The organism is Bradyrhizobium sp. LTSP849 (genome assembly GCF_000938255.1).
Taxonomy (GTDB): Bacteria; Pseudomonadota; Alphaproteobacteria; order Rhizobiales; family Xanthobacteraceae; genus Bradyrhizobium.
The window spans coordinates 56,370-112,182 of record NZ_JYMR01000026.1 but is presented as its reverse complement, the minus strand read 5'-3'; the positions used below and the strand labels follow the sequence as shown (position 1 = coordinate 112,182).

The 55,813-nt window shown below is 62.4% G+C and carries 57 protein-coding genes and 1 tRNA gene (1 of these 58 running past the window's edge); 23 read left to right on the top strand and 35 right to left on the bottom strand.

Annotation, left to right across the window (positions count from 1 at the left end):
- The 4 genes from UB31_RS19060 to UB31_RS19045 all read right to left on the bottom strand — a co-directional run.
- A protein-coding gene (locus UB31_RS19060; RefSeq protein WP_045012016.1) for an efflux RND transporter permease subunit crosses the window boundary here: on the bottom strand, positions 1-3,053 show its 5' portion. The gene continues 97 nt to the left of window position 1, outside the view; only the first 3,053 of its 3,150 coding nucleotides appear in the window; it begins with the start codon at positions 3,051-3,053; the stop codon falls past the left edge of the window.
- Positions 3,053-3,982 carry an RND family efflux transporter gene (locus UB31_RS19055; RefSeq protein WP_045012015.1) on the bottom strand — a complete coding sequence of 310 codons (930 nt, stop codon included), beginning with the start codon at positions 3,980-3,982 and terminating at the stop codon, positions 3,053-3,055. The genes UB31_RS19060 and UB31_RS19055 overlap by 1 nt, the downstream gene beginning before the upstream one ends.
- Positions 3,983-4,125: 143 nt before the next feature.
- Positions 4,126-4,797 carry an OmpA family protein gene (locus UB31_RS19050; RefSeq protein WP_045012014.1) on the bottom strand — a complete coding sequence of 224 codons (672 nt, stop codon included), beginning with the start codon at positions 4,795-4,797 and terminating at the stop codon, positions 4,126-4,128.
- A gap of 141 nt (positions 4,798-4,938) precedes the next feature.
- Positions 4,939-6,477, bottom strand: coding sequence for a caspase family protein (locus tag UB31_RS19045; protein ID WP_045012013.1), 1,539 nt, complete (start codon positions 6,475-6,477; stop codon positions 4,939-4,941).
- Between the two features lie 368 nt (positions 6,478-6,845).
- On the opposite strand from UB31_RS19045, the gene UB31_RS19040 reads away from it, so the two are divergent.
- Complete coding sequence (locus tag UB31_RS19040) at positions 6,846-7,652, top strand: N-acyl homoserine lactonase family protein (RefSeq protein ID WP_045012012.1); 807 nt, start codon at positions 6,846-6,848, stop codon at positions 7,650-7,652.
- 9 nt (positions 7,653-7,661) lie between these two features.
- Here the strand turns inward: UB31_RS19040 and UB31_RS19035 are convergent, their stop codons facing one another.
- On the bottom strand, positions 7,662-8,204 hold the full coding sequence (locus tag UB31_RS19035; RefSeq protein ID WP_045012011.1) for a MarR family winged helix-turn-helix transcriptional regulator: 543 nt from the start codon (positions 8,202-8,204) through the stop codon (positions 7,662-7,664).
- 110 nt (positions 8,205-8,314) lie between these two features.
- On the opposite strand from UB31_RS19035, the gene UB31_RS19030 reads away from it, so the two are divergent.
- The 5 genes from UB31_RS19030 to fahA all read left to right on the top strand — a co-directional run bounded on the left by UB31_RS19030 (position 8,315) and on the right by fahA (position 13,947).
- Complete coding sequence (locus tag UB31_RS19030; protein ID WP_045012010.1) at positions 8,315-9,928, top strand: FAD-dependent oxidoreductase; 1,614 nt, start codon at positions 8,315-8,317, stop codon at positions 9,926-9,928.
- A gap of 11 nt (positions 9,929-9,939) precedes the next feature.
- Positions 9,940-10,164 carry a DUF2783 domain-containing protein gene (locus tag UB31_RS19025; protein ID WP_045012009.1) on the top strand — a complete coding sequence of 75 codons (225 nt, stop codon included), beginning with the start codon at positions 9,940-9,942 and terminating at the stop codon, positions 10,162-10,164.
- 23 nt (positions 10,165-10,187) lie between these two features.
- Entirely contained in the window at positions 10,188-11,144 is a 957-nt protein-coding gene (locus tag UB31_RS19020) for an MBL fold metallo-hydrolase (protein WP_045012008.1), read from the top strand.
- A 2-nt stretch (positions 11,145-11,146) separates the two neighbouring features.
- Entirely contained in the window at positions 11,147-12,493 is a 1,347-nt protein-coding gene (hmgA, locus tag UB31_RS19015; protein WP_045012007.1) for a homogentisate 1,2-dioxygenase, read from the top strand.
- Positions 12,494-12,672: 179 nt separating this feature from the next.
- On the top strand, positions 12,673-13,947 hold the full coding sequence (gene fahA, locus UB31_RS19010; RefSeq protein ID WP_045012006.1) for a fumarylacetoacetase: 1,275 nt from the start codon (positions 12,673-12,675) through the stop codon (positions 13,945-13,947).
- Positions 13,948-14,066: 119 nt separating this feature from the next.
- On the opposite strand, the gene UB31_RS19005 is transcribed toward fahA, so the two are convergent.
- Entirely contained in the window at positions 14,067-14,378 is a 312-nt protein-coding gene (locus UB31_RS19005) for a DUF1272 domain-containing protein (protein ID WP_045012005.1), read from the bottom strand.
- 74 nt (positions 14,379-14,452) lie between these two features.
- The gene (locus UB31_RS19000) at positions 14,453-14,932 is read right to left on the bottom strand and encodes an Lrp/AsnC family transcriptional regulator (protein ID WP_045006642.1); all 480 of its coding nucleotides are present in this window, start codon (positions 14,930-14,932) and stop codon (positions 14,453-14,455) included.
- Between the two features lie 121 nt (positions 14,933-15,053).
- Between UB31_RS19000 and hppD the strand changes: the two genes are divergently transcribed.
- A complete protein-coding gene (gene hppD, locus UB31_RS18995; protein WP_045012004.1) occupies positions 15,054-16,172 on the top strand; it encodes a 4-hydroxyphenylpyruvate dioxygenase in 1,119 nt (372 codons plus the stop codon).
- A gap of 60 nt (positions 16,173-16,232) precedes the next feature.
- Here hppD and UB31_RS18990 read toward each other — a convergent pair whose 3' ends face one another.
- The 5 genes from UB31_RS18990 to UB31_RS18970 form a co-directional block, all read right to left on the bottom strand.
- Positions 16,233-17,552, bottom strand: coding sequence for an MFS transporter (locus tag UB31_RS18990; RefSeq protein WP_082078562.1), 1,320 nt, complete (start codon positions 17,550-17,552; stop codon positions 16,233-16,235).
- A gap of 97 nt (positions 17,553-17,649) precedes the next feature.
- Entirely contained in the window at positions 17,650-18,759 is a 1,110-nt protein-coding gene (locus UB31_RS18985) for a CaiB/BaiF CoA transferase family protein (protein ID WP_045012025.1), read from the bottom strand.
- Positions 18,760-18,954: 195 nt separating this feature from the next.
- Positions 18,955-19,755: an FAD binding domain-containing protein gene (locus tag UB31_RS18980; RefSeq protein ID WP_045012003.1), complete on the bottom strand. Its 801-nt coding sequence runs from the start codon at positions 19,753-19,755 to the stop codon at positions 18,955-18,957.
- A 14-nt stretch (positions 19,756-19,769) separates the two neighbouring features.
- Positions 19,770-22,112, bottom strand: coding sequence for a xanthine dehydrogenase family protein molybdopterin-binding subunit (locus tag UB31_RS18975; protein ID WP_045012002.1), 2,343 nt, complete (start codon positions 22,110-22,112; stop codon positions 19,770-19,772).
- 85 nt (positions 22,113-22,197) lie between these two features.
- Entirely contained in the window at positions 22,198-22,683 is a 486-nt protein-coding gene (locus UB31_RS18970; protein ID WP_045012001.1) for a (2Fe-2S)-binding protein, read from the bottom strand.
- 240 nt (positions 22,684-22,923) lie between these two features.
- Between UB31_RS18970 and UB31_RS18965 the strand changes: the two genes are divergently transcribed.
- Both UB31_RS18965 and UB31_RS18960 read left to right on the top strand, forming a co-directional pair.
- Complete coding sequence (locus UB31_RS18965; RefSeq protein WP_045012000.1) at positions 22,924-24,963, top strand: methyl-accepting chemotaxis protein; 2,040 nt, start codon at positions 22,924-22,926, stop codon at positions 24,961-24,963.
- A 284-nt stretch (positions 24,964-25,247) separates the two neighbouring features.
- On the top strand, positions 25,248-27,281 hold the full coding sequence (locus UB31_RS18960; protein ID WP_045011999.1) for a methyl-accepting chemotaxis protein: 2,034 nt from the start codon (positions 25,248-25,250) through the stop codon (positions 27,279-27,281).
- A 17-nt stretch (positions 27,282-27,298) separates the two neighbouring features.
- Here the strand turns inward: UB31_RS18960 and UB31_RS40505 are convergent, their stop codons facing one another.
- On the bottom strand, positions 27,299-27,691 hold the full coding sequence (locus tag UB31_RS40505) for a DUF3175 domain-containing protein (protein WP_082078561.1): 393 nt from the start codon (positions 27,689-27,691) through the stop codon (positions 27,299-27,301).
- A gap of 181 nt (positions 27,692-27,872) precedes the next feature.
- Here UB31_RS40505 and UB31_RS18945 point away from each other — a divergent pair, with 181 nt between their 5' ends.
- The 3 genes from UB31_RS18945 (at position 27,873) to UB31_RS18935 (ending at position 31,880) form a co-directional block, all read left to right on the top strand.
- A complete protein-coding gene (locus UB31_RS18945; RefSeq protein WP_045012024.1) occupies positions 27,873-29,360 on the top strand; it encodes an MFS transporter in 1,488 nt (495 codons plus the stop codon).
- 3 nt (positions 29,361-29,363) lie between these two features.
- Positions 29,364-30,176, top strand: a complete 813-nt coding sequence (gene otsB, locus UB31_RS18940; protein WP_045001287.1) for a trehalose-phosphatase — start codon at positions 29,364-29,366, stop codon at positions 30,174-30,176.
- Between the two features lie 240 nt (positions 30,177-30,416).
- Complete coding sequence (locus tag UB31_RS18935) at positions 30,417-31,880, top strand: trehalose-6-phosphate synthase (RefSeq protein ID WP_045011998.1); 1,464 nt, start codon at positions 30,417-30,419, stop codon at positions 31,878-31,880.
- A 49-nt stretch (positions 31,881-31,929) separates the two neighbouring features.
- Here the strand turns inward: UB31_RS18935 and UB31_RS18930 are convergent, their stop codons facing one another.
- The gene (locus tag UB31_RS18930; protein ID WP_045011997.1) at positions 31,930-32,271 is read right to left on the bottom strand and encodes a hypothetical protein; all 342 of its coding nucleotides are present in this window, start codon (positions 32,269-32,271) and stop codon (positions 31,930-31,932) included.
- Between the two features lie 195 nt (positions 32,272-32,466).
- Between UB31_RS18930 and UB31_RS18925 the strand changes: the two genes are divergently transcribed.
- The 5 genes from UB31_RS18925 (at position 32,467) to UB31_RS18905 (ending at position 36,022) form a co-directional block, all read left to right on the top strand.
- Positions 32,467-32,556, top strand: a tRNA-Ser gene (locus tag UB31_RS18925).
- Positions 32,557-32,703: 147 nt separating this feature from the next.
- Positions 32,704-33,390, top strand: coding sequence for a hypothetical protein (locus tag UB31_RS18920; protein WP_045011996.1), 687 nt, complete (start codon positions 32,704-32,706; stop codon positions 33,388-33,390).
- A gap of 51 nt (positions 33,391-33,441) precedes the next feature.
- Entirely contained in the window at positions 33,442-34,620 is a 1,179-nt protein-coding gene (locus tag UB31_RS18915) for a helix-turn-helix domain-containing protein (protein ID WP_045011995.1), read from the top strand.
- Positions 34,621-34,632: 12 nt separating this feature from the next.
- Positions 34,633-35,385: a DNA-processing protein DprA gene (locus UB31_RS18910; protein WP_082078560.1), complete on the top strand. Its 753-nt coding sequence runs from the start codon at positions 34,633-34,635 to the stop codon at positions 35,383-35,385.
- Positions 35,386-35,452: 67 nt separating this feature from the next.
- Entirely contained in the window at positions 35,453-36,022 is a 570-nt protein-coding gene (locus tag UB31_RS18905; protein WP_156175429.1) for a hypothetical protein, read from the top strand.
- A gap of 156 nt (positions 36,023-36,178) precedes the next feature.
- On the opposite strand, the gene UB31_RS18900 is transcribed toward UB31_RS18905, so the two are convergent.
- From UB31_RS18900 to UB31_RS18890, 3 genes are read right to left on the bottom strand one after another with little or no spacing between them, the layout of a single operon-like run.
- Positions 36,179-37,021 carry a hypothetical protein gene (locus UB31_RS18900; protein WP_156175428.1) on the bottom strand — a complete coding sequence of 281 codons (843 nt, stop codon included), beginning with the start codon at positions 37,019-37,021 and terminating at the stop codon, positions 36,179-36,181.
- 3 nt (positions 37,022-37,024) lie between these two features.
- Entirely contained in the window at positions 37,025-37,339 is a 315-nt protein-coding gene (locus UB31_RS18895) for a hypothetical protein (protein ID WP_045011991.1), read from the bottom strand.
- 48 nt (positions 37,340-37,387) lie between these two features.
- Positions 37,388-37,690: a hypothetical protein gene (locus tag UB31_RS18890; protein WP_045011990.1), complete on the bottom strand. Its 303-nt coding sequence runs from the start codon at positions 37,688-37,690 to the stop codon at positions 37,388-37,390.
- A gap of 130 nt (positions 37,691-37,820) precedes the next feature.
- On the opposite strand from UB31_RS18890, the gene UB31_RS42840 reads away from it, so the two are divergent.
- The 5 genes from UB31_RS42840 (at position 37,821) to UB31_RS41520 (ending at position 40,250) form a co-directional block, all read left to right on the top strand.
- Positions 37,821-37,955 (top strand): hypothetical protein, encoded by a 135-nt coding sequence (locus UB31_RS42840; protein ID WP_283806089.1) that lies wholly within the window; start codon positions 37,821-37,823, stop codon positions 37,953-37,955.
- Positions 37,956-38,865: 910 nt separating this feature from the next.
- Entirely contained in the window at positions 38,866-39,291 is a 426-nt protein-coding gene (locus tag UB31_RS18885) for a hypothetical protein (RefSeq protein WP_045011989.1), read from the top strand.
- Positions 39,292-39,301: 10 nt separating this feature from the next.
- Positions 39,302-39,529: a hypothetical protein gene (locus UB31_RS18880; RefSeq protein ID WP_045011988.1), complete on the top strand. Its 228-nt coding sequence runs from the start codon at positions 39,302-39,304 to the stop codon at positions 39,527-39,529.
- A gap of 4 nt (positions 39,530-39,533) precedes the next feature.
- Entirely contained in the window at positions 39,534-40,013 is a 480-nt protein-coding gene (locus UB31_RS18875; protein ID WP_045011987.1) for a hypothetical protein, read from the top strand.
- A gap of 39 nt (positions 40,014-40,052) precedes the next feature.
- A complete protein-coding gene (locus tag UB31_RS41520; RefSeq protein WP_156175427.1) occupies positions 40,053-40,250 on the top strand; it encodes a hypothetical protein in 198 nt (65 codons plus the stop codon).
- 92 nt (positions 40,251-40,342) lie between these two features.
- Here UB31_RS41520 and UB31_RS18870 read toward each other — a convergent pair whose 3' ends face one another.
- From UB31_RS18870 to UB31_RS18795, 18 genes are all read right to left on the bottom strand, one after another.
- On the bottom strand, positions 40,343-40,828 hold the full coding sequence (locus tag UB31_RS18870; RefSeq protein ID WP_045011986.1) for a hypothetical protein: 486 nt from the start codon (positions 40,826-40,828) through the stop codon (positions 40,343-40,345).
- Between the two features lie 3 nt (positions 40,829-40,831).
- The gene (locus UB31_RS18865) at positions 40,832-41,899 is read right to left on the bottom strand and encodes a phage baseplate assembly protein (RefSeq protein WP_045011985.1); all 1,068 of its coding nucleotides are present in this window, start codon (positions 41,897-41,899) and stop codon (positions 40,832-40,834) included.
- Positions 41,900-43,948 carry a hypothetical protein gene (locus UB31_RS18860; RefSeq protein WP_045011984.1) on the bottom strand — a complete coding sequence of 683 codons (2,049 nt, stop codon included), beginning with the start codon at positions 43,946-43,948 and terminating at the stop codon, positions 41,900-41,902.
- 139 nt (positions 43,949-44,087) lie between these two features.
- Positions 44,088-44,423 carry a phage tail assembly protein gene (locus UB31_RS18855; RefSeq protein ID WP_045011983.1) on the bottom strand — a complete coding sequence of 112 codons (336 nt, stop codon included), beginning with the start codon at positions 44,421-44,423 and terminating at the stop codon, positions 44,088-44,090.
- Positions 44,424-44,791: 368 nt separating this feature from the next.
- Complete coding sequence (locus UB31_RS18850; protein WP_156175426.1) at positions 44,792-45,376, bottom strand: hypothetical protein; 585 nt, start codon at positions 45,374-45,376, stop codon at positions 44,792-44,794.
- Positions 45,376-45,600 (bottom strand): hypothetical protein, encoded by a 225-nt coding sequence (locus UB31_RS41515; RefSeq protein ID WP_156175425.1) that lies wholly within the window; start codon positions 45,598-45,600, stop codon positions 45,376-45,378. The genes UB31_RS18850 and UB31_RS41515 overlap by 1 nt, the downstream gene beginning before the upstream one ends.
- A gap of 11 nt (positions 45,601-45,611) precedes the next feature.
- Complete coding sequence (locus UB31_RS41510; protein ID WP_156175424.1) at positions 45,612-45,920, bottom strand: hypothetical protein; 309 nt, start codon at positions 45,918-45,920, stop codon at positions 45,612-45,614.
- A gap of 11 nt (positions 45,921-45,931) precedes the next feature.
- On the bottom strand, positions 45,932-46,534 hold the full coding sequence (locus UB31_RS39915; protein ID WP_050044798.1) for a hypothetical protein: 603 nt from the start codon (positions 46,532-46,534) through the stop codon (positions 45,932-45,934).
- Positions 46,531-46,764: a hypothetical protein gene (locus UB31_RS18840; RefSeq protein ID WP_045011981.1), complete on the bottom strand. Its 234-nt coding sequence runs from the start codon at positions 46,762-46,764 to the stop codon at positions 46,531-46,533. Before UB31_RS18840 ends, UB31_RS39915 begins: the two co-directional genes overlap by 4 nt.
- Positions 46,765-46,769: 5 nt before the next feature.
- Positions 46,770-47,141: a hypothetical protein gene (locus tag UB31_RS18835; RefSeq protein WP_245306017.1), complete on the bottom strand. Its 372-nt coding sequence runs from the start codon at positions 47,139-47,141 to the stop codon at positions 46,770-46,772.
- Between the two features lie 438 nt (positions 47,142-47,579).
- Positions 47,580-48,230: a hypothetical protein gene (locus UB31_RS18830; protein ID WP_156175423.1), complete on the bottom strand. Its 651-nt coding sequence runs from the start codon at positions 48,228-48,230 to the stop codon at positions 47,580-47,582.
- Entirely contained in the window at positions 48,227-48,481 is a 255-nt protein-coding gene (locus UB31_RS18825) for a DUF6074 family protein (RefSeq protein WP_283806088.1), read from the bottom strand. Before UB31_RS18825 ends, UB31_RS18830 begins: the two co-directional genes overlap by 4 nt.
- The gene (locus tag UB31_RS18820; protein WP_156175421.1) at positions 48,478-48,753 is read right to left on the bottom strand and encodes a hypothetical protein; all 276 of its coding nucleotides are present in this window, start codon (positions 48,751-48,753) and stop codon (positions 48,478-48,480) included. The genes UB31_RS18825 and UB31_RS18820 overlap by 4 nt, the downstream gene beginning before the upstream one ends.
- A 120-nt stretch (positions 48,754-48,873) precedes the next feature.
- Positions 48,874-49,842, bottom strand: a complete 969-nt coding sequence (locus UB31_RS18815) for a hypothetical protein (protein ID WP_156175420.1) — start codon at positions 49,840-49,842, stop codon at positions 48,874-48,876.
- Positions 49,843-49,906: 64 nt separating this feature from the next.
- Positions 49,907-51,184 (bottom strand): tyrosine-type recombinase/integrase, encoded by a 1,278-nt coding sequence (locus UB31_RS18810; protein ID WP_045011976.1) that lies wholly within the window; start codon positions 51,182-51,184, stop codon positions 49,907-49,909.
- 235 nt (positions 51,185-51,419) lie between these two features.
- On the bottom strand, positions 51,420-52,313 hold the full coding sequence (locus tag UB31_RS18805) for an amino acid ABC transporter substrate-binding protein (protein WP_045011975.1): 894 nt from the start codon (positions 52,311-52,313) through the stop codon (positions 51,420-51,422).
- Positions 52,314-52,501: 188 nt separating this feature from the next.
- Complete coding sequence (locus tag UB31_RS18800) at positions 52,502-53,839, bottom strand: aspartate aminotransferase family protein (protein ID WP_045011974.1); 1,338 nt, start codon at positions 53,837-53,839, stop codon at positions 52,502-52,504.
- A gap of 25 nt (positions 53,840-53,864) precedes the next feature.
- Positions 53,865-54,755 carry a beta-keto acid cleavage family enzyme gene (locus UB31_RS18795; RefSeq protein ID WP_045011973.1) on the bottom strand — a complete coding sequence of 297 codons (891 nt, stop codon included), beginning with the start codon at positions 54,753-54,755 and terminating at the stop codon, positions 53,865-53,867.
- Positions 54,756-55,027: 272 nt separating this feature from the next.
- On the opposite strand from UB31_RS18795, the gene UB31_RS18790 reads away from it, so the two are divergent.
- A complete protein-coding gene (locus tag UB31_RS18790; protein WP_156175419.1) occupies positions 55,028-55,777 on the top strand; it encodes a GntR family transcriptional regulator in 750 nt (249 codons plus the stop codon).
- Positions 55,778-55,813: the final 36 nt, after the last annotated feature.

The window sequence follows — 55,813 nt, the reverse complement described above, 5'->3', positions numbered from 1 at the left end:
ACGATGAGCCGCTTGCCGAAGCGCCAGATCAGGGCGCCGAGATCGTCCATCACCATGAACATCGCGGGCACGAACACCAGCGACAGGATGGTCGAGAAGATCAGGCCGCCGATCACCGCCAGCGCCATCGGGGATCGGAACTCGCCGCCGGCACCGACCGCGAGCGCGCTCGGGATCATGCCGGCGGCCATCGCGATCGTGGTCATCACGATCGGGCGGGCGCGCTTCATGCCGGCGTCGATCATGGCCTCGTCGCGCGGCTTGCCGGCGTGAATGGATTCGATGGCGAATTCGACCAGCATGATCGCGTTCTTGGTGACGATGCCCATCAGCATCAGGATGCCGATCCAGACCGGTGTCGTGAGCTGCTTGCCGGTGATCAGCAAGGCCACGATCGCGCCGCCGATCGAGAGCGGCAGCGAGAACAGGATGGTGATCGGCTGCAGGAAGGTACCAAACAGCAGCACCAGCACGGCGTAGACCATCATCAAGCCCGCCGTGATCGCGGTAGCAAAGCCGTCGGACAGTTCGTTCAGGCTTTCGGCGTCGCCGGAGGGGGAGACCTTCACGTTCTTCGGCAACGTCTTCATCACCGGCAGGTCGTATATCTTCTTGGTAGCGTCGCCGAGCGCAGCAGACCCGACGAGGTCGGCGGCGACGGTCGCCTGCCGCTCACGGTCGTAGCGGCTGATGCTGGTCGGGCCCTGGTCGAGCTTGACATCGGCGATGACCGAGAGCGGTACGCCGCCCTTCTCGCCGTGCTCGCCAAGCGGCACGCGCAGCTGTTCGAGCGTCTTCAGATTGCCGCGCGCGGCGTCCTCGAGCTGCACCCGGATCGGCACCAGACGGTCGCCGACGTCAAATTTGGCAAGTGCAGGCCCGACGTCGCCGATGGTGGCGACGCGGATGGTCTGCGACAGGCTTTCGGTCGAGACGCCGAGCCGTGCGGCGAGATCGGCGCGCGGTTCGATGCGCAACTCGGGCCGCTCCAGCGTGGTTTCCGAGATCACGTTGGAGATGGTCGGAACCCGCTTCATCTGTGTTGCGAGTTCGCTTGCGACATTGTTGACGATATTGGCGTCAGCGCCGGTGACGACCAGCGCGATTGCGCGCAGGCCGTTGTCGTCGAGGAACCAGAAGCGGATGTCGGGAATGTTCTCCAGCTCCTGGCTGATCGAGAATTCGAGCTCGCGCTGGCTGATGTCGCGGTTGGCCTTGGGTACGTAATTGATGATCAAAGCCGCGCGCCGGACTTCCTGAGTGCCCGGCGGAACGCGGCCGCCGTCGACGAAGATGCTTTTCACCTCCGACCGCTTGCGCAGCCGTGCGACGATGTCCTCGGTGACCTTTTCGGTATAGGCGAGCTGTGTGCCCGGCGGCAGCTCGAGCGCGAGCAGGGAGCGTGCGCTGTCCTGCGCCGGCAGGAAGCCTTGCGGCAGCAGCGTGATGCTCCAGATCGAAGCGGCGAAGATGCCGACGCCGATCAGCACGGTGATGAAATAGTGCCGCACCGACCAGGTGACGATGCGGTGATAAGTCCGCAGCACCCGGCCCGGCGGCGGTTCCTCATGATTGCCATGTTTGAGAAAGTAGGCCGCCAGCATCGGCGTCACGAAGCGCGCAGCGAGCAGCGAGAAGAACACCTGCACCGAGACGGTGATGCCGAATTGCTTGAAGAACTGCCCGGCGATGCCCGACATGAAGCTGGCGGGCGCAAAGATTGCGATGATCGTCAGCGAGATCGCGATCACGGCCAAGCCGATCTCGTCGGCGGCTTCGAGTGCCGCGCGGTAGGGCGATTTGCCCATGTTCATGTGCCGGACGATGTTCTCAATCTCGACGATGGCGTCGTCGACAAGAATACCCGTCGACAGCGTGATCGCGAGGAAGCTGACGAGGTTGAGCGAGAAGCCGAGGATGTCCATCGCCCAGAACGCCGGGAAGATCGACAGTGGCAGCGAGATAGCGGCGATAATGGTGGCGCGCAGGTCGCGCAGGAACAGCAGCACGATCACCACGGCGAGGATGGCGCCCTCGAACAAGGTCGAGATCGCGGCCTCGTAATTGCCCTTGGTGTATTCGACCGAGGTGTCGATCAGTTTCAGGTCGACGTCGGGATAGGCGGCCTTGAGCGCGTCGATGCGCTTCGCGACGGCGGCCGCGATCACCACGTCGCTGGCGCCCTTGGAGCGTTTGATGCCGAGCGCGACCACCGGCTCGCCGTTGAAGCGGGCGAAGGTGCGGCGATCGGCGATGGTGTCGGTGACGGTGCCGAGATCGTCGAGCCGAACTTCGCCGCCGGCGAACAGCGGGATCATGGTGCCGGCGAGGTCGCTCAGCGTCTTTGCGCCGGCCAGCGTTCGGATCGCCTGGTCGTTCTTGCCGATTTCGGCGCGGCCGCCGGCGACGTCGACATTGGTGCCGCGCAGGCTCTGGCTGACATTGACGGCGGTCAGCCCCATCGCCTGAAGGCGGTCGGGATCGAGCGAGATCAGGATCTCGCGCTCGACACCGCCGATGCGCTCGACCTGAGCAACGCCGCGTACGCCTTGCAGCGCGCGCTTGACCACATCGTCCACGAAATAGGAGAGCTGTTCCGGTGTCTTTCCGGGCGAGATCGCGGCGTAGGTAACGATAGGCAGGCCGATCACGTCGACGCGCTGGATCAGCGGCTCGTTCACGTTCTGCGGCAGATTCGAGCGCACCCGCGTCACGGCGTCCTTGACGTCGTTGAGCGCGCGGTCGGTGTTGGTTTCGAGCGCGAACTGGATCGTGGTCAGGGACAGGCCGTCGGTGATCTGCGACCCGATGTGCCGCACGCCCTCGACACCGGAGACCGCGTCTTCAATGGTCTTGGTGATCTGCGACTCGAGCTCTGCAGGTGCCGCGCCGAACTGCGACACCGCGACCGAGATCACGGGGATGTCGGCCGAGGGCAGCCGCGTCACCGCGAGCTTGGTGAAGGAGACCCAGCCGAGGATCAGGAGGATGATCGAAAAGACGACCGACGGCAGCGGATTACGGATCGACCATGCCGAGATATTGAGAGCCATCAGCGTACCCGCGTGCGATCGAGTTCATCAGCGAACATGGTCTTGATCTGGTCGCCGTCATGCAGCGAAGAGCCGGCGTCGGCCACGACGATTTCGCCGACGTCGAGCCCTTCCAGGATTTCCGTTTGGCTGTCGGAGGTCAGCCCGACCCGCACCCTGCGCGTCTCGATCGTGGTGCCCTTGACGACCTGAACGGTGAGATGGTCGATCGCGGTCTTGGGGACCGCGACGCCGCAGCTTCGCTTGGCGTCGATGGAGGCGCGGGCGAACGTCCCGATCTTCAGTGAGGGATTGTTGGTGACGCTGATGCGGACGCGGCCGAGCTGCGTGGCACGGTCGATCTCGGGCGCAACCAGCCGGACCCGGCCGATCAGGTCGGCGGCGTCGTCCCTGCTGATCCGCACCGTTGCGCCGGGGCTGAGTTTTGGCATGTGCACGGCCGGAACCTGCGCATCCAGCTCAATCTCGCCGCTAACGGCAATGCGGAACATCGGCCCCGCCTGCGGCGAGGCCGGCGCGCCGACGATGGTGCGGACTTCGGTGACTAGGCCAGGCGCAGGCGCCTTCAGCGAGATCGGCCCTTGCGGCCCGGGCCTTTGCGGCTGGCCCGGAATCTGCGGCGGCGCCGTCAGGCGAGCCAGCTCCTGATTGTCGGTGACGACGGCGCCTTCGGTGACGAAGAGGTCGGTGACCTTCGATCCCTCCTGGTCGGCGATGACCACCGCCTCGCGCCGCGGTACGAAGAAGCCGGTCACCCGCACCAGATCGGAGAAGCAGGCATTGGTCGACTTCGTCACGATGACGTGCGCCTCGCCCGGCGTTTCCTTTTCTTCCGGGTGATGGCGATGCTCGAACCAGTAATAGCCGACGCCGAGCGCGACGATGAACACCACAGTTCCGGCAGGCTTGAGATATTCGGAGATGTTCATCGCCGGATCATCCTGGCCTGGTTTGCGGTTGCTGAGGGTGTTTCCCTGAAACGAAGCGGCGTCCCGCAAGGCTGCGGGACGCGCTTTGGGAGCAAGACTTTACACCACATCACGACTTGTCACTTCAACGGATTACGTCGTGGTCACTTCGATGCGGTGGTCTTGTTTTCCATATTGACGACCTGGACACGGCGATTCACCTCCGCCATCGGCTGGCTCGGGTCCTTCAGCTTGCTCTTGCCATAGCCGACGGTGACGAGGTCGGTCGCGGCGATGCTGTACTTGTCCACGAGGTAGCGCTTGATCGAATCGGCGCGGCGCTCCGACAGTTCCTGGTTGTAGCCCTCGCCGCCGGCGGCATCGGTGTGGCCCGCGACCACGAAGGTCGAGCCCTTCAGGTCGGGGCTGGTCAGTGCGCGGCCGAGCGCCTGAACCGAGGGCAGCGACTTGGTGCTGATATCGGCCGAGTTGTAGTCGAAAGTGATCTCGAGATCGATATTAGGCTTGTCCTTGGCGGCTGAGGCGATCTCTTCACGTTCGGTCGACGAGAGCGAACGCGTGGACCGGCCGCGGACGGTCTGGAGCAGCTTGGTTTCCTCGGCGCTCGGCGCCGGACTGGTCTGCGGGCCGACCGAGAGGCCGCGGGTCAAGGGTTTCTTGGGCTGCGGCGCCAGAGCGCGGACGATCTCGTCCTCGGTGACGTTCTTGCTGTTGCCGTCGTCGCCAGCGAACGCGGGCGAGACCGGCAGCGACAGCGCGGCGCCGATGGTGATGATGGACAGGATTGCGGTAAGTCCTTTTGCAGCCAATCTCATTGCCAGTCCCTCCCTGCGCAGCCCGCGCGGTTCCAAATCATGCAATAGGCCCCCGGCAAGGCCGCTTGCGGCATCCGTTCGATTAGTCTTGGCGGGGCCGCCGGGGGTTCGAGGCGCCTCCCGCCTCAAATCAAAAAAATATCAACGCACTCCGTAACTTGCGAATTCCTGAACGATATTCGGGTCCATCGCCTTGGCATTGGCGATGTCGAGCGCTCCTTCCTGAGCCGAGCCGTTACGCTGCTTGGCGATTCCCCGCCCATAGAGCGAGGAGGTCAGGCGCGGGTTGATCTTCAGTGCCGCGTCGAAATCGGCGATGGCGTTCTTGGCTGCCCCGGATTTCAGGTTGACCAGTCCCCGGCTGTCCAAGGCATCGACGAAATTCGGCCGCAGCCGCAGCGCCTCGTTGCAATCCTTCAGCGCACCCTGGAGGTCGCCGACCACGGTGCGGGTCCAACAGCGGTTGTTCAGGGCCTCGACGTCCTTCGAGTTGATCCGCAGCGTGTCGTCAAAATCCTTGATGGCGAGGCCAAAAGCCCCCTTGCTCGCATAGACTTGACCGCGCCGGTACAGCGCATTCACATCGTCTGGATTGGCGGCGATCTTTGCGGTCAGGCTCTTGATGGTGGGGTCGTCGGCCAGCATGGCCTGGCTCGGGCCGGAATCGGTAGTCGGCGCGGTCGCCGTATCAGCCGGTTTGACCGGCGGTAGTGGTGGAGGCGGGGGCGGAGGCGGGGGCAGAGCGGCCTCGACCTGCGGCTTCGGCGATGGGGGTGGTGGTGACGGCGGCGCGGGCGGCGCCGGCGGATTGTTCGCGGCTACGGGCGCCGGCGGCGCTGGCGGAACCGGTGGTGGGTTGTTTGCGACCGGCGGCGGTGGTGCGGGGGGCGCCGGCGGTGGCGCCGTCGCCGTTGGACGCGATCCTGTGGCGCCCGGAATGAACGAGAAATCCTCGGCGAGCGAGGATGAGATCCACGGCACCTGCTCGCCGCGCGAGGCGCGGGTGACGCCCATTTTGGTGCGGTTCAGCGTCTCCTCCGCCATCAGGTCGGGGACGCGGATTTCCTTGAGCAGCTCCTGGACGAACAGGCTGTGGTCGCCGCCGACGTCCGATACCACCGAGGCCAGCGCTGCCGAATACATCACCAGCGTGCCGTTCGGCGCAATGACCGGCGTCAGACCGGCGGAGAAGCTGCGGAACCGGCGCTCGAATGGGTTGCGTCTGCTAGCGTCGATCAGCGCGATCTTGACGCCGGCGCCGCGGGTATTGAGCTCGCCAAGGATGGTTTCGATGCTGAAGCCGTCGCGGCGGACGTCGGATTCGGTCCAGATCTGGGCATCGACCGGGATCATGAAGCTCTGGCGCGCCGACTGGATGCCGAACCCGCTGTAGAACAGCAGCGCCACCGAGCCCGGCTTGATCTTGCCGTAGAGCTTGTCGAAGGCGCGGCGCATGCCGTCGCCGGTCAGGTTTTCGCCGATCTCCACGGAAAAGCCGTCGCGCTTGAGCTCGTCGGCGATATCGCGCGCGTCGTTGAGCGGTTCCTTCAGCGGGGCGTCCGCGTCCGGGTATTTGGCGTTGCCGATGACCAGCGCAAAGCGGTCGCCGGCCGCCAAGGATGGCGCGGTCGGGACAAGCGAGACAAGCAAAGGCAGAAGAAAAAGGAAGCGAATTTTCATAATGAGCGCGGTCCAGCCAAAAAGGCGCCGTTTCCAGCTTGCGCCGCGGCGACCTTAACTTACGCAATGTGCATTATCAAACCGGGGAGAGTTGGCGTCAACCGCTTGGAGATTCGGCACTATCGCGACAATTGATCGCGACGCGCGGGGACGCTGCGAGGGGAATAAGTCGGCTGTCACGGTCCTACTCGACACATTTGGTCCGGGGTTCCGGCGGCCATGTTAGGACGGCACTCGCGACGAGGATGTGATTGGTCTCACATTATGGGCGTGCGTCCGTCGCCACCTGCGGTGTTTGACCTTTGCGGCTGACGATGGCTTGGTGCACGGGATCGTTCCTTAAGATCCATTCAGAAAAAGCAAAAACCATGGGAAACGCCTACGAAATCTACGCGCTCCGTTATGCGACGATGTCGCCGCGCACCCCCAGCATGAACTTCCTGGCGCCCGACCCGCATGACAGTGCGGCGCAGGATCTCGACTATTTTGTCTGGCTGATCCGCGGCGGTGGCCGCGAGATCCTGGTCGATACCGGTTTCAATGCCGAGGAGGCGAGCTTGCGGGCGCGCAAGCTGACGCTCAATCCGGTCGATGCGCTGGAGCGCTTTGGCGTTTCGGCGTCAAGCATTCGCGACATTATCGTGACGCATCTGCATTACGACCACGCCGGCAATCTCGATCGTTTCCCGAACGCGCGCTTCCATCTCCAGGACCGCGAGATGGCTTACGCGACCGGGCGCTGCATGTGCAACGGACTGCTGCGACATCCCTTCTCGGTCGAGCACGTCACGCAGATGGTGCGCCATGTCTATGGTGAGCGCGTCACCTTCTATTCAGGCGATGGCGAGGTTGCGCCCGGCGTCACCGTGCATCGCGTCGGTGGTCACTCCGACGGCTTGCAGGTGGTCAAGGTCGAGACCGCGCGCGGATCGGTGGTGCTGGCGTCCGACGCCGCGCATTTCTACGCCAATCTCCAGCGTCGGAGCCCGTTCCCGATCGTCTACAATGTCGGCGATATGGCGCAGGGCTGGGAGACGATCGAGCGCCTTGCCGGTCATCCCGATCGTTTCATTCCCGGCCACGATCCGATCGTCACAGAGATCTATCCGCGCGCCAGCGACAAGGTGGATGCCTGGGCGCTGCACCTGCCGCCGTCGAGGTCGTTTGCGAAGTGACGGCGGAGGCTAATACGCCTGCTTGGCGTCGGCCTCTTCGCTGGTCTGGATCAAATCGAGGCTTTGTTCGATCTTGCCGAGCAGTGCCGACAATTGCTTGCGCTCGTGCGCGGAGAGGCAGGCGAGGATCTCGTCTTCCCGCCGCAGCAGCTGCGGGAATAGTTCTTCGTAGAGCGCGCGGCCCTTCTTCGTCAGTTGCAGGCGGAATTCGCGGCGGTCGGCTTCGTTCTCGACCCGCTCGATCAGGCCCTCTTGTAACAGCGTGGTCACCGCGCGGCTGATGGTGGATTTGTGGGTGCGGGTGCATTGCGAGACGTATTGCGCGCTACAGGCATCGTTGCGGAAGCCGAGTGTCGCAATCACGCGCCAGGCCGGAATGTCGAGGCCGTGACGCTCCTGATACTCGACCGCAAGCGCGGAACTCACTTCCGCCGCGAGCCGGTTGAGGCGGAACGGCACGAACTTGAACAAATCGAGCCGCGACTTCGGCCGCGGTGTCGCCTCGCCGGCTTCGCGTGTCTTCAGCGCGATGTCGCTGGATGTCCTCGCCAAGAAGAGCTCTCCGAATTCCAGTTGACGGCCGGCCAGCCCCGGTCCAAAATAGTTGCACGTGAGACTATCTAGCAGATCAGTCCCCTCCTGACCAGAGCCGAGGTTAGCGCATGGCGCAGGCCAAATCCCAGTTCGGCTATCGCCGCCATCCCGATCAGGATCGTCCCGGCCAAAATCCGGCCGGGCATCCCGTGGTGGTGGTTGGCGCGGGCCCGGTCGGGCTGTCGCTGGCGATCGATCTCGCCCAGCGCGGCCAGCGCGTCGTCCTTCTGGATGACGCCGACCGCATTGGCGAGGGCTCGCGCGCGATCTGCTTCTCAAAACGCTCGCTGGAATATTGGGACCGGCTCGGCGTTGGCGACCGTATGGTTGAGAAGGGCGTGGTGTGGAGCGTCGGCCGCATCTTTCATGGCGAGTCGCAGCTCTATCAATTCAATCTGCTTCCCGAGGACGGCCACAAGCGGCCGGCCTTCATCAACCTCCAGCAATATTACGCGGAGGCCTATCTGGTCGATCGCATCAGCGAATTGTCGGAGGTCGACCTGCGTTGGAGCAACAAGGTGACGGCACTGGAGAGTCGCAATGACTCGGTCGCGCTGACCATCGAAACGCCCGAGGGCGCCTATCGCCTGCACGCGCAATACGTCGTTGCCTGCGACGGCGCGCGCTCCTCGCTGCGGCAGATGGTCGGGGCCGACTTTGCCGGCCAGGTGTTCGAGGACCAGTTTTTGATCGCCGACGTCAAGATGACCGCGGAATTCCCGACCGAGCGCTGGTTCTGGTTCGATCCGCCGTTCCATGCCGGGCGTTCGGCGCTGCTGCACCGCCAGCCCGACGACACCTGGCGCATCGACCTTCAGCTCAACCGTTACGCCGATCCCGTTATCGAGAAGAAGCCGGAAAATGTGCGGCCGCGGATCGCGCGCATGCTCGGCCACGACAAATTCGAGTTCGAGTGGATCTCGCTCTACAAATTCCAGTGCCGGCGGATGGACCGCTTCATCCATGGTCGCGTGATTTTTGCCGGCGATTCCGCTCATCGGGTCTCCCCCTTTGGCGCGCGCGGCGCGAACTCGGGTCTGGAGGACGCGGAGAACCTGTCCTGGAAACTCGATCGCGTGCTGCGGGGCAAGTCGCCCGCGAGCCTGCTCGAGAGCTACCATGCCGAGCGCAGCGCGGCTGCCGACGAGAACATCCGCGAATCCACCCGCTCGACTGATTTCATGGCGCCGAACTCGCATCAGGAGGCGCGACTGCGCAAGGCGGTGCTGTCACTCGCCAAGGAAACCGAGTTCGGCAAGCGCATGGTCAATGGCGGTCGGCTTTCGGTGCCTTGCAGCTATGACACGCCGCTGTCGTCACCCGATGCCGATGCGTGGCGATCTGGGCCACGGCCCGGATGCTCCATGCTGGATGCGCCGACAGCGACACGCGGAGGCGAGAGTGCCTATCTCACGGACGCATTCCGCAAGGACGGAACGGATTTTACATTGCTGTCGTTCAGCAATGGCGAGGCGGTTGAAACGCCCGATGGCGTCACAGACATCCGCATCGGCGGCGAGGGCGGCCTGCGTGATCCCGCGGGCCTTGCCGCAAAGCGCTACGATGCCGAGCCAGGCTCAGCCTATCTGCTCAGGCCCGATGGTTATATCGCAGCTCGCTTCCGTCATCCGACGCGTGCGGCGATCGCGACAGCATTATCGCGCGCTCAAGGCTTGAATTGACGGTGACACAAATGCCGCTTTCCACGAGTTCGAATTTCGCGCGGCCCGATGACGCCTTTCGCGCCATTGTCGAGGCGCATCGTGGTCTCACGGACGAACAGAGCGCCGATTTCGACGCGGCGCTGGTTTTGATCCTCGCCAACCATATCGGCGACATCGACGTGCTGCGGGAAGCGATCGTGCTCGCGAAGCGGCGCATGATCGACGGCCAGCAGCAACAACAGCAACAACAATAACCCCGTGACCTAAGGACGAACTGATGGCGAAGAACTTCGCATCCACCGGCGACCTCTCCGAGAAGAAGATCACCTTCTCCGAGATCGGCACCGATCTCTATGCCTTCACCGCCGAGGGCGATCCGAACACGGCGATCATCGTCGGCGACGACGGCTGCCTCGTGTTCGACGCGCAGTCGACGCCGGCGATGGCCAACAAGGTGATCGAGCGCGTCCGCACCGTCACCGACAAGCCGATCAAATATGTCGTGTTGTCGCACTATCATGCCGTGCGCGTGTTAGGTGCCTCCGCCTACAAGGCGCAGGGCATCGTGGCCTCGCAGGAGACCTATCGTCTGATCGAGGAGCGTGGCCAGCAGGATTGGGATTCCGAATATGGCCGCTTTCCGCGCCTGTTCCAGGATGCGCAGAGTATTCCCGGCCTGACCTGGCCGACGCTGACCTTCGAAGGCGAGATGTCGATCTATCTCGGCAAGCGCGAGGTGCGCCTGATGCAGTTGGGCGCCGGCCACACCTCCGGCGACATCGTCGCCTGGGTGCCGGATGCCGAAGTCATGTTCTCCGGCGACCTCATCGAATATCACTCGGCCTGCTATTGCGGCGACGCTCACTTGCGCGAATGGCCGCTGACGCTCAACGAGATCCGCAACTTCAATCCGAAAGCAATCGCGCCCGGCCGCGGCGATGCGTTGAAGGGGACCGCCACGGTGCGCGAAGCCATCGCGATGACGCGTGACTTCGTCACCTCGCTCTATGGTGCAGCCGAAGTCTCGGTCGCCAAGGGACGCACGCTGAAGGAATCGATGGCCGCGACGCGCGAGGTGATGGATCCCAAGTTTTCGAGTTTCGCCATCTACGAGCACTGCCTGCCGTTCAATGTGTCGCGGGCCTTTGACGAGGCGTCGGGGATCGACGATCCCGTGATCTGGACCGACAAGCGCGACCAGGAAATGTGGGCGGCTTTGCAAGGAGGAGGATAGTCATGAACATCAATACCTCGCCTGATCAGATCATCCGCAGCTCGGCCCAGGTCACGCCGGGCTACATGTCCGGCTTCGGCAATAGCTTTGAGACCGAAGCTTTGCCGGGCGCGCTGCCGATCGGGCGCAACTCGCCGCAGCGCTGCGCCTATGGTCTCTATGCCGAACAGCTCTCCGGCTCGCCCTTCACAGCGCCGCGCGGCACGAATGAGCGCTCCTGGCTCTATCGCATCCGTCCGTCGGTGAAGCACTCCGGCCGCTTCGAGAAGGCCGATGCCGGCCTGTGGCGCTCGGCGCCGTGCCACGAGAACGATTTGCCGATCGCGCAACTGCGCTGGGACCCGGCGCCAATCCCGAAGGAGGACATGACCTTCCTCGGGGGCGTGCAGACCATGACGACCGCCGGCGACGTCAACACCCAGGCCGGCATGGCCGCGCATGTTTATCTCATCACCAAATCGATGGTGGATCAGCATTTCTACAATGCTGATGGCGAGATGATGTTCGTGCTCCAGCAAGGCAATTTGCGCTTTGTGACCGAGTTCGGTCGCATCGACGCCGAGCCCGCGGAGATCGTGGTGATCCCGCGCGGCGTCAAATTCCGCGTCGAGATTCCGAACGGACCGGCGCGCGGCTATCTCTGCGAAAACTACGGCGGCGCCTTCACGCTGCCGGAGCGCGGGCCGATCGGCGCCAACTGCCTGGCCAACGCGCGCGACTTCCTCACGCCGGTTGCTTGCTACGAGGACAAGGACACGCCGACCGAGCTCTACGTGAAATGGGGCGGCTCGCTGTTCAAGACGCAGCTCGCCCATTCGCCGATTGATGTCGTCGCCTGGCACGGCAATTATGCGCCGTACAAATATGATCTGCGCACGTTCTCCCCCGTAGGCGCGATCGGCTTCGACCATCCCGATCCCTCGATCTTCACGGTGTTGACCTCGCCGTCGGAGACAGCGGGCACCGCGAACATCGACTTCGTGATCTTCCCCGAGCGCTGGATGGTGGCCGACAACACCTTCCGCCCGCCCTGGTATCACATGAACATCATGAGCGAGTTCATGGGCCTGATCTACGGTGTCTACGACGCCAAGCCGCAAGGCTTTGTGCCCGGCGGGATCTCGCTCCATAATTGCATGCTGCCGCACGGCCCGGACCGCGACGCGTTCCAGCATGCGAGCAACGGCGAGCTGAAGCCGGTGAAGCTCACGGGCACCATGGCCTTCATGTTCGAGACCCGCTATCCGCAACGCGTCACCGCACACGCGGCGACGGCGGCGACGCTTCAGGACAATTACGCGGATTGCTGGACGGGCCTGGAAAAGCGGTTCGATCCGAACCGGCCGTGACGTTCTTCCCCTCTCCCCTTGTGGGAGAGGGTGGCTCGCCGCGCTGCGGCGAGACGGGTGAGGGGTCTATCTCCGCGAGTAAACCTCTCTCATTCGGACTCGCGGATAGAACCCCTCATCCGGCGCTTCGCGCCACCTTCTCCCACAAGGGGAGAAGGAAAAAAGGACCGAGCGAAAAAGTGACAACCCATCCCAACGACCCCAGCCTCCGCTCCTTCATCGACGTCGATTCCGCCTCCGACTTCCCGATCCAGAACCTGCCCTATGGCGTGTTCTCGACCGGGGCGAATCCGACGCCGCGCGTTGGCGTGGCGATCGGCAGTTACGTGCTCGATCTCTGGGAGCTGGAGCAGGACTCCCGGTTCGATGTCGGTCCGCTCGGCGTGTTCTCTACGCCCTCGCTCAATCCGTTCATGGCGCTGGGGCCGAAGGTCTGGGCGGAGACGCGGGCGCGGATCAGCGAGCTGTTGCGTCACGATCATCCGGAGCTGCGCGATAACGAAGAGCTGCGCCAGCAGGCGCTGGTGCCGATGCGTGACGCAAAATTGCATCTGCCATTCGCGGTCTCCGGCTACACCGACTTCTATTCGTCCAGGGAGCACGCCACCAATGTTGGCGTGATGTTCCGTGGCAAGGACAACGCGCTCCAGCCGAACTGGCTCTACATGCCGATTGGCTACAACGGCCGCGCCTCCACCGTCGTCGTTTCCGGCACCAAGGTGAAGCGGCCGCGCGGGCAGTTGAAACCGCCGTCAGTCGAGGTGCCGAGCTTTGCCGCCTGCAAGCGGCTCGATTTCGAGCTGGAGATGGGCGTCGTGGTCGGCCAGCCCTCAGCCATGGGCGGCATGCTCACCGAGCAACAGGCCGAGGAGATGATCTTCGGTTTCGTGCTGCTCAACGATTGGAGTGCGCGCGACATCCAGCAATGGGAATACGTGCCGCTCGGCCCGTTCCTCGCCAAGGCGTTTGCGACCTCGATCAGCCCGTGGGTGGTGACGCGCGAGGCGCTGGAGCCGTTCCGGCTGACCGGGCCGGAGCAGGAGCCGGCGCCGCTCGATTATCTCAAGCAAGACAAACCGCAGAACTACAGCGTCGAGCTCGATGTCTCCTTGCGTCCCGGCGGTGCGAATGCGCCTGCCAGCATCAGCCGCACCAATTTCAAATACATGTACTGGTCCTCGGTGCAGCAACTGATGCACCACGCCTCCAGCGGCTGCGCGATGAATGTCGGCGATCTCCTGGGAAGCGGCACCATCTCCGGCCCCGAGAAGAACCAGCGCGGCAGCTTGCTCGAGATTAGCTGGAACGGCACCGAGCCGGTCGAACTGCCCGGTGGCGTCAAGCGCACGTTCCTGGAAGACGGCGACAGCCTCGTCATGCGCGGCTGGTGCCAGGGCAACGGCTACCGCGTCGGCTTCGGCGAGGTCGAGGGGACGATTCTGGCGGCGGAGTGATCTCCGCCATTGCCACAAACTCCGTCATTGCGAGCGCAGCGAAGCAATCCAGAATCTTTCCGCGGCGGCAGTCTGGATTGCTTCGTCGCAAGGGCTCCTCGCAATGACGTGGAGAGAGTTCACCGCCTCTCCGGCGGCACGTCGCGCACCCGCGCGCAATGCGCGGCGACGTCGTCCAGGCTGTATTTCAAATGCATCCGCTTGTCGGACGGTGCCTGCATGGTCGTGCACAGGCCCGGCCGCCATTCATGAGTTGGCCTTATCGGACGCGGCGCGAATCCGCCACCGCAGTTAGGGCAGACGTTGGAAAGTTTTGTCTCGACGCAATCCGCACAGAACGTGCATTCATAGGAGCAGATCCGCGCGTCCGTCGCGTTCGGCGGCAGGTCGCGGTCGCAATATTCGCAGTTCGGTCGAAGCTGGAGGGCCATGGCTGAATCTCCGTAGATTGGCTGGGATCATCGCAGACGACGCGTGAAGCGGGAATGCCGTAGTTCCCTCAATTTCAGCCAGGCTTCAATTCCTTCAGCGGCAGCCGCGAGCTTTCCTTCAGCCGATCAAGCACGATCGAGGAGCGCACATGCGCTACGCTCTGATGCGGCATCAGCACATCGTTGACGAGGTTGGAGAGGCCCTTGAGGTCGCGCAGCACCGCCTTCAGCACATAGTCGGCGTCTCCGGTGAGCGAGTAGGCCTCCTGGATCTCGTCGATGCGGTTGACCAGCGTGCGGAAGCGCTTGGAATTGTCCGGCGAGTGGGTCGCGAGCCCCACCTGGATGAAGGCGATCACGCCGAAGCCGAGCGCCTCGCTGGAGAGGTCGGCGTGATAGCCTGATATCACCTTCTCCTCCTCCAGCCGCATCCGCCGCCGCGAGCACTGCGAGGCGGACAGCCCCGCAAGATCAGCCAGCTCCTGGTTGGTGAGGCGGCCGTCGTCCTGGAGCGCACCCAGGATCTTGAGGTCAAACGCGTCTACCGAAATCATGCGTCATTCGTCCAATTCATGCACAGATCGTGCATAGGATAGCGAAATCACGTCCCATTTGCACGCTCCTTGCGCGCCCAATGAAGGATAGTTCAAGGCAGCAGCAATTTGGGAGAGCACCATGGGTCCGTTTCCGCACGATGCACCGCCGGCCACCATCACCGCCGACAATCCGATGGGTACCGACGGGTTCGAGTTCGTCGAATATGCCCATCCCGATCCGGAACAGCTGCACGCGCTGTTCAAGCTGATGGGCTATGCACCCGTCGCGCGCCACAAGACCAAGAAGATTACGGTCTATCGCCAGGGTGACATCAACTATCTCGTCAACGAGCAGCTCGGCACCCACGGCTTCGACTTCGTTGCCGCGCATGGCCCCTGCGCGCCGGCGATGGCGTTCCGCGTTGTCGATGCCAAGGCGGCCTATGAGCGCGCGATCGCGCTCGGCGCCGAACCTGCGGATGTGTCATCCGCGCAGAAGACGCTCGACGTGCCCGCGATCAAGGGCATCGGCGGCAGCCTGCTCTATTTCGTCGATCATTATGGCGCCAAGGGCTCGGCCTATGAGGCCGAGTTCGAATGGCTGGGCGCGCGCGATCCGCGCCCCGCTGGTGCCGGCCTGTTCTATCTCGATCACCTCACCCACAACGTCCATCGCGGCCGCATGGACGTCTGGACCGACTTCTACAAAAAGCTGTTCAACTTCCGCCAGATCCGTTTCTTCGACATCGAGGGTCGCGCCTCGGGCCTGTTCTCGCGCGCGCTGACCAGCCCGGACGGCAAGATCCGGATCCCGATCAACGAGGATGCCGGCGATTCCGGCCAGATCGAGGAATATCTGAATATCTATCGCGGCGAAGGTATCCAGCACATCGCCTGCGGTTGCCGCGATATCCACCAGACCATCGAAGGCCTGCGCGAGGCTGGTCTTCCGTTCATGCCGGCGCCGCCCGAGACCTATTTCGATCGGATCGATGCGCGCCTGCCCAAGCACGGCGAGGACGTCGCGCGGCTCAAGGTCAACGGCATCCTGATCGACGGCGAAGGTGTGGTCGACGGCGGTCAGACCAAGGTGCTGCTCCAGATATTCTCCGCCAATGCGATCGGCCCGATCTTCTTCGAGTTCATCCAGCGCAAGGGCGACGACGGCTTTGGCGAGGGGAATTTCAAGGCGCTGTTCGAATCGATCGAGGAGGATCAGATCCGGCGCGGGGTGCTGAAGGTGGGGAACGCGGCTTAATTGCTGTTTCAGACACACGGCCACGTCAGACTGATCTGACGTGGCCGCGTCTTGTCGCCGTTAATTCGATGCCCCGGCCAAGGCCGTGTCCGAAGACGAGGTCTCTTGCTTGCGATTGAGCTCCTCGGGGATGCGGATCGCCAACGTGGCGAGCAGGCTGATGATGCTCATGATGATGATATACCAGATCCACGACAGCTTATCGCCGGTCGCCCCGATGATCCATGTGAACACGAGCTGCGCGGTGCCGCCGAAGATGGTCACGCCCAGCGCATAGGCGATGGACAATCCTGCGGTGCGAACGATGGCCGGGAAGATCATCGGGATCAGGATGATGCCGGCACCGGAGGCCATCGCGTGAAACGCGATCAACGTCGCCGATGTGATCACCAGCACCAGCGGCGACCCCGACGACACGACCAGGAGCAGCGCGGGATAAAGCAGCAGCGTCACGATGATGCGCGGGACGATGGCAACCGTTTTCAAGCCGTATCTGTCCGCCAGCGCGCCTCCGACCAGTGCGAAGATCGTTCCGCTGATGAAGGTGGCGAAGTTGGTCGCCATCGACCAGCTCTGGCTGTAATGCAGCGTGTTGATTGCGTAGGTGGTCGTGTAGAGGAAGAAGTACTGCGTGATGGTCCCGCCCGAGATCAGCAGGATACAGAGCAGAACTTTCGGCCAATGGTTCGCCAGGATATCGGAGAGGACGCCGCCGATGCTGTCATGGGCTTCCTCGGTATCCAGCGTCTCATCAAGGTTACGCCGGATGAAATAGCCAACCGGCGCGATCAGGATCCCAAGCAGGAACGGTACCCTCCAACCCCAGCTATCGGTGGCGCCGGGAGTGATCAGGAGCGCCAGCAGAAGGCCGACGAGGCCCGAAAAAAGGCTGCCCATGTTCTGGCTGGCGAGCTGCCAGCTGCCGAAAAAGCCTTTCCGGTGCGCCGGCGCGCTCTCCAGCAGATAGGTCGTGGCCGGCCCCATTTCGCCGCCGGCCGAAAAGCCCTGCAACAGCCGCGCGAGCACCAGCAGCACGGGCGCAAGCGTACCGATTTGATCATAGGTCGGCAGCAAGCCGATCATGCCGCTGCCCAGCGCCATCATCCAGATCGTCAGGGTCATGGCCGGCCTGCGGCCGAACCGATCGGCATAGGCCCCAATGAGAACGCCGCCGAGTGGCCGCGCCACGAAGCCGACGCCGAAGGTCGCCACCGCGAGCAACAGGCTGGTGTTCGGATTGTCTGTCGGAAAGAACGCCTTGGCGAGCCAGGTGGCGAAGGCCGCGTAGACCGTGAAATCGTAGAATTCCAGCGCGTTCCCGAGAATGGCCGCGCCGACGCGCATGGTTTGAGAAGGACGCGGTCGATCGGTCTGGCTCATCGGTAGCACCTTGTGTCACTCGTGTGACACGACAACTGACGCAAGAGTGCACCGCTTGCAAGAACCTCAGACCGGATTTCCCCGCATGGCCGGGTTGTCAGCGGGCCTTCCACGCGCTCGTCACGGCCCCGATCTCCACTCCCTCCGGTTCGCGAACCGCCGACGGCGTCCGTGAGAAGCGGGGCGCCGGTGCTGGCTGCTTCACGCCGTGGCGCTCGACGAACACATTGCGCGCGAGCATGTGCGGATGCTCGGTCGCTTCCGACATGGTCAGCACCGGTGCGAAGCAGATGTCGGAGCCTTCCATGATCTTGCACCAGTCTTCGCGCGTCTTGCTCTTGAAGACGGCTTGCAGCTTCTGCTTGAGCGCGGGCCAGGCCTTGCGGTCCATCTGCGCGTCGAAATCGGTATCGGTCAGGCCCGCGTGCTCGCGCAGCAGGGCGTAGAACTGCGGCTCGATCGAGCCGATCGAGACGAAATGGCCGCAGGCGCATTCGTAGACGCCGTAGAAATGCGCGCCGCCGTCGAGGAAATTCTGGTTCCGGCCTTCGGTCCAGCGGCCGAGCGTGGTCATGTCGAAGAAGAACGACATCAGTGATGCCGCGCCGTCGCACATCGCGGCGTCGACCACCTGACCCTTGCCGGACTTTGATGCTTCCAGCAGCGCCGCGAGCACGCCGACGACGAGATAGAGCGCGCCGCCGCCGAAATCGCCGACGAGGTTGAGCGGCGGCACCGGCGCTTCCTTGGTGCCGATCGCGGCGAGCGCACCGGTGATGGAGATGTAATTGATGTCGTGGCCTGCGGCGTTGGCGAGCGGACCTTCCTGGCCCCAGCCGGTCATGCGGCCGTAGACGAGCTTCGGGTTGCGCGCGAGCACGACATCGGGGCCGAGCCCGAGCCGCTCCATCACGCCGGGGCGAAAGCCTTCGACCAGCGCGTCGGCGTTCGCAAGCAGGTCGAGCACCTCGGCAATCGCTGCCTTGTCCTTGAGGTCGAGCTCGATCACCTTGCGGCCGCGGCCTGCCACCGACTTCATGCTCTTCTTCGCGCCGACCCGGTCGAGCGTGACGACGTCGGCGCCCATGTCGGCCAGCATCATGCAGGCGAACGGGCCGGGTCCGATGCCGGCGAATTCGACGATGCGGAAGCCTGACAGCGGGCCGGAGGTGCGGACGGAGGTGGTGGGGGCTGGCTTATCGAGCACGTTGTTGTTTCCTCGGGTCGCGGGCGGATGCCGATGGTCCGGCAAGCCCGGGACGTTCCTCTGTGGGGCGAGTTAATTGGCTGATTAACTTTTCTCGCCTTCAAGCCAGCGAGGCAAGCGGTTTTCATGCCGCATGGCCAAAATAAAAGCGGCGCGCATTGCTGCGCGCCGCGGAAGATTTGTGTTGAGGCGCTATCAGCCCGCGGCAGCCACTGCGCGCTGTGCCATCACCTTGATGAGGTTGGCGCGATACTCCGCTGTGCCGTGGATATCGGCCAGCAGATTGCTCGCCGAAATGCTCACGCTGTCGATTGCCGACGGCGACCAGTTCGCCTTCAGCGCGGCCTCGATCGCGGCGACCCGCATCACGCCGCTTTGCGAGGCGCCGGTGGCGGCGACGCGAATCTCGCCCGATTTCGTCTGGGCGACGAAGACAGCGGTGAGCGCGAAGCGCGAGGCCGGGTGCCGCATTTTTGCGTAGCCTGCCTTTGCCGGAACAGGGAACGACACCGCCGTGATGATCTCGCCGTCTTCGAGAGCGGTCGTGAACAGGCCCTTGAAGAAATCCTCCGCCGAAATCGACCGCTTGTTGGTCTTCACGGTGGCGCCGAGCGCCAGCAGCGCGGCCGGATAATCAGCGGCCGGATCGTTGTTGGCGATCGAGCCGCCGATCGTGCCGCGATAGCGCACCGCGGGGTCGCCGAGCACCGAGGTGAGATAGGCAATCGCGGGGATTGCCTTCTTCACGTCGGCATTCTGCATGATGTCGAAATAGGTCGTGCCGGCCTTGATGGTCAGCACGTCGCCTGACAGCTCGACGCCCTGCAGCTCCTTGATCTTGCCGAGGTCGATCACATCCGAGGGGGCGGCGAGGCGCTGCTTCATGACTGGCAGCAGCGTCTGGCCGCCGGCCAGGAATTTCGCCTCGGTCCCCTTGGCAAACAGGCTGGCGGCCTCGTCGACCGAAGAAGCGCGATGATAAATGGTCTGGTACATTCTTTCTGCTCCTCTCAGGCCGCGTGGATCGTGCGCCACACCCGATCCGGGGTTGCGGGCATTTCCAGATTGTTCTTGCCGATCGCATCCGTGATCGCGTTGATCACGGCCGCAGAGGCGCCGATTGCGCCGGCCTCACCGCAACCCTTGATGCCGAGGGGATTGCCCGGGCACAGCGTCGTGGTGTGGGAGAGGTTGAACGACGGTAGATCGTCGGCGCGCGGCATGGAGTAATCCATGAACGAGGCCGTGACCGGCTGGCCGTTGGCATCGTAGATCGCGTGCTCGAGCAGCGCCTGGCCGATGCCCTGGGCGAGGCCGCCATGGACCTGGCCTTCGACGATCATCGGGTTGATCAGCCGGCCGAAATCGTCGGCTGCGACGAAGTTGACGAAGGAGGTCTTGCCGGTGCCGGCATCGACCTCGAGTTCGCAGATATAGGCGCCGGCCGGGAAGGTGAAGTTGGTCGGGTCATAGAAGGCGCTTTCCTTCAGGCCCGGCTCCATCCCGTCAGGCAGATTGTGGGCGGTGTAGGCCGCGAGCGCGACCATCGGCAGCGCGATCGCCTTGTCGGTGCCGGTGACCTTGAACTCGCCGTTCTCGATGACGATGTCGGCCTCGGAAGCTTCCAGCGCATGCGCCGCAATCTTCTTGGCCTTTGCCTCCATCTTCTCCATCGCCTTCAGGATCGCGGTGAGACCGACGGCCGCGGAGCGCGAGCCGTAGGTGCCCATGCCGAACTGCACCTTGTCGGTGTCGCCATGGACGATCGAGACTTGGCTGATGGGAATGCCGAGGCGCTCCGACACGAGCTGGCAGAACGTGGTCTCGTGACCCTGGCCGTGGCTGTGCGAGCCCGTGAGGATCTCGATGGTGCCGACCGGGTTGACGCGGACCTCGGCTGATTCCCACAAGCCGACGCCGGCACCGAGACTGCCGACCGCCTTTGACGGCGCGATGCCGCAGGCTTCGATGTAGCAGGACACGCCGATGCCGCGCAGCTTGCCGTCGGCTTTGGCCTTGGCCTTGCGTCCGGCAAAGCCGGCATAGTCGATCGCCTTCATCGCGGCGTCGAGCGAGGCATTAAAGTCGCCGGTGTCATAGGCCATGATCACGGGCGTCTGGTGCGGGAACTGGGTGATGAAATTGGTCCGGCGCAGTGCTGCCGGATCCACCTTCAACTGCCGCGCCGCCGTCTCCATCAGCCGTTCGATCAGATAGCTTGCCTCAGGCCGGCCCGCGCCGCGATAGGCATCGACCGGCGTGGTGTTGGTATAGACCCCGATCACCTCGGCATGGATCGCCGGGATGTTGTACTGGCCAGACAGCAGCGTCGCGTAGAGATAGGTCGGCACTGACGACGAGAACAGCGACATGTAGGCGCCGAAATTGGCGTAGGTCTTCACCTTCAACCCGATGATCTTGTTGTTGGCGTCGAACGCCATCTCGGCCTGGGTGACATGGTCACGGCCATGCGCGTCGGTGAGGAAGGCCTCGGTACGGTCGCCGGTCCATTTCACCGGACGGCCGACCTTCTTCGATGCCCATAGCGCGACCATCTCCTCCGGATAGATGAAGATTTTCGAGCCAAAACCGCCGCCGACGTCGGGCGCGATCACGCGCAGCTTGTGCTCGGGGGCGATGTTGTAGAACGCCGACAGCACCAGGCGGGCAACGTGCGGGTTCTGCGAGGTCGTATAGAGCGTGAAATGCTCCTCCGCCTCGTCGTAATCGGCGATCGCCGCGCGCGGCTCCATCGCGTTGGGCGCGAGCCGGTTGTTGGTGACGTCGAGCTTCACGACATTGGCGGCCTTGGCGAAGGCGGCATCCGTCGCGCCCTCGTCGCCGATCACCCAGTCATAGACCTGGTTGCCGGGGGCCTCGGGATGAAGCTGCGGTGCGCCGGCCTTGATCGCGGTGTGAACGTCGGCAACCGCCGGCAGCTCTTCATAATCGACGACCACGGCTTCGGCCGCGTCGCGCGCCAAATTCTTCGTCTCGGCGATCACGACCGCGACGGCCTGTCCGACGAAGCGCACCGTCTCCGGCGCCATCGCCGGCCATGCGCCCATCTTCATCGGGCTGCCGTCCTTGGAGGTGATGGCCCAGCCGCAGATGAGGTTGCCGACCTTGTCGTCGACGATTTGCTGCCCGGTAAGAACTGCGACCACACCCGGCATGTTGAGCGCGGCGGAGGAGTCGATCCCCTTCACCTTGGCGTGCGCATGCGGGCTTCTGATGAAATGGGCATGAGTCATGCCCAGCAATTTGATGTCGTCGACGTAGCGGCCCTTGCCAGTAATGAAACGCTTGTCTTCCTTGCGCACGACGCGCGCGCCGATGCCTTCAACACCCATAGTCTGGTCCTCCCGACCGGAGATTGTTGTCCTGCGCTTTCCATCGAAAGCCGCAGTGTTGGTTCTTCTTTCGAGGCGCGCCGCTTTACTCGGCCGCCTGCGAGACCTTCATGCGTCCGGCTGCATCGAGCACGGCTTTGACGATGTTGTGGTAGCCGGTGCAGCGGCAGATGTTGCCTTCAAGCTCGTGGCGGACGGTCGGCTCGTCGAGCTCGCCACCATGGCGGTGCACGATGTCGATCGCCGACATGATCATGCCCGGCGTGCAATAGCCGCACTGGAGGCCGTGATTGTCGCGGAAGGCGGCCTGCATCGGGTGCAGCTCGTCGCCCTTGGCGATGCCTTCGATGGTGGTGATATTGGCGCCGTCGGCCTGTCCCACCAGCATGGTGCAGGATTTCACCGCCTTGCCGTCCATGTGTACGACGCAGGCGCCGCACTGGCTGGTGTCGCAGCCGACATGGGTCCCGGTGAGGTTGAGGTGATCGCGCAGGAGCTGGACCAGCAGCGTGCGGTCCTCGACGTCGACGGCAACGGCCTTGCCGTTCACCGTCAGTTTGACTGTAGACACGGAACATACCTCCCGGGATTGATTTTGATTGTTTCTAATTAGAGACCGCTGCCCCCGGGCTTGGCAACTAGGATTTTGGTCGCCCAGGTCCTGTCCAGTCGGCCTTTGGCCGACAAAGCCCAGGATTGCGCGGGCGTGACGAATTTACCGCCCTTTATTCATTCTGCCCTAGTTTTGCGCTTTCGGGGTCTGGAGGCGGGGCGCTTCCGGACGACGGCTGAATAGTAAATGGGGGTTGGAATGTCCGGGCGTACCGCGTCGCCGTCGAAGCGCAGCATATTTCCGACCCTCAGGTTCCGCGCCAAGATCATCCTCGGCTTCGCCGCCGTGCTGGTGATCTCCGCCGGCAGCATGGCTTTCGCCTATTTCGGCTTCGAGCGGGTCTCATCCGGCGTCGGATCCTACCGCACCAGCGTCTCGGAGGCCGATCTCGCCCGTAACATCGACCGCGAACTGCTCGCCTATCGTTCGGCCGTCAAATATTTCGTCGTCACCGGCAACGAAGATGACGCCAAGGCCGCGCTGGACACTGAGGCCAACCTGAAGAGTGCCATCGACCTGGCCCTCAAGAGCGCCAAGACACCGGCGCGGCAGGACAGCCTCGACAAGCTCGCCAAGGAGTTTGCGAATTTCTCCGCGACCTTCGCCAAGGTCCTCCAGGCCAAGCGTGACAGCACGCTGCTGGTGCAGAACCAGCTCTCGCGCCAAGCCAATCTGCTGAAGTACAAGCTCGATGACATCGGCAACAATGCCTCCGATGCCGAGGCACAGTCGATCGAGTTCGGCACCAAGCAGGTCAACGCGCAGTTCCAGACCGCAAGCGCGGCGGCGACCAATTTCGTGCTGACATCCGACCAGGCGATCGCGACCAGTGCGCTGGCCCGGCTGAAATTCGTCGAGAATTCGCTCAGCGCAGTCTATTCCATGGACGAAAAGATCGTCGCCGGCCTGAAGGACGCCAAGACGATCCTTGTCGCCTATCGCGAAGCGCTGGAAAAGCTGATCGCCAACGCCAAGATGGTCGACGATCTCGTCACAGAGATGAGCGGCTCGGCAGGCGCGATTCTTCGGGGCGCCTCTGCCATGAAGGCGGATCTCGTGGCCGAACAGCAGCGGCTGGATTCGGAGTCCGAAGCGACCATCGGGAAGACCGAGGAATTGGTGTTAATGCTCGCCGTCGGCGGCACGCTGCTCGGCGCCGTCCTCGCCTTCCTGCTCGGCACCGGCATCTCGCGTCCGATGATTGCGATGTGCAAGGCGATGCGCGAGCTTGCCTCGGGTAATTTCGACGTCGTGCTGCCGGGCCTGGGCCGCAAGGACGAGATCGGCGAGATGGCCGGCGCGGTCGAAGAGTTCAAGGTGCAGGCAGTGGCCAAGGCCGAGCGCGATGCCGCGGCCAGTGAAGCCCAAAACAAGGAGCTGGCCACGGCGCGTCGCTCCGAGCTGATTCGTTTTGCCGATGATTTCGAGAGCGCGGTCGGCGCCATCGTGTCCAACGTTTCGGCCTCCGCGGTGCAGCTCGAATCGTCAGCCTCAACGCTGACCCGTACCGCCGAGACCACGCAGACCCTGTCGAGCCAGGTCGCCGGCGTCTCCGAACAGGCCTCGAGCAACATGCAGTCGGTCGCGACCGCCACTGAAGAGCTTTCGGCTTCCGTCGAGGAGATCGGCCGTCAGGTCCGCGACTCCAGCCGCATTGCGGAAGCCGCCGTTGTGCAGGCGAAGGAGACCGACGGCCGGATCGGAAAACTCTCGCATGCCGCGCAGCAGATCGGCGAAGTCGTAAAACTGATCACGGCGATCGCCGAGCAGACCAACCTCCTCGCGCTGAACGCCACTATCGAGGCGGCGCGCGCCGGTGAAGCCGGCCGCGGCTTTGCAGTGGTTGCGAGCGAAGTAAAGTCGCTGGCGAGCCAGACCGCGAAGGCGACGGATGAGATTTCGTCGCACATCATGGGCATGCAGGGCGCCACCGCCGAGTCCGTCGCCGCGATCAAGGAGATCGGGGCGACCATCGGCCAGATCTCGTCGATCTCGACGTCGATCGCGAGTGCCGTGGAAGAGCAGGGCGCCGCCACCCAGGAGATCGCCCGCAGCGTCCAGAACGTCGCCCAGGGCACCCAGACCGCCGCCACCGACATCGGCCAGGTCAACCGCGGCGCCGCCGAGACCGGCTCGGCCTCGGAAGAGGTGCTGAACTCGGCGAAAACACTGTCGTCCGAAAGCACCCGTCTCCGCGCCGAGCTTGACCGGTTCATGGCGAATATCAGGGCGGCGTAAGTCCGGACCGCACTCCTCGCTCCGCTGTCGTCCCGGCGAAGGCCGGGACCCATAACCACAGGACGTGGTTTGGCGAGGACTCGGAGTTACCAGCTCGCGCCGTAACTTCTCTTTGGGGGTATGGGTCCCGGCCTTCGCCGGGACAACAGCGAGGTCACCTAACCGCAAGTTGCGGCGCCGCAGTTTACCGCGGCTTATCCTTTGCCATTTACCGTGCAGACGAGTCTGGGAGCGGGCTGCTTCCGGGCTGCGCCTGGTTTTCCGCGAATGGAATGGGTTGGGGAATGTCCGTCAAGTCCAAGCCGAACACATCGAAGCTGTTCACTTTGCGTTTTCGCGCAAAAATCATCCTCGGCTTCGTGGCGGTGCTGGCCATCCTCGCCGTCAGCATGGCGTTTGCCTATTTCGGCTTCGAGCGAATCGCGGGCGCCGTTGAATCCTACCGGACCAGTGTGGCGGAAGCCGATCTGGCGCGAACCGTCGATCGCGAATTGATCAGCTATCAGGGGCTGACCCGGGCCTATACGCTGACCGGCGCTGCGGACGACGAGACTGCGGCCAAGGCTGCCGAAGAGAATCTGAAGGCGGCGATCGCAAAGTCGATGGCGGCCACGAATGGCGCGGCGCGCCGCGAGCAGATCGGCAAGCTCGAGGCCGAGTTCCAGCGTTTCACCAAAGTCTTCAGCGAGATCATCACGCTGACGCGCGAGAACGGCAAGATCGCCGCCGATGAGCTCAACAGCGTCGGCAACAAGATCCGCTTCAAGTTCGACGACCTCGCCGACACCGCGGCGCTGGCCGGGCTCGCATCGGTCCAGACCACGGCCAAGGATATCACCTCGCAATATCTTGCGGTCTCCACCTCGGTCAGCTCCTTCGTCGCCAAGCCGGAGCCGAAGACCGCCGACGGCGTGATCGCGCGCATCAAGTTCCTGGAGACCCTGCTGGTCTCGATCTATGCCAACGACCAGAAGATCACCGACCGCGTCACCGAGATCGGCGGCCTGTTGAAGCAGTACCGTGCGTCGTTTGTAAAACTGTCCGACAACGTGAAAATCATCGTCAAGATGAACGGTGAGATGACCAAGACCGCAGCGTCCATCCTCAAACTCTCGGGCGAGCTGCGGTCAGATCTGTCGGCCGATCAGCAGCGCATCGAAGCCAGCGCCAATGCGACGATCGGGGACACCGAGCGGCTGATGCTGATGCTGGCGTTGGGCGGCCTTGCCGTCGGCGCCGTGCTGGCTCTGATGCTCGGCAATGGCATCTCGCGGCCGATGATTGCGATGTGCAAGGCGATGCGCGAACTTGCCTCGGGTAATTTCGACGTCGTGCTGCCGGGCCTGGGGCGCAAGGACGAGATCGGCGAGATGGCCGGCGCGGTCGAGGAATTCAAGGTGCAGGCGGTGGCCAAGGCCGAACGCGACGCCGCCGCCAGCGAAGCCCAGAACAAGGAGCAGGCGGCAAGCCGCCGTTCCGAGCTGATTCGGTTTGCCGATGATTTCGAGAGCGCGGTCGGCGCCATCGTGTCGAACGTTTCGGCCTCCGCTGTGCAGCTCGAATCGTCCGCGTCCACGCTGACCCGCACCGCCGAGACCACGCAGAGCCTGTCGAGCCAGGTTGCCGGCGTCTCCGAGCAGGCCTCGAGCAATATGCAGTCGGTCGCGACCGCGACGGAAGAGCTCTCGGCCTCCGTCGAGGAGATCGGCCGCCAGGTCCGCGATTCCAGCCGCATTGCGGAAGCCGCCGTGGTGCAGGCGAAGGAGACTGACGGCCGGATCGGAAAACTCTCGCATGCCGCGCAGCAGATCGGCGAAGTGGTCAAACTGATCACGGCGATTGCCGAGCAGACCAATTTGTTGGCGCTGAACGCCACCATCGAGGCGGCGCGCGCGGGCGAGGCCGGCCGCGGTTTTGCGGTGGTTGCGAGCGAAGTGAAATCACTGGCGAGCCAGACTGCCAAGGCAACTGACGAGATTTCCTCGCATATCACGGGCATGCAGGGTGCAACCGCGGAGTCGGTTGCCGCGATCAAGGAGATCGGCGCGACCATCGGCCAGATATCGTCGATCTCGACGTCGATCGCGAGCGCCGTGGAGCAGCAGGGCGCCGCGACCCAGGAGATTGCACGCAGCGTTCAGACCGTCGCGCAAGGCACCCAGACCGCCGCCACCGACATCGGCCAGGTCAACCGCGGCGCGGCTGAGACCGGCTCGGCCTCGGAAGAGGTGCTGAACTCGGCGAAAACACTGTCGTCCGAAAGCACCCGCCTCCGCGCCGAGCTCGACCGGTTCATGGCGAATATCAGGGCGGCGTAGCGTTCATCGCGCGAATCTCACTCTCTCCCGAACGCTCGCTTCAGCTCCTCCTTTGCTCGCTCAAGCCGCTCCCGCTGCGTCTTCGGCAGCGTCTTGCCGGCGCGGTTGATGTAGAACGTCAGCATCGACAGCGCCGAGCGATACGCGCCGGCCTTGCGGCGCGCGCTATGCTCGGCGGAGCTCTTCAGCGAGGCCGCGATCTTCTTCGGGCTCGTTAGTTTGAACACGCCGCGCTTGAGGTCGAGCGCGTCGCTCTCCTTCGTCACCCGCTGAGACCAGCGCTTCGGCGCCGCGCGTTTCGAGCCCTTGCGCGCGGCGTTACGCTTGGCGCTGGTCTTCCTGGCTGTTGTCTTGCTTGTCTTGCGAGTTGTTACTTTTCGCGAAGGTGTCGTCTTTCTGACTTGAGCCATGCATCAACTCCTTGCGGCTCCAGCGGAAACGGACGGCGCGAAGGGCAGTTCCTATTGGAACCTGCCCTTGCCGCAGGCGTTGTCGCAGGTGGCAGGCGGAATGCCGCACCCCCATGATCGGATCGACCCCAGTCCATCCTGCGAATCCGGGATGATCGTATTGGTCAGACACAACGACGCGATGGAATTGCAGCAAAGCTCAGCGCTGAACTATGGATCCTCGGTCTCGGTGGCAGCCGCGACCGATCGAATCATCGAGACCAGCATTCCTGCGCGGCTCGACGCGTTGCCGTGGAGCGGCTTCCACACCCGCGTCGTGCTCGCGCTCGGCATCACCTGGATCCTCGACGGTCTCGAGGTGACGCTCGCCGGCGCGCTCTCCGGTGCGCTGAAGCAGAGTCCGATGCTGCGCTTCTCCAATCTCGATCTCGGCATCGCCAACTCCGCCTACCTCGCGGGAGCAGTGCTCGGCGCGCTTGGCTTCGGCTGGCTGACCGACCGCATCGGCCGCAAAAAACTGTTCTTCATCACGCTCGCGCTTTACCTCACCGCGACCGCCGCAACCGCGCTGTCCTGGAATGTCGCGAGCTATGCACTGTTTCGATTTCTCACCGGCGCCGGGATCGGCGGCGAATACACCGCGATCAATTCGACCATCCAGGAATTGGTGCCGGCGCGTTATCGCGGATGGACCGATCTCGTCGTCAACGGCAGTTTCTGGATCGGGGCTGCGATGGGCGCGGTCGCCGCCATCGTTCTGCTTGACCCCGCGGTGATCGGCCCCGATCTCGGCTGGCGCCTCGCCTATCTCATCGGTGCGAGCATCGGCCTCGTCGTGCTGTTGATGCGGATGTGGATCCCCGAGAGTCCGCGCTGGCTGATGATCCACGGCCAGCCCGATCAGGCTCACGCCATCGTCGACGACATCGAGCGCTCGGTGATCGGACACGACCAGGATGCAAGCGATGGACGCTTCGCGACAATACGCCTGAAGATGCGCGATCACACCCCGATCCGCGAAGTCGTGCATACGTTGTTCTTCACCTATCGCCAGCGCGCGGTGGTCGGGCTCGTGCTGATGGTCGCACAGGCCTTCTTCTACAACGCGATCTTCTTCACCTTCGCGCTGGTGCTGACCGATTTCTACGGGATCAGCGCCGATCATGTCGGCTGGTACCTCCTGCCGTTCGCCGCAGGAAACTTCCTGGGACCCCTGCTGCTCGGCCGTCTGTTCGACACGCTCGGCCGCCGCACCATGATCGTGTTCACCTATGGCGTGTCGGGTGTATTGCTCGCGGTTTCCGGCTATCTGTTCTCGATCGGCGCGCTCAGCGCGCAAGGGCAGACCATCGCCTGGATGGTGATCTTCTTCTTTGCCTCGCCCGCCGCGAGCGCGGCTTATCTCACCGTCAGCGAGACCTTTCCGCTGGAGATCCGCGCGCTGGCGATCGCGGTGTTCTACGCGGTCGGCACCGGCATCGGCGGCGTTGCCGGGCCGGCGCTGTTCGGCGCGCTGATCGACACGGGATCACGCAGCAGCGTGTTCGCCGGCTATCTGTTGGGGGCCGCGTTGATGATCGTGGCCGCGATCGTGGCGTGGCGTTACGCAATCTCTGCGGAGCGCAAATCGCTCGAACAAATCGCGCGGCCGCTTGCCTTTATGGAGTAGACTATGAAATCGGAACTCGCTGAATTGGATCAGAAGCGCGCCATGCCTGATGATGAAGCGCCCGACTCGGTGCCGGTGCCGCATGCGCTCGTGCCGCATCTGAACGAGACTGCGATCCTGCTCGATATCGACGGCACGCTCCTCGAATTGATGCCGACGCCACGCGAAGTCTGGGTGCCGCCGGGCCTGTCGGACACGCTCAACCGCCTGGCGCAGCTTACGTCGGGCGCGCTGGCCATGGTCAGCGGTCGTTCGCTCAACGACATCGATTTGATCTTTGCGCCGGACGTATTTCGCGCTGTCGCCGGTCATGGCGCGGAGATGCGTTTGTCGGTCGGCAATGAAGCTGACGACGTGCACGCGCCGCCGATGGACAAGGAGCTGAAGCGGCGGCTGGCCGCGATCGCGAAGCTCAGCCCAGGCATTCTGCTCGAAGACAAGGGCTATTCGCTGGCGCTGCATTATCGCCTCGCGCCACACGCGGAGAAGGCGATTTACGAAGCCGTCTCGCTGATCCGCGCCGATCTTCCCACCGCACCGATCGAGGTGTTGCCCGGCAAGTTCGTCTGCGAGATCAAGCATTCCGGCTTCACCAAAGCGACCGGTGTGCGCGAATTGATGAAGCACGAGCCGTTTAGGGGACGCCGCCCGATCTTCATCGGCGACGACGTCACCGACGAAACCGTGTTCGCGATCATGCCCGACATGAACGGCCTCTCTTTCTCGGTCGGCCGCCGCGCCATGGGCGTCAACGGTCACTTCGATGCCCCAAGCGACGTGCGTGCGTTCCTCGCACGTCTGCTCGATCCGCGGTAAAAGCAAGGCAGCGCCACACGTCAGACGTAATGTCGCTCGCGCAGTTCCATCGCGCGTGCAATTGATGCTGCGCAATGAAGCCGCAAAAACTGTCTTTGCAACGAAATTTCCGGGTTCCGTCAGCGCAACCGGTTCCAACGCACGCGCCCGATTTTGGTTTCAATTCGTTGAAACGATGATCAGGAACCATATTGATGAACATCAGTTAAACAGGGTGGAATGAACAGGAGGGGACGACCTGTGAACTTAGTCGTCGTTTCAAATCGCGTCGCGCGCGGCAAACCCAACGAGCCCATGACGGGCGGCTTGGCTGCGGCGCTGCTTCCCGTGGTAGAAAACTCGGGTGCTATTTGGGTGGGGTCGTCCGGCCGTGTGCGGGACGGCCACCAGAAGGAGCCGTTTGCCGAGATCGAAGCGCTCGGCTCGGGGGCGATTGCGACGCTGGATCTGCCGGCCGCGCATTACGGCGGCTATTACGAAGGTTTTGCCAATTCGGCACTGTGGCCGGCGCTGCATTCGCGCAGCGACCTGATCCGCGTCTCTCAAGACGACTATGTCAGTTATCGCGAAGTCAACGCCTTCATGGCGCGCGCCTTGATGCGCTTCCGAAAAGACAAGACCGCGTTCTGGGTGCAGGACTATCATTTCCTTGCTCTCGGTGCGGAGCTGCGCGACCTCGGTGTCGATGATCCGATCGGCTTCTTCCTGCATACGCCCTGGCCCGTGGCTGCGGTGATGCAGGGCGTGCCCAACCATCGCGAGCTGATCACGGCGATGCTGGCCTACGATCTGCTCGGTTTCCAGACCGACGAGGATTGCCAGAATTTCCTCGGCTATGCCTGCGGCGAGCTCGGCCTCACGATCGAGGATGGGGTCGTCGTCTCCCAGCACGGCAGCACGCGCTGCGAAGTGTTTCCGATCGGTATCGATGCGGAGAAGTTCGCCGCCTATGCCGCGAAGTCGGTCTCGCATCCCGACGTATCGCGGCTGCGCCGTAGCCTCAACGGCGAGCGGCTCGCGATCGGTGTCGATCGGCTCGACTACTCCAAGGGCCTCGTCAACCGCATCAGCGCGTTCGACCGGCTCTGGACCACCCAGCCGCAGTTCTTGCGCAGCATCTCGCTGTTGCAGATCGCGAACCCTTCGCGCGGCGGAATCGAGGCCTACGGCAATCTCCAGAACGACGTCGCCCGGCTCGTCAGCGACGTCAACGGCCGTCACGGCGAGGTTGACTGGACGCCGATCCGCTATCTCAACAAGGGCTTTAGCCAGGCCGTGCTCGCAGGCCTCTACCGCACCGCGCAGGTCGGCGTGGTGACGCCGCTGCATGACGGCATGAACCTCGTCGCCAAGGAGTATGTCGCCGCCCAAAATCCGGCCGATCCCGGCGTGCTGGTGCTGTCGAAATTCGCAGGCGCCGCCAACGAGCTCGACACCGCGCTGCTCGTCAATCCGCACGACATCGACGGCATGGGCCGCGCAATCGCGATCGCAGCCGCGATGCCGCTCATTGAGCGCAAGATGCGCTGGGAAGCGATGATGAAGACGCTGCGCGGCCACACCATCCAGCAATGGGCCGCTGATTTCGTCGCCGAGCTCGAGAAGTGCCGCACCGAAAAGGCCGCGGTCGCGCCGCTCGCCGCCCAGCCGCCGCAAGCGCTGCGCTGGCTGAAGTCGGCGATCTCGGGTGTGCGGTTGATTTAGCTTCCCTCACCTCGCCTCGTTGTTACGGGGCGAGGTGAGGGCGAGCGCCTCAATAACAATATGACACGCCGTCCAGGATCGCGCAGCGCCGCTTGTTCGGCGCGTTGGGATCATCCAGCGGCACCATGCCGTTGCCCTGGCCGACGAACACGCCCGGCCCGACATGCACCGAAGACTTGTTGCCGATGATCACGCTCTGATGCGGCGTGGTGCTGGAGCGCGTCCCGTCCGGCCAGAGGATGGCATCGCCCGACAGCACCCCGCGCCGTCCGTCGTCGCAGCTCACATCGACCCCTTGGCGTGTGCAGACTTGGGCGGCGGCAGGCCCAGCGAAGGCGGCGCCAAGGGCCGAAATCATGCTTAGCGCGGCGATAGTCTTGCGGATGGTCATGGCGTCCCCGGGTGTGTTTGCTGGCCTCCAGTGAACCGTCGCGGCAGGCTGGCCTTTGGTTCAGCCTGCAGGGAGATTCCGGACGCGCGCGACGTTCGATATTCTCCATAAAATACAATATCTTGCGGAAAATTCACCCGATTTCCCCGCGATCTCTTGCAAAATCACCGGCGTCCCTTCAAGAGAGGGCGCTCCGGAGAGATGGCCGAGTGGCTTAAGGCGCACGCTTGGAAAGCGTGTGTGCGGGAAACCGTACCGTGGGTTCGAATCCCACTCTCTCCGCCAGAAATGCGCGTAAGCAATTGAAAATAATAGAAATTATAGCGCAGTGCTTGGTTCAGCCCACAACCAAGCCCATGACGCGCGCCTGTTGCAAAGTGTATAAGAATCGACCATTAATCCTTTATTGTGGATTTTTCGCGAGAGTGACGAATGCTCGATTTTGGCAAGATGCTGAGCGATGCCCTTCCTCAGCAGTTCCTTTTGGAATTCGAGGAGCGCGTCCGCGCTGCCGGTCGCTTGGCGAAGGACGTGACCGGGACACTGGCCGTTGGAAAGCGGAGTGGGCCCCGTGTGCGCGGCCAAATTCGCACGGCATTGATCGAGCAGGGCATCGTCGACGCGAGTCGCGCCTCGGGTTTTCCGGCTGAAGAGGCCGGCGCGCTTGAGGGTTCTGAGCTCTACCTCTACCAAGCATTCGCCCGCATTAATCGAGCCGTCGTCGTGCGAGCCACGCTGGCCAGCTCCTCGGGCCTGCCGGCTCAAAACAAGACAAGAAAGCGGCTGGTCGAGCAGATCAACGGCGCGTTCTGCCGCGACTTTTTTCGGCCGGAACTTGTGATCGATGACGGTGTTGCACCGATCGCAGTGTTTCTTGTGGTCACGCCCAATGCCGCCGCCGTTGACGGCATTGGAAGCATCAACGTTGCCGTCGTTGACGATCGGTATGATCGCTATCTTTTCGACGAGCCTCTTGAGACCTTCATGTCGCGATACGTGCCGGCGCCGACTCCGGTCGAGGAGCCGCAACTGCTGTCGAAGAAGCGAGCTGGGCGATACGTCCCGCCGGAAGAGAGCGCGGAAGGTTCTTCAGACGTGAAACCCGTTTCAAAAAAATAGTTACGAACTAAAAGAAGGCCCTCTGCCCCGCAGGGGGCCCGGAGGGATTCGATGCGTACTGGTACCCCAGGCTTTGTTGCTCAACGGCTGGTGCAAGCTCGCGAGGCTCGAGGCATTGGCACTCAGGTCGGCCTTGCAAACTTGATCGGCAAGCCTCAAGCCTCAGTTTCGAGATGGGAAAGTGGAGAAGCCACTCCTGAGCCAGAGGCGGTAGACGCGCTGGCGCAGCAGCTGAATGTTCGCCGAGGTTTCTTCCTTCGTCCCATGCCCGAGCACGGCGACGGCGCGTTCTTTTTTAGAGCTCGCCGAAATGTCGAACGGCCTCTCCAAGCGAGAGAGCGCGCGCGCCTTCGATGGGTTCAGGACGTCTCCCTGGCGCTGCAGCACTATTTCGACTTTCCGACTTTTGACGTTCCGGATCTTCTTGCCGGTGACGAGTATTCGGTTCTCAGAACCGATGACATCGAGCGGATTGCATTAGATTTGCGGCGGCACTGGAAAGTGGGCGACGGGCCGGTGACGAGCATGATCTCGCTGCTGGAGGCCAAAGGTTTCGTCGTGGCGCGCGATGTTGCAGGTTCTGCGCGACTGGATGGACTTTGCAGTTGGTCCGAAGTTGACCATCGTCCGTACGTTCTTCTCGCGAAAGACAAGCAGTCGTTTTTCCGATCTCAGATGGACGCGGCCCATGAGATGGCCCACGCCATTCTTCATAGGAGCCTGACGCAAGATGACTTTGAGCGAGACTTCAAGCTGATCGAAGAGCAGGCCTTTCGGCTCGCTAGCGCATTTCTGATGCCATCAACAACCTTCGCACTCGAGGTTCGACATAAAACCCTCAGCGGCTTTGTGGCGTTGAAGGAGCGTTGGCGCGTTTCGGTGAAAGCGATGATTAAGCGTTGCTCTGATCTGGATCTGATTGACCAGGATACAAGCACGCAGCTCTACAAGTACTATAGCGCACGGGGCTGGAACAAAGGTGAGCCTTTGGACGATCACTTCGGAGTTGATAATCCGCGTCTTTTAGCGAAGGCGATCACATCACTGGTGGAAGAGGGTACCCGCTCGAGAGACGACCTGCTCGGGAATGAGTTCGCGGTTACAGGGGCGGACCTGGAGGAACTTTGCGCTTTAGAGCCAGATTGGTTCACGTCGAAAGGTGCTGACATCATCCAGTTGCGCCCTCGACTCGATCGATCAGACGTGATCAAGTTTCCATCAGCTCGCTGAGGGATTTTCCCGATGCCATCGCCGGCAAGTGCCAGAACAGAGGACTCGAGACGCCGCAGCAATTACGCGGCTCCGTCTGACGTCAACAGCCACTCGCTACCAGATCTTCTCACTCGGATTGGCCGTGGTGCTCTTGATGAGCGTCAGCTCGACTTTTTGAAAGATGCCTCCCCGCGCCGGGAGGCCAAGGTTTTCTATGCGGGCGATCTCGACATTCTGGACGCGCCGACGGTCTCAATCGTTGGCACCCGCGAGGTTTCTGAGCCTGGTCGGCGTCGAGCCTCGCAACTCGCGCGGGACCTTGTCAAAGCCGGCGTGACGGTCGTCAGCGGACTCGCAAAGGGCGTGGACACGGCCGCGCTATCCAGCGCTATGGCAAACGGAGGCCGGGTCGCGGCCGTGATAGGCACGCCGCTAGACAAGGCTTATCCGGCCGAGAATGCTGATCTGCAGCAGCAGATCTATGGCCGTCACCTTCTCATGACACCGTTCCAGATCGGCGAACGTGTCTTCCGATCGAATTTTCCTACACGCAACCGCGTCATGGCCGCGGTGAGCGATGCCACAGCAATCATTGAGGCATCGGACACGTCCGGCACGCTGCACCAGGCTGCGGAGTGCGTGCGGCTAGGACGCTGGCTGTTCATCGCGAAGTCGGTGGTCGACGATCGATCACTCACATGGCCAGCCCGTTTTTTGGGACAGCCGAAAGTCGCAGTGTTGTCGACCAGCTCCGATATCGTTGACGCAATTGAGCGCTCTTAAGCTCATCAGCATCTGTTCGTACCTCACCGATATCGGGGTCCAATGGCGAGACTCCGACTACCGATCGATGAACATGGTCCGCGCGCTAAAGCAAAAGCCTCTCAAGGGGTATTTTGACGTAGAGGTGGCGGGCGTGCTTCGGAGGTTCACCCAAGACAATGTCGGTGAGTTCGTCGATCGCATCCCGATCGCATTGGCAAGGACAATCCTACGTCATCACGATGCCCCGGCAACCCTCGTCCCGATACCGAATTCGCATGTCGTGGATCCAGCCACACCGGGCTTCAACACGCTGACGCTGGCTAGCCAGATCGCCAACAATAGCGGCGGCCGATACACGGTTCAGCCCGCGCTGGTTTTCAGCCAACCGCAGCAGAAGTCGCACGAAGGTGGCCCGCGCGATCCGAAGATCATCGAAGCAGCCTACAAAGTCATGGCGCAACCGCAGGGCCCAATCATACTGATCGATGACGTCTGCACTCTCGGAGGACATCTGGTCGCGGCGCACTGGAAATTGCATGGCGCGACGAGCCCGATCGCGCTTGCCTGCACATTTGGACGATCAACCAAGCAGCAGGTGCAAGATCCGTTGGGGCCGAGAGAAGAAATGCTCAGCGTCGTGCGAAGCAATTGGTAACGGGCAGTACGGCGCGCGATAACTCGCGCCTCGCTGCACACACAGCACGAGGGCGGATGAATTTCTCTACAGGGTCAACTACCCGCGAGACATCGTGCGTCCGTCTCGGTGCCGACATTGCTCGACCTGCTGGACGCGGCCCGCGGAATGATCAGGTCACTCATCCTCATCCGCGAAGAACCCCTCGATCCGATGACGGATGAGGTCAAGGCGTCGCTCGTAGAGGCTGATCTTGCTCTTGATCGTGATGATCTCTGTTTCGAGGGCATCCATGGCCTTGCCAAACTGCTCTCGCGCTTGAGCAAACCTCGACCGATGATCATCAATTTCTGCGTGCTTTTTCCTGAGCGCATCTGCATCCCACTCGAATGGATTGGCAATCTGCGCGCTCCCTATCCGTATGCCCTGCGACGCTGCTTCTGCGTGGATTGCCCATCGGTAGCACTTGTAGAGGGCCTGTTCGACGCGGAGACGAGTCGCGCCATCAGTGGACGATAGCGCGCTCTCCACATCCTTCGCGTACGTCGATCCCTGCACGCCGAAACCGTCAGATTGAAAGGCTTCAACCACCCCGTCAAAACCGCGGAGAACGCGGTAAGTGAGAAAACCGCTTGCGAAGTGCACGGCATCTCTGAGCCCGGGCAAAAGTTCCTCAATTCTGTCTTCTTCGCGCGTCATGACGCCGAGTTGCGTGGCAACGTGCTGAGAAGCAATTTGGCGTTGGACCGCTTTCCACGCAATTGCAGCCGCAACAACGGTAACAAACGCCCCCATCACGTTACCCGCGAAGCCGAGCCAATCCTTCAGTTCGACACTATCCTTCGATACCGAAATCGGAATGCCGATCGTCAACAGCAACGCCAAAGCCGTTGCCAGCACGAGCAGACCGATGATGCCGAGCCCCTGATCCAATTTCATTAGCGCAAAATGCCGCTCGGGATTGGCGTTGTCGAGTCTGCCGTCGAGCGTTGGCAAAACAGCCCGGTACGGCGTCGCCACTGTTCAATCACGGACACGCCCCTGCCAGTCCCCTGGTTTTAGCAGAACAAGGGTGAAGGCGTCGGCATCGTCCCATCGCAGCTCGAGGACCTTCTCGCCGGCATAGGTGACGCGGAGACGGCTGAACTCCGTCTCGAAGGCGTCTGGCCGCCACGGCTCCCAGAGCTCGATGAAGATTGGCCCGCGCTGAAATTCCGTGAGCCGCTTCTTCTCGCCATCGATCTCGAGATTGCCGACGATCGTGCCCGCGCGCGCCAGCCGGAACGCAAGCCGGCCGAGGTGTTTTGCCCTCTCCACGCGCTCCCTGCGCGACGACATTGCACCTAGTCCCTATGGCGATGGCGGCGGCCGAAGCCGCCGCGTCATTTAGGCGGCGTCGGTGAGGATCTCGCTGCTTTCCCAAAATTTGACGATCTCCCGTGCCCGTTGAGCACCAGCGCCGGCAGCAAACGACACGATCTCGAGGAAGCCGATCTCGACGCCGGACAACACCCGAGGCATCTTGGCAATGATGGGCGCCAGAAATGCACCGCCAGGCTCGTTAGCTTCCTGAAACTCCAAAAATTCGAGCGCTAGGGCCGCGCCGGTTCTGCAATCCGCGGCGTAGTCGCCTGTCGCCTTCACCTTGGTCCAATCGGGCAGAGCAGCTTTTCGAATGGCTTTTTTCATCGGGGATCACCTTTGGTGACGGGGGCCGCTTGTGTTTCAAGCGGAATAAATGTAGTACGTTTTCATGGCGCCGTCAAAGAAAAACGTAGTACGAAAACGTCCGGGCCGCCCCGCAACAGGGCAAGATCCGGTGACCGCAATTCGCCTTTCGAAGCAGATGCTCGCGGACGTCGACACCTGGGCAACGAAGCAGGACGACGAGCCCGGCCGCTCCGAGGCCATCAGACGCCTGGTCGAACTTGGGCTGAAAGCCAAGTCACGATGAACCCGCCGATTTGGAAACGAGAGCGAACGTCGCGACCACGGATAGGTGGGTGAAGGCTGGAGATCGGGCCGAAAAGCGCTGCCACGCGCCCGCATGGAGGCGCCCGGCACGCTGGTACCGATGGGCGCGCGTCTTTGGTCGGGTGATGGTAGTAGCTCACCAGCGAACTCCGCAGCTGTTTTTACCGCGACCAACGCGCCGGTGCGTGAATGGGCAGCCTCGATACCTTGCATTCGACCGCCGGTTGCGCTTCGATGTGCCCATTGCCGGGGGGCGAGCATATGCGGGTCTGGGGTATCTTGGCGCTTTGCGCCGTGTTGGGCGGATGCGCAAGCGCTCCGCCGCCGGCGCCGCCACCACCCATCCCTTTGATCGGCACCGTCGATATCAGCAAGCCCGGTGTCGACTTCCTCATCACGGACGCTGCCGGGACGCTGCGGTGCTCGGCCCACTCTGCCTCAGGAAGAATACCTGAAGCACTTACGCTGCCCCTGACCTGCGAGCCCGGTCCGGCCGGCACGTTGAACCTTACCAAAGCGCCCGACCTCCACGGATCCGTCGTGTTCGACAATGGCACGCTCGGCGATGTGACGTTCGCGCCGCCAGCGGCACTGCCACCTCCGCCGCCAGTCGCCGTAGCTGCTCCGGTCTACCCGGCGCCCACCGTTAGATCGTACTCGCGATCGCACTACTCGACAGGCTATGTCCGTCCACATTACCGTCGTGGTGGCTACGTGCGGCCGCACCTCCGAAACGGCCATTACGTGAGCGGCCATTACCGCAGCGGTACACACGTTCGCGGATACTATCGGCGCCATTAAGGCTGGCGCCGCATCGCCAAGGTCGCAGCGGAGATCAGGTCCCGCAATGCCAGCGTGAGCCAACCCGACAGATCGCGAAAGACAGAGCAATGACCGGGAGTTCGACAGCTTGGCGCGGCCCTAACCTGCCAGCAACGCCACTTCATCTCACGCTAGAGGAGGCCGCGAGCCGCCAGGTCGACGCCGCGATCGATGCTCTGCAGCGCGGCGACTTCGACGTCGCGCTCACGCTCGCTGGCGCCGCAGAGGGCATGATCAAGCGCGACGGGCAGCACATGTTCTCGTGGCTGAGAGACAACCCGAAAGCCGCCGAGCGCTTCCCGGACAAGAAACAGTGGATCAACGTGCTCAATCGCGAGCTCTACTGGTTGAAGCACGGTGGTGAAGAGACGATGGAGATCGATTGCGCGACCACCGTGTTTATGATCGCGCGTGCGATGACGAAGCTGGAGGTCTGGACTCCGAAGATGGACGGGTTCAAACCTTGGCTGATCAGCAATCTGGACAACCTATAGCAGGGGTCGAATGAACCGCCTTCAGAAGTTCGAGGAGCGAGGCGCCTACGGCGAGCGACCGGGCCGCATCGCATACGCGCTCGATGCCTCTCGTCTACCTGAACCGACGAAAGGTCTCGATTGGCGCCCCGTCAGCGGCTTCAATGCCGAGGACGCACTCCGCGACGATCCCGGCTTGAAGCCGATCTTTGAGAAAGCCATGAAGCAAGGTTACGCGCTCGTCACGCGCGAAAAGTGAGCCGATGCCGGAAAGTTGCCTCAACGAATACCACCTGCAATTCCTGCAGCTGCTCATTCGTCGCGGCGCGCGGTTTCTCGTTATCGGCGGTCAGGCGCGGGCCGTGCACGAGGGCGTGAGCACGCGGGATCTCGATATCTGGGTCGACGTCGCGGCTGGCAGCCGGCCTGCGCTGGAGGGTGCGTTGATCAGCTGGACGACAAAATATCCCGTTCATTCAGCCGCCGACTTTTCACCGCCGCTCCCGTTGCGCCCGGGCGTTCAGATTAAGTTCCCCGACGCCGATGTCTACTTTCTCGGAGCCGACGGCGAGCCGAAGGAGATCGGTCCGGCCGATTGCATCGACATCCTCACGTCCATCGGACCGGCCGACTTCGCCGCGCACTATGATCGAGCTGACTGGCGGGAGATCGCCGGTCTCCGCCTTCCTTTCCTCGCCCGAGGCGACCTAGACGCGATCAGCCCACCAAAGTCGACGCCATAGCTTCGCGCTGCAACACGAAACGGACCGGAGAGCTAGATTGTGAAGAAGCACGACCCTGAGGACCTTGAAGTGTCTGTCATCGCCGCTGCACCGGGCGGCAAAAAATGGCGGTGGCGCCTTTCAATCGCCAACGCGGCACCCGTCGCAAAGGGAACGGCCACCGGCACGCGTGACCAGGCTATCCTTGCTGCACAGGAGGCGCGACTACGGCTGATCTCGAAGGGACGAAAGGTCTAGCAGCGAACCTCAGAAGAACAGCACAAACAGCCAGACCAGCGCCAACGTGGCTACGGCCACGAAGCCAAATCCGAGCCACCATGGAATGGGGATCACCGGCATGCCTCGCGCGCGAGGTCTTCGAGCATCGCGGCTTTCTTGGCGGCGATGAAGTCCGAGTACCGGATCGCGGGCTCGACCGCCCTCGTCGCCTTGAACGCGGCATTCATTTCGCGCATCTCGCCACGCTGCGCCATCGTCTCGAAGGCGCCCTCCACCGCCGCGACCGCGGCGCGGGCCCGCTCGACGGCGGTGACGTGTTTCGTGAGGCCGATCAACAGCCCGGCCGCCATCTCCTCGAGCTTACGCGCGATCGCTTCGCGCGAGGCCTGGACGGACTGCTTCCACTCATACAGGTGATAGCTGAGGCGGAAGTGGTCGCCGCGGAGACAGCAATACACGATGCGGCCGGGCTGCTCGTCGATCGAGGCGACATCCGCGGCACCGATGTGGCCGCCATCGTCAATCCAGATCGCGGCAACACCAGCGGCGCGGAGGAAGTATTCGGCGAGGTCGTGCTGGTCCCGCTTTCCGGCCATGCTTCACTGTGTAGGCTGCAGCGGCAGCGCGCCGTTGATGCCAAAACCGTCCTCGCGGCAAAGCTGAATGTCGGTGGTCGTGCCACCTTCGTTCGATTGCCGGTGCGTCACGCCCTTGATCATGAACCGAAGCGTGTCCTTCGGAAGCAGCGACGGCGAGTTGATGGTGATGCGCTGCCTCATCTTGAAGAACCAAAGCTGACCGTCCGGTGCGAACCAGCCCGGTACCGTGATGTCACCGTCGACCTGTTTTAGCTTGTCCCAATCGCCTTCGTGATTGGCTCGCAGCTGCAAGCACGTCGAGTCGGCCATCTCCTCCGCCAGGAACTTGCAGGTGCCACCGATGGGTGGATCGACGGACGTCGTTCCCGACGGCGACCGGTTGACATCGGCGCTGTCGTTGTTGGCGTCGTGGCCAACGGCCTGAAACAGCCTCGCATGCTCATCGATCTTCAGCACGATCCTGCCGCGCTCGAGGTTTTTCCCTTCCTCGATCACGGCGCCGCCTGCCGTCGGGCCCCGAAATGCCAGGATGCCGCCCTGGCCGTCATCCACCATAGATACATTGCGCATTCGACAGAGACGTTCGATGAAGGCAAAACGGCTCTCACCGATATGCTCCGACACGCGAGGGAACGGGATGTCGGCGCCGGAAGGCGCACCTTCGATCTTGAAGCTCACACCAACCTTACCGAAACAGGCCGATCCGATTTGCTGCAGCGTCGAATTCACGTACTGGCCCGGTTCAGCATCGACCGTCGAAGACATGATCACCTGGCCAGCCGATGCAATGCCGATCTGCACCTGATGATTGGAAGCATCGACCGCGGCTTGCCGCAGATAGACCCGGCCCCGTAGCACAAGCTGGCCTGCCAGCGTGACGGTCGCATCGTCTCCTGGCGCAAGCTTCAATGCGGAGATGACGCCGCGCGATTTCGGACTGATCTCTGCGACCGTGAGCAGCGCGTGGTCAATGACGTCGGGCACGCTCCTCGAAACCTCGATCTGCGTCCAGATATCGTACCGCTGCCCGTTGGCGACTACGACGGCGATCTGATCTGCTCGCGGCATTTAGCTCTCCTCGCTCCCCTGGACCATCGTGCGGCCGCGGTACAACGCGACCTCTTTGAGTAAGCCGCCCTCTTGCGAGATCGCGGTGCGCGTGCCTTTGGGAAAGCCGTTCAAGTCGATCTTGACGCCAAGCGACCCCTTGAGCGCGTCGCTGGCGTCGGAGCCACGCCTGCCGCGCTTCAGCAGTTCGGCATCGCTGGGCGGCCGCCGTCCACCGCGGTGAACCATGTCGCGGAGCCGAGCGCCATGCCGCTCCGCTGTCCTCTCGATGCCAGCCTGCAAGGCCTCGCGGTACCGCCGCGCGCCGGCGCGGCCGCCCGGTCCGCCTTCCCAGTCGGTGAATTCGTTGAGGCCCCCCTTTTCGCGGACAGAAATATGATCGCGAGCTGTGAGAGCACTGCGGCGGCTTCCGTTCGGGTCGGTCGGCATGCCCTGATCGGTATAGCCCTTGACGGTATTACTGCCTGCGAGAACCTGGTCGATCATGGCATCGTACTTTTTGCCACCGCCGTTTCGCATCTGCGCGACGATCCCGGGGAAGTCGCCTTTGCGCATAGGGCCATAAAAGCTCGGGCTGAGGGTGGCTGCGAGAGATTTTCCCGTATAGTCGGCACGGTTCAGAGCCGCCTCGAGACTCTGCAGCGGCGTTCCCTCGGTCTGCATCATCGCTTTGACCCGCGCGCGCACGTTGGGATCTTGCATTTCCTTGGCGAAGCGATCTCGACGGGCTTTGAGGAACTCAGAGCCGGCCAAGCCGGCGCCCGTGGTATCCGGGAGCCCGCCACCTCCTCCGCCGATCGCGTCGCGTTGGGCCTTTGAGAACGCGCCCCCCTTCTCGCCGATGTTCGGGAATGCCTCGCTACCGAACCTCGGCGCCGAGCCGCCCGTGGCATCGCCTCCCGGGTGAAACGCCATCGGCTTCAGGCCGTCGGCGAATTTGTTGGCGTCGCTCTGCGCCTTCCAATCCCGGAAAGCCTCCAAGACACCGCGCGCGGTGCCGCGCGCGACCGTCTCTTCCTGCTCTTTTTTCGTCAACGCATCGAACGCGCCCGACACGCGCTCATTGGCCGATTGCGGATCCTTGGTCTTGAAGCCGAGCGCGGACGCGGCGCGCCCGAACAAGCTATCGGGCGCGAGCGGAACGGTGCCGTGCCCGCCGAATCTTTCGCGATACTTCTTACCGAGCGCGTCGAGCGCGCTGGCGAAGCCGTCGACCAGGCGAACGCCGGGCGGACCAAAAATCGCCACCATGTCGCTGCCGTAGTCCCGCTGCGCGGCTTGCAGATGCGTGAACGCGTCGCGAAGACCCTCGAGGGTTTTGGGATCGACCTTGTGGTCGAGCTCCCGCTGCATCGATTCGCGGAACGCCTTTCCGAATTCCTCGCCAGACTTTGCGGCGAGCGCGGGATCGATGCCGAACGCTTCCGCGAGCTTTCGGCGCTGCCAAAGCGGATACTTCTTGTCGGTGACCGCTCCCGCGATCCGCGTCATCTCCTCTTCGCGGTTCTTCGCGCCCTTCGTGATCTCGCCGAGCAGCGGCAGCATATTGCCGAACACCCCGGTGAGCCGGTTCATCTCCTGGGGATCGTTGCTCTTCAACTTGTCGAGCGTCTCGCCGATACCGGCGACCGCGGCGTCGGCCTTGCCGGCATCCATACCCATGCGCTCAAACGCGCGGCCGATCGCATTGACATAGGTCGGCGAGACACCGCCGCGCTTCATGGTTTCGTTCAAGACATTCCAGCGCTCGCCGGCGCCCTTGAGCGTCTCGACGAGCTTGCCCATGCCCTCCGAAACGCCGTAGATCGTGACCCCCATCGCCGCGAGCGATGGCGTGAGGATGTTGACGCCGTTGTCCTTGACCTTGCGGATCTGCTCGCCGAGCTCTTTGTACGTCCTCGCGTGCTCGTTGACGTTCTTCGCTCCTTTCTCGTGGATCGACTTCGAGCCGTCGCCGATCTTCTGCAGCTGCTGCATCATGCTCTTGAGCGGACCGCTGTAGCGGTCGACGACCTCGGCAACGAGGCGCATGGTCTCCTGCTCGGACATCAGTGCTCCTGCATCATCTTCAGCCGAACCAGCGTCCGGCCGTAAAGCACGTCAACCGCGTGTCTCGGAAGGCTGAGAAACACGAACGGATCGCATTTGTAGATCAAGGCGAGGTCTAGGCAGTCGTCGATATCGGCCTCTACCTCGCCGGAGTAAAAAACGGAGAGATGTGCCACGCCAGCCCAACGATGTCCTGCGGGTCAAGCTCCGCCAGCGATGTCGACGGGATGCTCGGCGTCGAGATCCTCGCCACCATCTGCAGCACCTTGGAGAGATCGTGCTCGAGGCGCGGCGGATCGATATGCGGCGAGAAAATCACGGGATTGCCGATCGCCAGCAGATCGCTGCCATTCGGCTTCCGCATCAGGATTGACCTGACCTCATCACCATAGGACTTGATCGGCTTCAACAGCGGATACGGAGCCAGCGTCTCCGGTTTATTCTCTTCGCTGACATTCTCGACGCGCTTGGTCATGTTTCTATTTCCTCATTTTCGGGCCAGCGGCGCGAAGCCGCATCGAAATAGCTGAGGGCCGCGCGCATAACGCGCGCGACCCCCGAGGCCGGGCGGACAAGATAAGTTCCCGGCGGCAACGCGGCGCTGCGGACGACGAAGAACGCAACGCGCCGCGAAAAGATGAGAGGTTGGCGGCGCTGCGCCCAGGTCCGAAACGCAGCGCCGCTTCCCCTTCTTCGCGATCCACTCCCTGGCGGCTCGAGATCGCGAAACGGAATTTGTGGGCGGCTCGATGGATCACGACATCGGCCGCCCCGACGTGCCGGAATAGGAGTACCGGCTCGCCATCTTGCGCACCCGCCTCGGAACGGGATGCACAAAAGAAGTCATCGCGTTTCCGTCGATATCAGGCCAGGGAGGTCGTGATGCATCAGCTCGGCAACGCGCACCTGTCCCGGCTCAAGGCCGCCGCGCACCGCTTGCTCTGGCGATGCGGGCCGCACTGCCCGTGTCTCCAAAACATCGCGCCAGGCGTTCGTGGCCGGCGCGCCGGTATGTGCCAGCGTGAGACCCAGCGCGTTTCTGGAATACGGGACGTCGCCGCACGCGAGCATCGCGGCGAGGAAGAGGTGACGCGGCAATTGAGCCTCGATACCGGCCTCGCGCAGCAGATCGCGAGCATAGTCCGTCCACCATATAATCGATCGGGAGTGGTCGACATCGGCGCGACGCCCCATCCAGGATAACGCCTCAAGCGAGTGCGCGAATTCTTTGGCATGGTTCAACGTGAGGAAGTCTCGATCGGCGCGGAGATCGAGGCGGGGGCGCAGCCGATAGACCAGGGCCTCTAGCTTGCGCAGTTCGGCCGACTTCGGAAAGACGAAGTCCGCCGGCGCCGTGGGCGCCGCGGTCGCGATCGTGACGCCACCATCGAGGTTTTGCTGAGGCCCGAATTCGGTGATGCTTACCATCATTGCGCTCCGCTCTGGATCTCGTTGGAGGGCTGCGGCGCTTCGGGCTGTTGCTCGCCAATCGGCGCGGCCGCAGCCAGGCGCTTCGCAGCCGCCTGCACAGCTTGATCGAAGCGGGCCAGTTCCCGCTCGCGCTGTTCGCGCGCGATCTGCTGGGCTTCCTGTGATCCCGGCGGCCAGAAATGTCCGGGCGGTGCGCGCTTGGCGTCGTCGATCGTTGGCATCACACGCCCTCCTACGGGTCAGTAGGCGCCCATGAAAACTTATCGCCTGGCTGCACTTCTATTTCCCACGGGCCGTTGCCGTTGCTGTAGCCAGCATCGTAAAAACCGCGCGGATCTTTTGTAGCGTCTGGGTTCTGACCAATCGCAAAATAAAACCAGCCAGCTCCGAAGAAGGAGACCGTTGGATTTTTGTAGCCAAGAGCAGGTGGTGCCGAGATTGAAGACACTCCCGGCGCCGTCATCTTCTGCGAAGACACGACTTGGATCGCTTTTCCGGACTTGTAACCAAAGCTGACCATCACGAAGGACGTCACTGGCATTTTCGATCCCCCTAAATCTCGCCGCGTCGCTTCTTGCCCGCCGCGATGACCTGCTGAGCGAGCGTGGGACCGGATCCGTTCCCGCCATCACCGCTGCCGACGTCCGGATTGGGTGCAGTGTTGAGGCGATCGCGCGCGGCCTGTCCGGCGGGCTTTGCCGGCGCCGGCGTCTGGTTCAACACGATGATCGCTTCCGCGCGCGTCAGCTCGGTGGAAAGCGCGAGGTTCATCGCCATCGCGCGATGCGTGTCAGAGCGCTGTGCAGCGCGCGAGTTGATGATCGCGGAGATCCGACCGCGCTCGCGGCCGCGGGCTGCGGACGCTTTCTTGTCCTTCTTGTCGTCTTCGTCTTCATCGTCGGCGTCGTCGTCGTCGAGCTCCTCGTCGTCATCCGAGTCCGGATCGACATCATCGTCGTTGTCCTTCGAGCGAGCCTTGCCCTTCTTTTTGGCCTTGCCGTCCTCCTCGTCCTCAGCCTTGTCGTCCTCGTTCTCGTCGTCTTCCTCGGCCTTTTTCTTGGCGCCGAGCCCAAACGAGGCCAGGCGTGCGAGCGTGCTCGCATAGCCGGACTGCGGGACCGATGTGCGAGGAGCCGGCTTCTTCTTGTCGGTCATTCGATCTCTCCCCTCCGGCGCTTTCCGGCATCCACAACGCCGCGCGCTAGCGAACCCTTTGGCGGCAAACTGTCCGACGATATTTCGCCGCGCCGCTTCTTGCCGGCGATGACGACCTTCTCGGCCAGCGACATCTTCGCAGCCTTTGCCGAGACCAGCTGGGCGTAGAGGGCCGCGTATTCGGCCTCGGCGCGGCGGAGCTTGGCTTCGAGCTTTTGAATTTCGTCCATGGGCCTCAACTACGCTGCCGTAGCGATGCACGGCTACCCTGTGCATCTGTGCATTTTACGAACCACTGCCCTCCTCGCTTTTCGGCAACGACCTTGCCGCGACGGATGCGCGAATAGACCGTGTCGGGGCTGATGCAATTCAGTTTGGCGTAGTCGGCCAGGAGCACATAGGAGCTATCGAGCAGCGGCTGAGGCACGGCGATGCCGTGCCGCAGGAGCAACAACCGCAGGGCGGCATACTCGGCGACCAGTATGTCGGACGTCTTCCGCACCTCGGCGATCTGCTGCTGATGCCGCTGCTCCTGCGCCGCCATCGCCTCTGCGATCTCGACTCGCAGGGCGTCGACCTCGGCAGTCCTGGTGCGCTTGGCGGTCACCGCGCCGTGGGTCCTTCTCCGACCGACCAGCGAGCGGGCGCCGTTGAGCTGCGACGTATCTCGCTGAGTGCAGAAAAAACTTCAGGGGGGTCAGCAAGTGATCGCGTCAACAGCGACGCGATCAGCACGTCGCAGCGCTGCGAATTCCGCGGTGAAACCATCAGCAGCGCGCGCAACACTTCCTTACCCCCCTATCGAAATTGGTTCGCACGCAGAGACGCAAAGCGGTGGCGCGAGCCCCGCGGCTTCGTAGGGACCGGGGAAGGACCCGGACGTCATCCGACCCTCCGACCGCGCGCCGAAGGGCGCGCCGGTGCATCCGATCGCGCTCGCGCGCAATCTTTCCGTCAGCTTGGCGAGATGACGATGATCGGGTGCATCGAGATGCACTGCGGATGCATGCGGCGCAGGTTTTGAGGTTGTGGCTAATCGCGAAGCTCACCGAGGCCACGACTTGCCTCCGGCGAACGCGTTCGTGGTGGTGGTGTCGGGCCCGCCGCCGAGACGGCGGGCCTCTGCCTGCTCCCTCAGCTCGGCGGTCCGTTTGGCGTCCTGCTGAGTGGTGCTGAGACGGCGTGTTGGAACGGCAGCTCTTTCTATTAAGCTTTCTGTCTCCCCACGGTGGGGAATATGTTTCACCCCGTCATGGGGAGTATCCATATTCCCCACGGCGGGGAATATGGTGCTGGGCAATTCGGTGGACGGCCAGATGCGCCGCTGCTTCCTTCCGTCGGTCTGAACGACCGAAGCCCGCACGATGGCACCAGCCCGTTCCAGGTCGAGGAGCGCCTGCTGAACCTTCAGGATCGGGATGCCGAGCTTCTGCGCCAGCCGCGCGTCGGTCGGGAATGCATACCCACGGTGCAGGTTGAACAGCCATTCCAGCGTCCAGGCGACACGCAGCACGCGCGCTGAGCCGGCGAAGTGACGCCCGACAGCCGTCCGCCAGAGATCGAGCTTGCGGGCCCGATCGGAGGCCTTCGACCACCGCACGGCTTTTCCGGGGATCTCGCCGGCGCCGATAAACCGACGTGAACGCCGCCGCTGCGGGTCTGGATGTTCCTCGGTCAGCGGTCCGGGTTTACTCACCTGCCATCACCGCCCGGCGTCAGCACAGCACCCCACATCGCGGCCCGGATGGCCCGCTCCAACGCTTTGAGTTCACGCTGGACCGTCTGAGGAGCGATCCCGCGGCCGATCATGATGCCGCGCTGCTGCTCGATCTGGCGGCTCAGATAGCGCTCGCCAGACACCGCGTTCATACTCGCGATCATCCGCGCTTGGCGCCGGATATAGTCCTGACGGCGACTAGGAGGGAACGCGAAGATCCGCGCTGTCACGGCGATACCGCTGCAACGCAAAGCTGATACAGATCCTCGACGGGCACCCCAGTTAGGCCGCCAGAAGCGCCGCGTTGGCGATCTCTCGGCTTCTCGCCACCAGGTCGCGGCACAATCCTGATCTTACCTTCCTGCCGCAGCTCGTAGAACTTTGCATGGCTGCAGGTGAGGATCTCTTGGCACCGTTTGGGCGGTACGATCGGTGGTAAGCAGAAGATGCGCACGAAGTCGTCGAGCGACATCGGCGCCTGGTGCGTACTGATCGTCGTCATGTGAAGAACTCCCATCTCTCTTCCGCGCTTAACAGCGAAGCGACGCAGCGGAAGAGAGCGGAGTTTTTCTGAAATGTCGTCCGGCAATCCGGGAATTCGGTATCTGCCGGAATTGCCGGATTACCGTAACTTCTTTGCAGGACGCTGTTTTTCAAGTTCCGCAATTATCGGATTTAGGTGCGCATCGACCACAGCCGTCGATGGGCTTCCAAGTCCATTCTGATCGCACCAATCGAGTAAATCGATCCGAAACCTCTCCTTGGTCCACATCGGGTTTGCTCGATGCGGAGAGCCCTTCGCGAGAAGCATGGCGCGGATCTTCGCTTCGATCTTGGACCAGTCGTAGAGCTGAGGCGCACCTCGGCGCGCGCCTGGCGCGGCCGTACGCCCTTTGGCCTCAAACGGTCGGGGTGCAGGTGCAGCGATAGGATAGACACTGACATGGATGGAATAGAGTGCATCGCCGCTAGGTCCATCTGCATCGACTGGATCAGCCTTTGACCACACTTGCCTCCGCCCGCCGTCCAAGAGTTTCTCGCCCGAGCGAACGATGATCGGCCGCAAATGATAGAGGCGCCACCGGTCGGGAGGCACGACTTCGAAATCGGCATTATCGCGCGGTCTTGCCCAAAGCGAGCAGCGGCCCTCTTCGAGCGCGCTCTGCAACTCTGCTTCGGCGCTGCCCAATATCATCTCGGCGACCTGACTTAAGATCATCATCGATCTTGGAAACGATGCCTCGAGCCTCCATCGTCGACATGCTTCCGATGAGTGGAGCTGCAGGCTCTGCGTCGCATTATGCGGTCGGGCAAGCACACGTCCGAAAGTGCCATCCAATATCAACATGGCGTCGCCGTGCCGAAACGAGAGTCTCAGATCATCGGCTGGCCTTCTCAACTTGATCTGTTGATCTGCCGCAGCGACCTGCGAAAGGATCAAGCGACCTTTCTCTTCCCAAAAATCCAGCCATTGAGCTGTGGTGCTGATCGGCTCGCGCGCGACCAAAAAACGGGCACGAGCAAGCGATGTCCACTCTGGCAGGGGACTTGCGAACGTTTGCCTTTCGGCAGATATCTTGGTCATTGCCACTGCGCACCTCCCGCGTGCGGTTGTGGTTGAGCCCCGTCGGCGTTCCAGCGCCGACGGGGAAGCCTTAAGCTCGCAACGCTACCACTCGATCTGCTTCACTCGCTTCCGCGCGGGGCGTTGATGCGCAGTACCGTGCCCAGTGCGCCATCATGCGACGTCGTTTCTCGCGCATGTCGCCGCGGCGATAGGCAGCTTCGACTTTGTCCGAGACAGTGTGTGCAAGCGCGAGTTCCGACATCTCGTTCGGGTAGCTGGTCTGCTCGCTGCACCAATCCTTGAAGGTTGAGCGGAAACCATGGACCGTTAGGTCCTCGCCAAATCCCATGCCTTGGAGGAGCTCGAGCATAGCCATATTCGAGAGCGGCTCTCCGCTCTCATGCGCGAAAAGAAACGCCGAATGTTGCAAGAGCTCATCGACGATCTTCAACGCGCGCTCGGACAGCGGCACGTTGTGATCGCTCTTTCTGCGGCCCCGCCGCCCCTTCAGGCGCGCCGCTGCGATCGTCCAGGAGCGATCGGCGCGATCAATTTCGGCACGCGGTGCCTCGATCGTATCGCTCGTCCTCACGGCGGTGAGGATCGTGAACTCGAGCGCGCGAGCGCTCAAGCTGTCGCGTCGACGTAGTTCCGCCATGAAGCTCGGAAGTTCTTTGTACGGGAGCGCCTTGTGATGCTCGACAGGTGCAACCGTCGACGGCGCCGGAAGTAGGTGCTCCAGATGGCCTTTCCATCGGGCCGGATTGTCGCCGGCGCGCAGCCTTCGTGTCCCCGCCCAGCCGAGGATCTTTTCGACGCGGCCGCGAACGCGGCTCGCAGTCTCTGTTCTTGCCAGCCAGAAGATCTCCGCGTCAGCTTCTTCGCTGATGGGCTGTTTCAAGACCTTCAGCACTAGGTCAGTCGTGACACCGCCGACCGGGAGCTTGCCGATGATCGGATATGCCCACTTCTTCAGCGTCGACGTCCATTGCTCGGCGTGCTTCTCGTTTTTCCAGCCGGGCTTTTGGTCCTCGATGTAATCGGAGGCGCATTCCTCGAAGGTGACCGTCGTGGCCTTGGCGAGAGCCGCCTCCTGCTCACGCTGCTTGCGGACTTCGAGAGGATCCTTGTCGTCGTCCAGCAGCTGCCGCTGCGATCGCGCGCGGTCGCGCGCCTCAGCAAGTGTCCAGGTTTGAATTGAGCCGAGACCCATCTCTCGCGCTTGGCCGGCCAGCATGTAGCGAAACAACCATGACTTGCTGCCGGTGTTGGTCACCTGAAGATACAGCCCGCCGCCGTCGGCATAGCGGCCTGGCTTCTTCGCGCGCGTGACGCCAAGAGCGGTGAGCTTGTTCGTTACGCGCATCTTCCGTCGAACTCCAAGCATCCACAAATCAACCCACAAAGGGATGCCGGATTGGAGCGGAAGAGCGCGGAAGTGTAAATAGAGGCTAAGCGTTAAGCCGCTGAAAATTTTCAGATTTCAGAAGTGAGCGGAAGAGCGCAGAGACGGCGGAAAGGACACTCTCTCCGCCATGACTTCTTGCGGGAATCGCCCGAAGTCCCGACAGCGCGTTGAGCACGCCGGAATCTCCCCAAGGTCAGACACCCTTGTCGTTGGGGTTTGCTAGCGCATCCCGCAGTTCCTTCGAGATTGGAAAATTGAGGTTGATGCCATGCGGCGGAATCGGCTGCATGAACCATTTGCTGTAGAGCGCCTCAAGTTCGCCGCTCTTGATCATGGTGAGCATTGTTGCATCGACAAGCTCCTTAAAGGGGCCATCGTCCTTCCGCATCATTAGGGCGTTTGGCTCGGATCGCAGCGTATCGTCAAGCATTCTGTAGCCGTGGGGGGGCGGGCTGTTGGCCACCATCGATGCCAGCAGCACGTCGTCGAACACAAAGGCCTCGGCGCGCTGCGTTTGGAACAGCAAGAAGGCCTCCGCCACGTCTTTGCCGGGGATGCGCTCGAAACTAACTTTGTTGTCGACGGCATATTTCAAGAGCAACGGCAGTGATGTCATACCCGGAATTACGGCAATCGCTTTGCCGTTGAGATCCTTCAGCGTCTTGTAGGGAGCGTCCTTCCGGACGATGGCCCGGATGTTTGACACAAAATGAGTGATCGAGAACGCAACAACCTTCTGACGTTCCTCGAGATTGCTCGTCGAAGCGCATTCGAGGTCTATCGTCCCATTAGCCATCAGCGGGATGCGGTTGTTTGCGTTTGCCGGTACATATTCCACCTTCAGATCGGATACGCCGATCCGTGTCTTCACGGCCTCGACCACTCGACGGCAAATGTCGACCGCATAGCCGATCGGCTTCTGATCGTCGTCGTGATAGGAAAACGGTACCGAGGATTCTCGAACGCCCAGGACAATCGTTCCATTGTCTTTTATCTTCTTGAGCGTACCTGCGAGGTCTTGTCCGGAGGCTGCGCCCGGCAGGACCAAAGAGAGTGCGAGTATGCAAAACATCGGATGCTTATTCATATGGTTCTCTCCTGCTGAAAACGATCGCCGCGGCGATACCGTCAAAAAGTGCTAAGCCATCTTCACCAAAGCTGCCGTGATGCCATCCAAGATTTGCGCGCTGCATGGTCCCGCCAGTCACTAGAGCAGTTTGACCTACGAGCTTCGTATCCAAGCATCGGTTGCCGAATTGAACGCCGGATCGTCGATCAGCGCTTTGGCAAAAGGTGATTCCAGCGGTCAACGAAGCTCTCGACCGCGGCAAAGACCTTGTCGAGATCATCGTCGGAGAGCGCTAGCGACAGAGCCATCATGCCGCGTCGGGCGATCCAGATGCCTTCCTCCAGCATGTGAAGATAAAAAAGCTCGCGCAATCTCGGATCCGACGCTGCTGCGGCCCTCGCATTGCGGAGGTGCCCTGCCACGAAATGAATGCCCATGATCGAGCCGAAGCCGGTAAACTGCGCAGCGACACCAGCTCGCTGCAGCATCACATTCAAGCGTTGCCGTAAGTTGTCGCCGCGCGCCGTCAGTCGCTCAAGGGCGGGGGCCGTGACTACTTCGGACAGCACGGCCGCGCCGACCCGCATGCCGAGACTGTTGTTGTTGAAAGTTCCGGAGAGAACCAGCGACGACGGTTTGCGCGGATCCAACAACGCCATGATGTCGTCCCGGCCGCCGAACGCGCCGAAGGATAGGCCTCCGGCCAAGTACTTGCCGAGGGTGGTCATATCGGGCGTAATGCCCCAATAGCCCTGCATGCCGTTCGGTGCGAGCCGAGAGGTCTGGATTTCGTCGAAGATCAGAACGATGCCGTGACGGGTCGTTTCCTCTCTCAGTGCGCTCAGGAATTGCTTTTCGCCGGGGATGCTGCCGCCCGCGCCGAGCATCGGCTCGACGATCACGGCCCCCAGCGTATCGCTGTTGGCACGGATCAGATCGATGGCCGGCTGGATTTCGTTGTACGGCGCTTGGACAAAGTCGTAAGGCACGTTCAACCTGGAAGGCGCCGCATTTACGGGAAAACTGAGCGATCCCCCATGATAGGCTCCCTCGAACACCATGACTTTCGACCGTCCCTTGCTGTACAGCGCGGTGGCGATCGCGGAAACATTAGCTTCCGTACCGGAGTTCGAAAATCGAACCTTGTTGATAGAGGGAAAGCGATCAACGATCAGCTTTGCGAAACGCGCTTCATCCTGGACGTGACCACCAAAATTGAGACCAGATTCGAGTGCCTCCCTTAACGTCCGCAGGACGACCGGGTTAGAGTGTCCCAATAGACCGGCCGTATATTCGCCCAGCGCGTCCACGTAGCACTTGCCGTCGACATCCCACAGGCGCGCGTCCTTGCCGCGCTCGATAAATAAAGGAAAGGGTGAGTTGAACAATCCGGTCCGGGTGCTCCCTCCGGGAAGATACTCGGCGGCTGCGTCGAAAGCGCGCAAGCTATTCGGATTTCGACTGGCGTAATTGCGACGAGCTTCGGCGAGTGCTGTATCAAGATCGGCCGCGTTCTGCAGTTTGACGTTTGCCTGTGTTGACATATTGGTTACCTTCGATGGTCTCGGATTACTTGTCGCCGTTGATTGAAAGAATTTGGCGAGCTTCCTGCACCGTTGCGGGTCGGGCCCCGAGATCGGAAATGATGCGGACAGCCTTTTTCACCAGGTCGGCATTGCTTCGTGCCAGCACGCCTTTTTCAATCTGCAGATTATCTTCCATTCCGACGCGAACGTGCCCTCCCTGAAGCACCGCATGCGCGACCATAGGAAATGCCATTCGGCCGGTGCCGAACGCACTCCACTCCCAGCCTTCAGGAAGCATGCGAACCAGGGTCGAAAGCATGTCGGCGGAAGCCGGCGCTCCATACTTAACGCCCAGCACAAACTGCAGACAATTCCTAAGGGGCAACACACCTTCGGCGACAAGGTCACGCGCCAGGACAAGATCGCCGGGATTGAAAATCTCAAGCTCAGGCACCACCCCGGCGGCTTGAATGCGCCTCGCCATGACCCGCAACGATTCCGGCGTGTTGATGACGACGGAGCCGAACGAATACATAGTGTTGAGGTCAAGCGTGCAGATTTCCGGCCTCAGCGCCTCAATATGCGTCACGCGCTCTTCGCCGCGTATGAGCGACGTGCCAGGCCCGGCCTCGGCCGGATCTTTCGCTCCGGGCACGAAGCGCTGGCCCGGCCCCGTCGTGAGATTTAAAATCATGTCGGTGCCGCTGCCACGAATCCGGTCGACTACCTGTCGGTAGAGATCGAGCTCCATAGATGGAACGCCCGTTTCCGGGTCGCGAACATGAATGTGGACAATCGCCGCTCCGGCCTTCGCAGCGTCGATGCAGGAGGTGGCGATCTGCTCAGGCGTGACCGGAAGATGCGGGCTATGGCTGGGGCGGGTTTGGCCACCGGTTACGGCGCATGTGACGATCGTCGGGCGGGAAAACTTCATGCTCACCTCGCAAACCAATCCGGTATTTTTGTTATAACAAAAAAATTTGTTATAACAAAATGGAGGATTCGGATTTTGTTATCACAAATTGTTTCGCCTGCGAGGCAGGTCGGTCGGGGGAGGAAAGCCGTTCTGGACAGATGCAAGGTTCGCCACTAGTCATGGTGCCGCGACCAGCGGACCAGCGACAGAACTGGGCGAAATCGAGCGTCGCCTCGGGAGCTAGCTGGGACCGTTGGGTTTAATCCGCGAGAAGCGCACCGGAGAGCTCTTTGGCTGTTGCAAAGAAGTCGAACACGCGTTCGGCCATTCAACCCACGGCAGAGGTACCCGCCGTTATCTCGTCGCCCGCGCGCGGTACCGGCGAGCCGCATCGTGCCCAGATGATTTACGATGAACTGAGGTCGCTTCTCCGATCCGGCTCGATTCCACCTGGAGCAAAGCTGAAGTTGCGGGAACTGGCCACTCAATACGGAACGAGCCTTACCCCGGTTCGCGATGCCCTGACGCGCCTGGTCGCAGAGCAGGCGCTTCAGATGACGCGCAACAGCACGGCGATCGTTCCGGTGCCTTCAGCAAGTGAGATTCGCGAAGTCAAGCGCATACGCATGGAGTTGGAAGGATTGGCGGCGGAAGAGGCAGCCAAACTTGCGACAAAAGAACAAATACTGCATTTGGAAACGCTTCAGGTTCATTTTGAGGACGCGCTCAAGAAGCGAGACCGCAGCAGGATAGCCAAATGCAATATGGATTTTCACTACGGGCTCTATGAAATTTCCAAGCTGCCGGTGCTGTTATCGACGATCGATAATTTTTGGCTGAGAACGGGACCACTGCATAACGTTCTCTATTCCAGGACAGACACGGAAGGCCGACCCAGCGTCATGTTCCATCGGCAGATCATTGCCGCACTACGGAAGCACGACTCCGTCAAGGCAAGGCAGGCGCTGGCGAGCGATATTGCGGACTCCACCGAAGAGATCATTTCTTTCATCATCAATTCCAGTACGAGCGCAAAGTAACGTCGTTTAGGCATGGCCGCGCCAAATGCCCGAACG

What these genes read in the sequence shown, in the direction of transcription:
- UB31_RS19055 (WP_045012015.1), bottom strand. Translation starts at nt 3,982, where the DNA reads ATGAACATCTCCGAATATCTCAAGCCTGCCGGAACTGTGGTGTTCATC.
- UB31_RS19050 (WP_045012014.1), bottom strand. Translation starts at nt 4,797, where the DNA reads ATGAGATTGGCTGCAAAAGGACTTACCGCAATCCTGTCCATCATCACC.
- UB31_RS19045 (WP_045012013.1), bottom strand. Translation starts at nt 6,477, where the DNA reads ATGAAAATTCGCTTCCTTTTTCTTCTGCCTTTGCTTGTCTCGCTTGTC.
- UB31_RS19040 (WP_045012012.1), top strand. Translation starts at nt 6,846, where the DNA reads ATGGGAAACGCCTACGAAATCTACGCGCTCCGTTATGCGACGATGTCG.
- UB31_RS19030 (WP_045012010.1), top strand. Translation starts at nt 8,315, where the DNA reads ATGGCGCAGGCCAAATCCCAGTTCGGCTATCGCCGCCATCCCGATCAG.
- UB31_RS19025 (WP_045012009.1), top strand. Translation starts at nt 9,940, where the DNA reads ATGCCGCTTTCCACGAGTTCGAATTTCGCGCGGCCCGATGACGCCTTT.
- UB31_RS19020 (WP_045012008.1), top strand. Translation starts at nt 10,188, where the DNA reads ATGGCGAAGAACTTCGCATCCACCGGCGACCTCTCCGAGAAGAAGATC.
- hmgA (WP_045012007.1), top strand. Translation starts at nt 11,147, where the DNA reads ATGAACATCAATACCTCGCCTGATCAGATCATCCGCAGCTCGGCCCAG.
- UB31_RS19005 (WP_045012005.1), bottom strand. Translation starts at nt 14,378, where the DNA reads ATGGCCCTCCAGCTTCGACCGAACTGCGAATATTGCGACCGCGACCTG.
- UB31_RS19000 (WP_045006642.1), bottom strand. Translation starts at nt 14,932, where the DNA reads ATGATTTCGGTAGACGCGTTTGACCTCAAGATCCTGGGTGCGCTCCAG.
- hppD (WP_045012004.1), top strand. Translation starts at nt 15,054, where the DNA reads ATGGGTCCGTTTCCGCACGATGCACCGCCGGCCACCATCACCGCCGAC.
- UB31_RS18990 (WP_082078562.1), bottom strand. Translation starts at nt 17,552, where the DNA reads ATGAGCCAGACCGATCGACCGCGTCCTTCTCAAACCATGCGCGTCGGC.
- UB31_RS18980 (WP_045012003.1), bottom strand. Translation starts at nt 19,755, where the DNA reads ATGTACCAGACCATTTATCATCGCGCTTCTTCGGTCGACGAGGCCGCC.
- UB31_RS18975 (WP_045012002.1), bottom strand. Translation starts at nt 22,112, where the DNA reads ATGGGTGTTGAAGGCATCGGCGCGCGCGTCGTGCGCAAGGAAGACAAG.
- UB31_RS18965 (WP_045012000.1), top strand. Translation starts at nt 22,924, where the DNA reads ATGTCCGGGCGTACCGCGTCGCCGTCGAAGCGCAGCATATTTCCGACC.
- UB31_RS18960 (WP_045011999.1), top strand. Translation starts at nt 25,248, where the DNA reads ATGTCCGTCAAGTCCAAGCCGAACACATCGAAGCTGTTCACTTTGCGT.
- UB31_RS40505 (WP_082078561.1), bottom strand. Translation starts at nt 27,691, where the DNA reads ATGGCTCAAGTCAGAAAGACGACACCTTCGCGAAAAGTAACAACTCGC.
- UB31_RS18945 (WP_045012024.1), top strand. Translation starts at nt 27,873, where the DNA reads ATGGAATTGCAGCAAAGCTCAGCGCTGAACTATGGATCCTCGGTCTCG.
- otsB (WP_045001287.1), top strand. Translation starts at nt 29,364, where the DNA reads ATGAAATCGGAACTCGCTGAATTGGATCAGAAGCGCGCCATGCCTGAT.
- UB31_RS18930 (WP_045011997.1), bottom strand. Translation starts at nt 32,271, where the DNA reads ATGACCATCCGCAAGACTATCGCCGCGCTAAGCATGATTTCGGCCCTT.
- UB31_RS18920 (WP_045011996.1), top strand. Translation starts at nt 32,704, where the DNA reads ATGCTCGATTTTGGCAAGATGCTGAGCGATGCCCTTCCTCAGCAGTTC.
- UB31_RS18915 (WP_045011995.1), top strand. Translation starts at nt 33,442, where the DNA reads ATGCGTACTGGTACCCCAGGCTTTGTTGCTCAACGGCTGGTGCAAGCT.
- UB31_RS18910 (WP_082078560.1), top strand. Translation starts at nt 34,633, where the DNA reads ATGCCATCGCCGGCAAGTGCCAGAACAGAGGACTCGAGACGCCGCAGC.
- UB31_RS18905 (WP_156175429.1), top strand. Translation starts at nt 35,453, where the DNA reads ATGAACATGGTCCGCGCGCTAAAGCAAAAGCCTCTCAAGGGGTATTTT.
- UB31_RS18895 (WP_045011991.1), bottom strand. Translation starts at nt 37,339, where the DNA reads ATGTCGTCGCGCAGGGAGCGCGTGGAGAGGGCAAAACACCTCGGCCGG.
- UB31_RS18890 (WP_045011990.1), bottom strand. Translation starts at nt 37,690, where the DNA reads ATGAAAAAAGCCATTCGAAAAGCTGCTCTGCCCGATTGGACCAAGGTG.
- UB31_RS18885 (WP_045011989.1), top strand. Translation starts at nt 38,866, where the DNA reads ATGACCGGGAGTTCGACAGCTTGGCGCGGCCCTAACCTGCCAGCAACG.
- UB31_RS18880 (WP_045011988.1), top strand. Translation starts at nt 39,302, where the DNA reads ATGAACCGCCTTCAGAAGTTCGAGGAGCGAGGCGCCTACGGCGAGCGA.
- UB31_RS18875 (WP_045011987.1), top strand. Translation starts at nt 39,534, where the DNA reads ATGCCGGAAAGTTGCCTCAACGAATACCACCTGCAATTCCTGCAGCTG.
- UB31_RS18870 (WP_045011986.1), bottom strand. Translation starts at nt 40,828, where the DNA reads ATGGCCGGAAAGCGGGACCAGCACGACCTCGCCGAATACTTCCTCCGC.
- UB31_RS18865 (WP_045011985.1), bottom strand. Translation starts at nt 41,899, where the DNA reads ATGCCGCGAGCAGATCAGATCGCCGTCGTAGTCGCCAACGGGCAGCGG.
- UB31_RS18860 (WP_045011984.1), bottom strand. Translation starts at nt 43,948, where the DNA reads ATGTCCGAGCAGGAGACCATGCGCCTCGTTGCCGAGGTCGTCGACCGC.
- UB31_RS18855 (WP_045011983.1), bottom strand. Translation starts at nt 44,423, where the DNA reads ATGACCAAGCGCGTCGAGAATGTCAGCGAAGAGAATAAACCGGAGACG.
- UB31_RS18850 (WP_156175426.1), bottom strand. Translation starts at nt 45,376, where the DNA reads ATGGTAAGCATCACCGAATTCGGGCCTCAGCAAAACCTCGATGGTGGC.
- UB31_RS41515 (WP_156175425.1), bottom strand. Translation starts at nt 45,600, where the DNA reads ATGCCAACGATCGACGACGCCAAGCGCGCACCGCCCGGACATTTCTGG.
- UB31_RS41510 (WP_156175424.1), bottom strand. Translation starts at nt 45,920, where the DNA reads ATGCCAGTGACGTCCTTCGTGATGGTCAGCTTTGGTTACAAGTCCGGA.
- UB31_RS39915 (WP_050044798.1), bottom strand. Translation starts at nt 46,534, where the DNA reads ATGACCGACAAGAAGAAGCCGGCTCCTCGCACATCGGTCCCGCAGTCC.
- UB31_RS18840 (WP_045011981.1), bottom strand. Translation starts at nt 46,764, where the DNA reads ATGGACGAAATTCAAAAGCTCGAAGCCAAGCTCCGCCGCGCCGAGGCC.
- UB31_RS18820 (WP_156175421.1), bottom strand. Translation starts at nt 48,753, where the DNA reads ATGACGACGATCAGTACGCACCAGGCGCCGATGTCGCTCGACGACTTC.
- UB31_RS18810 (WP_045011976.1), bottom strand. Translation starts at nt 51,184, where the DNA reads ATGCGCGTAACGAACAAGCTCACCGCTCTTGGCGTCACGCGCGCGAAG.
- UB31_RS18805 (WP_045011975.1), bottom strand. Translation starts at nt 52,313, where the DNA reads ATGAATAAGCATCCGATGTTTTGCATACTCGCACTCTCTTTGGTCCTG.
- UB31_RS18800 (WP_045011974.1), bottom strand. Translation starts at nt 53,839, where the DNA reads ATGTCAACACAGGCAAACGTCAAACTGCAGAACGCGGCCGATCTTGAT.
- UB31_RS18795 (WP_045011973.1), bottom strand. Translation starts at nt 54,755, where the DNA reads ATGAAGTTTTCCCGCCCGACGATCGTCACATGCGCCGTAACCGGTGGC.